This window comes from Paeniglutamicibacter psychrophenolicus, from assembly GCF_030812255.1.
In the GTDB taxonomy this organism is placed as follows: Bacteria; Actinomycetota; Actinomycetes; order Actinomycetales; family Micrococcaceae; genus Paeniglutamicibacter; species Paeniglutamicibacter psychrophenolicus_A.
The window spans coordinates 1-57550 of the sequence record NZ_JAUSSH010000008.1 but is presented as its reverse complement, the minus strand read 5'-3'; the positions used below and the strand labels follow the sequence as shown (position 1 = coordinate 57550).

Here is a 57550-nt window from a genome sequence, read left to right as displayed (position 1 = left end):
TCCGACGGCTACCAGCTGGTGCTCGCCGGGCTGTTCCGCTCCTTCGACGCGATCCCGCTGGGTGGCGGCATCGGGCTGCCGGGGCTCTCCGAATCCCTGGTCTCGGCGGTGGGCAGCATGTTCCTGGCCGCGGTGCAGATCGCCGGACCGCTGCTGGTGGTCCTGGTGCTCGCGGACATCGGCCTGGGCCTGCTCACCCGCGCCGCCCCGGCACTGAACGCCTTTGCGATGGGCTTCCCGCTGAAGATCATGCTGACCCTGATGCTGGTCGGGACCGTGTTCGTGGTGCTGCCGGCGCTGGTCTCCTCGCTGGTGCGCAGCGCCCTGTCACTGCTGGGGGCGGTGATGGGCCAATGAGCCAGGATTCGGGGGAACGCAGCGAAAAGGCCACCGCCCAGCGCATGAAGGAGAACCGCGAGAAGGGCAAGATGACCCGCTCGCAGGACCTGGCCGCCTGGCTGGGCATCGGTGCGGCGGCGTTGATGATCCCGGGACTGCTCGCACTGGCGGAGGCGGCAGGCCGCAGCCAGCTCCAGGCCGTGCGCCTGGTCATTGCCGATCCCGACCCGCAGGCCGCCGTCGGCGCCCTCGGGGCCGGACTGGGGTCGCTGCCGGGCACCATGCTTCCCCTGTTCGCCGTGGTGCTCGTGGTCGTGGTCGCCACCGCCGCGCTGCAGGGCGGGATCCGGTTCAAGAAGTTCAAGCTGGACCCGGCCAACCTGAACCTGCTCTCGGGCATGAAGCGGGTCTTCGGGTTCCAGGCGCTCTGGCAGGGGCTCAAGGCCCTACTGAAGGTCGCCGTCATCGCCCTGGTGCTCTGGTTCGTGGTCTCCTCGCTGATGCCGCTGCTGCTGCAATCGGGCTCCCTGCCGCTGGCCTCGCTGCTGGCCGCCGGGTCCGACGGGGCCGCCTCGCTGATCCGCGCCTCGGTGATCGCCGGGCTGGTGCTGGCCGCTGCCGACGTGCTGGTGGTCATGCGCCGGAACCGCAAGCACACCCGGATGACCCGCAAGGAAGTCACCGACGAGAACAAGCGCACCGACGGGGACCCGCTGGTCAAGTCCCAGCGCAGGTCCCGGCAGATGGCGATGAGCCGCAACCGCATGATCGCGGCGATCGCCGACGCCGACGTGGTCGTGGTGAACCCGACCCACGTGGCAGTGGCCCTGAAGTACGAGCCCGGGGTCTCCGCCCCGAAGCTGGTGGCCAAGGGCGCCGGGAACATCGCCACGCGCATCCGCGAGGAGGCCGTGGCAAAGCGGGTGCCCATGGTCCGCGACATCCCGCTGGCCAGAAACCTGCACGAGGCCTGCAACATCGGGGACGAGATCCCCGCCGGGACCTACAACGAGGTGGCCCGCGTGCTGGCCTTCGTGATGACGCTCAAGGCCCGCGGGCGGCCCGACGGCATCCACACGGTGCCCGGAGCACTGCCGGGGGCCGCGCCATGACCTCCCGGCCCCCGGGCCTGACGCGCCCCGCCACCCAACCAGCCGACCAACCCCAGGCACCCAGCCCCGCCCCAAGGAGCAAGTCCGCATGAAATTCGCCTCCCTCTCCAAGATCGCCGTGCCGCTGGGCGTGGTGGGCATCATCATGCTGCTGGTGGTCCCGGTCCCGGCCTCCCTGCTGGACGTGCTGATCGCCGTGTCCATCCTTTTGGCCCTGGTGATCCTGCTGACCACCATGTTCGTCAAGCGGCCGCTGGACTTCTCGGTCTTCCCCTCGCTGCTGCTGGTGGCCACGCTGCTGCGCCTGGGCCTGAACGTCGCCTCCACGCGCCTGGTGCTCGGGGACGCGTACGCCGGTGAGGTCATTGCCGCATTCGGGAACATCGCGGTGGGCGGCTCGTTGATCATCGGCTGCGTGATCTTCCTGATCCTGGTGGTCATCCAGTTCGTGGTGGTCACCAAGGGCGCCGAACGCGTCGCCGAGGTCGGTGCGCGCTTCACCCTCGATGCCATGCCGGGCAAGCAGATGGCCATCGACGCGGACCTGAACGCCGGGCTGATCACCGACAGTCAGGCGCGCGAGCGCCGCGCCGAGGTCGCCGCGGAGGCCGACTTCTACGGCGCCATGGACGGCGCCTCCAAGTTCGTCAAGGGCGACGCCATCGCCGGGCTGATCATCATCATCATCAACCTGGTCGGCGGCATCGCCATCGGCATGGTGCAGCGCGGCATGGGCATCGGCGAGGCACTGAACACCTATGCGCTGCTGACCATCGGCGACGGCCTGGCCACGCAGATCCCCGCGCTGCTGATGGCCGTGTCCACCGGCATGATCGTCACCCGTTCCAACGCCTCCTCCGACATGGGTTCCACCGCCTCGACCCAGCTGGCCCAGTCGCGCACCGCGCTGCTGATCTCAGGGTCCGCGGCCATCGGCCTGGCGCTGGTGCCCGGGATGCCGAAGCTGCCCTTCGTGCTCATCGGCACCCTGCTCATCTTCGCCGCCCAGCGCCTCAAGGCCAACGCGGCCAGGGAGGAAACCCGGGCGGCGGTGGCATTGCGGAACGAAGCCGCGGTGGTCCCGGCCGAAACCACCGAGGACCTGATCGAGAAGATGCGGGTGCATGCCCTGGAGATCCAGCTGGCCCCGGACCTGGTGGACGTGGTCAACGGGGGAGGGGACGACCTGCTGGCCCGCGTGCGGGCGCTGCGCCGCCGCGTGGCCATGGAGCTGGGCATCGTGCTGCCCCCGGTGCGCACCCGCGACTCGGTCGACCTGCCCCCGGCCACCTACGCGATCCGGATCGCCGGGGTGGAGGCAGGGCGCGGCACCGCGCCGCGCGGCAAGATCCTGGCCCTCGGGGACCACCTGGAATCCCTGCCCGGGGCCACGGTCGTGGAACCGGTCTTCGGGCTGGCGGGCAAGTGGGTCCCGGCCGAGCTGCGGCACAACGCCGAGATGGCCGGGGCCACCACGATCGACCGGGTCTCGGTGATCGTCACCCACCTGTCCTCGATCGTCAAGGACCAGGCCGCGAGGCTGCTGACCCGGGAGGACGTGCGGGTGCTCACCGACGCGGTGCGCGAGGCCAACCCCTCGGCCGTGGAGGAACTGGTGCCCTCGCTCATGAGCCTGGCCGAGGTCCAACGCGTGCTCCAGGGCCTGCTGGCCGAATCGGTGCCGATCAACGACCTCGCCCGCATCTACGAGGCGCTGGCCCTGCGGGCCAAGGCCGGCACCGACCCGGAGGGCCTCATCGAGGCCGCCCGCGCCGCCCTGGGCCCGGCCATCGCCGCCGGCTACCTGGAAGGCACCTTGCTGCGGGTCGTCATGGTCGACCCGGTCCTGGAACAGGGCATGCTCGAGGGGCTGCGCCCCTCCGAGGCCGGAAGCCAGATCATGCTCGATGCCCCGCGGCTGGAGGCGGTGCTCGCCTCGGTGAAGCAGATCGCCGCCGATTTGGAAACCCGGGGCCTGTCCGCGGTGCTGGTCTGCGCCCCGGCGCTGCGCCCGGCGGTGCGCCGGCTGCTGGGCACCGCGCCCGGATCCATCCCGGTGCTCTCCTACCAGGAGGCCACCGCCGGCGGGGCCGACATCGAGACCGTGGGGGTGGTGCGCGGTGCCGATGCGATTTCGGCTTGAGGGCCCCAGCCTCGAATCCATCCACGCCCAGGTGGTCGCCGAGTACGGGCACACCGCGCGCATCGTCTCGGCGGAGCGGGTCACCACCGGTGGCCTCGGCCGGTTCCTGGCCAGGGAACACTACGAGGCGATCATCGAGGTGCCCGACGGGGACGCCCCCGACGGGCGGGTCATCGGACCCGGGGACGAACCCCTCGACGTCCGGGACCTCGAGCTGGTTGCGGGTCGCGCCGCGGGGGGCCGCCCATCCATGGACCCGGATCCGGAGGCCGGCGACACCGATTATCAGGGCTCCGGCGGCGGGATCAACGGATTGCTGGAACGGGCCGATGCCGCCGAACTGCGCCTGGCACCGGCACCGCCACGGCAGACACGCCGCGGCGGGCGGCCAGCGGTTCCCGGCGCCCCGGATTTCGCCCGGCTGCTTGATGGGCAGGCCTTTGCCCTCGAACCGTCAACCGGTGCCCGGGCGGCGGCCCGCGGCCCGGAGGCAACCGAAACCACCGGTGCCCCGGGCACCGGTTTCCTCCCTGCGGGCCTGCTCCCGGCGGTAACCGGCACCGGATTGCATCCGGCGCGGGACCGCGACATCGTTCCCTCGCCGCTGGCCGGTCCCGGGGACCTGGTGGTCGTCATCGGACTGTGGGGGGATGCCGGGATGGCCGCGGAGGAACTCCACGACGGCACCGCCCTGCGGCGCAATGCCGGGGAGCTGGCGCAGAAGTTCGACGCGGACTCCCTGGCCCGCAGGCCCCTGGCCGACAGGCGCGGCATCCTGCGGGCGCGCGCCGCAGCGGTCGCCGAAGGCGTTCCATTGCTCGTGGCGGTGGCGATCAATCCGCAACTGGCGCTGCTGCCGCAATTGGAGCTGCTTCAGGTGCTGGAGGCCGACCAGCTGTGGGCCGCCGTGGATGCCGGGCGCAAGGCGGAGGACACCGCTGCCTGGATCAAGCACGTGGCCGCCGGACACCGGCTCTACGCGGTGGTGTCCCTGCATGCCGAGGAGACCCTCTCCCCGGAATCGGTGTGGGAGCTGGGCTTCCCCGTGCTTGAGGCCCGCGGCCCGGGCATCTAGCCCGCCAGCCATTGAAAAGCGTGGCGATTCCAGTACGCTCATGGTCAAGTCTGTTTGGAAGAGGGAAACAACATGAAGCCCATGTTCCTACTTGAAGTTGATACTGATGCTGACGCCGCGTATATCCGGCTTTCAAGTGCTCCGGTGTCAAAGACCGTCGAAGCGACCTCGGATGTTTTGATTGACTTGGACGAGTTCAACGTCGTTGTCGGCGTCGAAGTGCTTACCCTTTCCGCTGCCATCCCCTTTACGCAATTGCATGAAGATTTTCATGTTCGCCCTGAAGTTGTTGCCAACTTGCAGCGGATTCGACCCACGGTATCGTCATTCACGAGTCTGACCACGGGCGTTGATGGCGTCTCGATGCAGAATGCATCTTGTCATTTCAACGAAGGCTACGCCGGACTTTAAACGGATCCTTGCCCAAAAATAGCCCGGCCATTCCAAAGAGAATGACCGGGCTATTTCGTGCGTACTGAACTCGGCGTCTCCCTGCCTCAACGCCGGGGGCCAACCGGCGTTGCACTGTAGTGCCGCTCGGCGCGCCGTAGGACGCAACTGTAACTGGCGGGTCCGGAGGGAGCCGAGGGGCAGGGTGTTGGCCAGCTCCTCGAGCCTGGTAGCGGCCCTGCCTTGGGTATGGTCGAAGCAGCGGGCCCGAGACCGATGCGTGGTGTCGGAATGGTGCACCATTCTCCGCGTGGCTACACAGAAAATGCCGCGTTTCACCAGAAAGCGGGGAAGCTCCTGCTAGCCACCTGAGGATTCGTTCCCGTCGCCACTATTGGGTCCGGAACCCAGGTCCTCCCGCGTCGTGGCGTCCTGCACCTCCTGCGGATCGGTGTCGTCGGTGAAGGGTTCGGTCTGGCGGAATTCTTCGCGGTGGGCCGGCTTGATGCCCTTCACGCCGCCTCGGACTCGTGCTTCATCTGCTCATCGAGTTCCGTACCGTGCTTGTTGCTTCCTCGCTCAGCCATGGGGGTATTCCTCTTCGTCCTCGTCGTCATCATCGTTCGCTTTGCCCAACCCAAGCTCAACCCGCTCGGCTTCCTCCGGGACTCCCGCCGGGAGCGGGTCCGTGGCGTCGGGCACCTCGTCGGGATCGTAGTCCTCCAGTCCGGCAGCCACGCGCTCCTGGTACTCGGCAGCCGCGAAGTCCTCGTCGTCCAGGGTTTCGGGGACCTTGCCATGCCCGCGCCTGGAGGAATGCGGCAGTGCGGTGGTTTCCGGTTCGATCACGTCATCGAGCCCTGGCGTCAGATCCGTCGGGTTCTCGGAATTTTCGGGGTTCACGGTGCTCATGCTTACTCCTGCGGTTCGGGGCGCCGGGCGGCCGAAAGGGCGGGTCGGCCCATCGTCGTGATGCGGCCAGTCTAGGTCCGCCATCCGGGCCCTGCCTAGGGATTCGACACCCGTTGGCGACCGTGGGCCGGCAGCTCCGGCCGGCACGGGATCAAAGCTCCGCGCAGTCGCGGCAGATCGTGAGGCCGTCGACTTCCTCGGCGGCCTGGCTGCGGTGCCTGACGGTGAAGCGTTGGCCGCAGAAGAACTCGTCCTGCGCCTGCGGCACGACCTCTACGACCAGCTCGTCGAGCACGATCGCCCCGGGCAGCTCGGTGCCCTCGGAGATATCGGCCTCCTCGAGTTTGGCCTGGTCGCTTTTCGCGTCGGGCGCATCGATCTTGCGCACATCCTGAAGCGTGTTTTCCGCTGCCTCGGCCACCTCGGGGCGGGCATCGTCGTAATCCTGGGCCATGGTGGTTCCTCGCGAATCTATCTGGTGGATTGCCGAAATTCCTGCCGCGTCCGGGCAGCGCGACTAGTCGCTGGGTTGGCCCGGTTGCGCCTGGTCAAGGTCGTCCTGTGCCGCTTCCGGGTCGGGTGTTCGGGGAAAGTTCTCGGCCCGTTCCTTCGCGGCCGGTGTCGTCTCGCTCGGGCCTTCATCGGGTTCGGGTTCTCCATGCCGCCCGCGCCCCCGGGGTGCGGATCCGGCATCGCCATGCTCTTTCTCGCCCATGGTGTCCTTTCTCGTGCATCGCTGGCCTGGCTGCCGGAGCCGACTGCCGCGCACGGTCTTCGCGCCGACCGCGTTCGGGTGAAACGCCGTTGAAGTGGGCCGGCGGGAGTCCTTGCAGCCTGCCGTGCGGCAGCACTTTTGGGTTGAATCCACGTTGCTGCACGGACCGGCGATCTGTAAAGGGATTTGCACCCTGTTCGAGACCCTCATGTCCCATGGTTGGCGGCCCCTCGGTTGTCGCCTCCGGAATATCATTCGGGGAAAACGGGAATCGAAGGTGCGCCGGATAAGGGAATGCCCGAATAGGGTCCAGGCGCACCGGGGGTTCCACGGCACACCGGTTGCTGGCTCAACCCCATCCCGTGCATGCCCAATGAGCCCACCGGCAACGATGTCTTGTGCAGCATGCCGGAGTTCGGAAGTCCTCGAGGGGGAGCGGGTTATGATTGTGCGGTGCTGGTACTTACGCGGAAGGTCGGAGAACAGGTCCTGATTGGCGAGGACATCGTGGTGACGGTCCTCGATGTGAAGGGCGATTCGATCAAGATCGGCTTTGACGCGCCCCGGGGCATCAAGATCCAACGAGCCGAGATGGTCGCCGCCGTGACCGAGGCCAACCAGCAGGCCGCTGCCGCCGCCACCGGTGATGCCGAGGCCCGGCTGCGGGCCCTTTTCCCTGCGTCTGCCAAGCCCGCTGCGCCCAAGGCTCCCGGCGCCTGACTGTCGGAGCGGATCATGCTCCCCGGCAAGCGGTGCATGCTCCGCATTTTGGTTTCCGGGAGAACGCCATCCGTTGCTGGGGAACCTGGACTGCATCGTTAAAGAACAGGGCGCCGAAAGCGCGTTGGCGGTTTCCTTGCTGCGAATCCTTGGGCACATCCGCATGTCTCGGGTCTGGCGGGCCACCCCGACAAGACCGGGACTACAGCCCGAGCACCTGCCGGATCCCGCCGTCGACTTTCTGCATGAGATCGGCCGGTACGCTCCCGGCCCGGTCGAGGAGGTCGAAGCGGTTCAGCGTATACAGCTGGCTGGCATTGGCCACGGAGTCCTTGGGTAGCCCGGTGTCGACCGCGGGGAGAAAAGTGTTGCCGGGAACATTGGAAAGTTGGAGGTTCGAAGTCAGCACCATGACGACCACGGTGCCGATCCTGGACCGGTTGAACGACTCCGATTGAACGACAAGAACCGGCCGGTGTTTGGCCGGTGCACTTCCCCGCGGCTCACCCAAGTCGGCCCAGTGGATTCCTCCGCGCTGGATCACCAGCCATCGCCGTCCGACTTCAGGGCCCTGCGGCTGGCCTCCGTGACGAACTTCGTGTCGTGGTCCCCAATCCGGGCGAGAGCTGCGTCGATTCCGAAGGTCAACGATTCCTCATCTACGGCCCGGATATAGGATTTCGCGGCACGGGTGAAGAACTCGGAGCGCGAGATGCCAAGCCGACTGGCTGCCGATTCGGCCTCGCGGAAAATATTGTCAGGGATCGAGATTGCGGTCTTCATAGCTCCAGTATAACCGGGTTATACTAGTCCAGCCAGAGGGGTTTGGCGGGAGATCCACCTATGTCCTGCCCGCCTCCGCCGAGCCCCTCCGCGTCTGGCGTATGGACCTTTGTGCCTTGATCCCCGAGGGCGGGGACATCGACACCACAGCGCACAAGGGGCTTGCTGATTGCGGTGCACCGGAGTGAAGCGATGCCCGGACGCGGGGATGGTTTGTGGCAATCGAACACCCCGGCGGCCGAAGCAAGGCGCGTTGTCGATCCGGAACTGGTCGTCGTGTCGGTTGCGCCATGGACTGGTGGTTCGAGCGGAGCCAAAAGGCCACCTACCGATGTCGCGCGAGCCATTCGGTCTCGCGCGCCGCACCCGATCCGCCGAGCGCGTAAAACACGACGCAATTAGCACTCGCCTTGACCGAGTGCTAATGGTTGCCTAGAGTCATTCATGGTGCTTGTCGAACCCGGCAAGCACTGAAAGCCTGAGGTAATTCACCAGCTGGCACCGCGACGACGGTTGGTACCACCCGAACGGCCCGTAAACCATTGGTAACTCACGCAAAGGAGAGACGATGTCCGTCTCCATTAAGCCTCTCGAGGACCGCATTGTCGTCCAGCCGCTCGAAGCAGAAACCACCACTGCTTCCGGTCTGGTCATCCCTGATTCCGCCAAGGAAAAGCCGCAGGAAGGCAAGGTCGTAGCAGTTGGACCGGGCCGTGTCGATGACAACGGCAACCGCGTTCCGGTAGACGTAGCCGAAGGCGACGTCGTGATCTACTCCAAGTACGGCGGAACCGAAGTCAAGGTCGGCGGTGCAGAGTACCTGGTGCTCTCGGCACGCGACGTCCTGGCCATCGTCGTAAAGTAGTTTTCCTGATAAAGCCCCGGCCCCTGGCCGGGGCTTTATGCAGCTTATAAGGAGCAAGACATGGCAAAGCAGCTAGCTTTCAATGAAGAGGCGCGACGCGCCCTCGAAGCGGGCATCGACAAGCTCGCAAACACCGTCAAGGTGACCCTCGGCCCGCGCGGCCGCAACGTGGTGCTGGCAAAGGCCTGGGGCGCACCGACGATCACCAACGATGGCGTGACCATCGCCCGTGAGATCGAGCTGGAAGATGCCTACGAGAACCTTGGCGCGCAGCTGGCCAAGGAAGTAGCCACCAAGACCAACGACGTGGCAGGCGACGGCACCACCACCGCCACCGTGCTCGCCCAGGCATTCGTCAAGGAGGGCCTGCGCAACGTTGCCGCGGGTGCCGCCCCGGGCGAAATCAAGCGCGGCATCGAGGTAGCCGTCGAGGCTGTCGCCGCACGCCTGGCCGAGAACTCGGTTCCGGTCGAGGGCAAGCAGGTCGCCAACGTGGCCGCCATCTCCGCGCAGAGCGAGGAAATCGGCGAGCTGCTGGCCCAGGCCTTCGAAACCGTGGGCACCGACGGCGTCATCACCATCGAGGAATCCTCCACGACCGCCACCGAGCTGGTTGTCACCGAGGGCATGCAGTTCGACAAGGGCTACCTGTCCCCGCAGTTCGTCACCGACCCGGAGCGCCAGGAAGCAGTCCTCGAGGACGCGCTGATCCTGGTCAACTCGGGCAAGATCTCCACGGTTGCAGAGTTCCTGCCGCTGCTGGAAAAGGTGCTGGCAGCAGGCAAGCCGCTGTTCATCATCGCCGAGGACATCGAGGGCGAAGCCCTTTCCACCCTCGTGGTGAACAAGATCCGCGGCACGCTGAACGCCGTGGCCGTCAAGGCCCCGGGCTTCGGCGACCGCCGCAAGGCCATGCTGCAGGACATTGCGATCCTCACCGGCGCCCAGGTTGTCTCCCCGGACCTGGGGCTGCAGCTGGACCAGGTCGGGCTCGAGGTGCTGGGATCGGCTCGCCGCATCACCATCACCAAGGACTCGACCACCATCGTCGACGGTGCAGGCACCGCCGAGGACGTGGCTGACCGCGTTTCGCAGCTCAGGGCCGAACTGACCCGCACCGATTCCGAGTGGGACCGCGAGAAGCTCAACGAGCGCCTCGCCAAGCTCTCGGGCGGCATCGGCGTGATCAAGGTCGGCGCAGCCACCGAGGTCGAGCTGAAGGAACGCAAGGCACGCATCGAAGATGCAGTGTCCTCCACCCGCGCGGCCCTCGAAGAGGGAATCGTTGCAGGCGGCGGCACCGCATTGGTTGACGCACTGGCCGTGCTGGACACCGATCCGAACGTGCTCGCCCTGACCGGCGACGCCGTTGCGGGTGTCGGCATTGCCCGCCGCGCCCTGGTCCAGCCGCTGCGCTGGATCGCCCAGAACGCCGGCTTCGACGGCTACGTCGTCACCGCCAAGGTCTCCGAATCGCCGGCCAACGAGGGCTTCAACGCCCTGACCGGCGTGTACGAGAACCTGATCGACGCCGGTGTCATCGACCCGGTCAAGGTCACCCGCTCGGCGCTGCGCAACGCGGCATCGATTGCGGCACTGGTGCTCACCACCGAAACCCTGGTCGCCGAAAAGCCTGCCGGGGACGCGGACTCGCACGCAGGCCACAACCACTAACACCGCCCTCACGGCAGTGCGTCCACGCGCCGCCGGCATCCAGCACTGGCGCCCACACCGGGCGGCAGGGCCGGACGCCGGCGGCGTTTGGCGTTTGGCCGGGCAGGGCCGTGAACAAGCGGCGGCGCACACGCCAGGCGCGGTACTGGCGAAATGCACGCGGATGCGGTAAAAATCTTGTTACGGAATTTAGCGACGGCCACCGGTCAGCGGGGGCTGTCGTGCAACTGGAGGAAGCGGTACGACAAACAAATTCATGGAGGCGCTGAGAAAAATGGACGTTCTTGGGGAACTGTGTGATTTGGTGGCCGAAATGGAAGGACTGCACGGAGTGCTGGAGGGCCTGGCCGAGCTGTCGGCCGATCGGCTGGGACGAGCCGCCGGATCGGACATTGAGTGCCTGGTGATTCTGCACATGCGCAAGCTGCCGCCGGCGATGGCGGGAAGCGATGAACGGGTGATACGCCTGGAGGGCGTCGAGACGCTGCTGGATGATGGCCCCGGCCTGCACGCCGTGCGCAGCGGGCTGCCGGTCATCGTGAACGACGCCGTCGATGCGCGCTGGCCCGGGTACGGACTGAAGCTGGCGGAGCAGGGCTTTGCCGGATTGGTGGCGGTCCCGCTGGAACTTGGCGCCAGGGCCACGGCCGTCCTGGTGTTCTTCGCTGCCGACTCCTGGGCGCTCAGCGAGCCCATCGTGCTCGAAGCCATGGGGCTCGCCGACGAGGGACGCCGTGCCTTGTCCGCGGCCGTGCGGGTCGCGGAGGCCGAGCTGAAATCGGAGAACCTGGCCGCCGCCCTGGAGCACCGCACGGCGATCGACCTGGCGCGCGGAATCCTCATGGCCCAGGACGGTTGCTCCGCACAAGAGGCCTTCGACATGCTGTGCAAGGCGTCGAACAACAGGAACCAGAAGCTCCACGCCCTGGCGATGGAAATCATCTCCCGTTTTGCCCCGGCGCCCGGACCTGCACATTTTGACCCCTAGGCCGGCGCGAAGCAGCAGCGTCCTCCGGTGGGTGCCTGGGCGGGCCCGGAGGTCGTCGAGGTCCAGGCGGCGGTGGCAACGGCCAAGGTCATGTGTCCTGCAACGCCCGAGGAGGGGGCAGCGAACCGACGACACCGCGAACCGGCTGTAACGAATTGATAACGAGGTTTGGTAACGTTGGATGCCCATGCCCTACGTTCCGGGCCTGGACACACCGCAAGCTTTACAGGATGTACCGATGCCTATCCCCACACCTGCCCCGATAGTGGCAGGCCGGAGCAACGCACCGGTCACGACCCCCGCCGAACGCTTCAGGCCAGAACTCCAGGGCCTGCGCGCGTTGGCGGTGGTGCTCGTGATGGTCTACCACGTTTGGTTTGGGCGGGTTTCCGGCGGCGTTGATGTCTTTTTGCTGCTCTCCGCGTTCTTCCTCGCCGGCGCGTTCATCCGCAAGGTCGAGACCGGACGGCCCCTGGCGCTGATTTCCTACTGGCTGGGCGTCTTCCGCCGGCTGCTGCCCGCCGCGGTCCTGGTCCTGCTGTCCGTGATCGCCGCCAGCATCGTGCTGCTGCCCAAGGCACGCTGGAGCTCGATCATGGAGCAAACCGCAGCCAGCCTGTTCTACCGGCAGAACTGGCAGCTTGCGGCGGACTCGGTGGATTACTACGCCGCCGACCACGCCACGGCCAGCCCGCTGCAGCACTTCTGGTCGCTGTCCATCCAGGGCCAGGTCTTCATCCTGTGGCCGCTGCTGCTCGCCGCGGGCCTGGTCCTGTTCAAGGCCCTGTCCGGCAGGTTCCCGTCGCTGAGCTACCGGAACACCATAGGATTCCTCTTTGGCGCCGTGTTCACCGCCTCCCTGGCCTACTCGATCCACATCACCGCAACCGCCCAGGAATGGGCCTACTTCGACACCGGCGCCAGGCTCTGGGAGTTCGCGCTCGGATCGCTGCTGGCCGTGTTCCTGCCGCGGCTGCAAAAGCTGCCCCGGGCCCTGACCGTGCCGCTGGGCTGGGTCGGTCTGGCCGCGATCCTGGCCTGCGGCATGTTGCTGCAGGTGGAGCACGAGTTCCCCGGGTACCTGGCCCTGTGGCCGACCCTGGCCGCGGCCTTCATCGTCATGGCCCCGGACAACCGCTTCGGGGTGCAACGGGTGCTGGCCCTGGGCCCGCTGGTGAAGCTGGGGGACGTGTCCTATGCGCTGTACCTGTGGCACTGGCCGGTGATGATCTTCTTCCTCGTCGAAACGGGAAACGCGGAGATCTCCTTCGCCACGGGCCTGTGCCTGATGCTGGTTTCCCTGGTGCTGGCCTGGGCCACCACCCGCGTCGTCGAATCCCCGATGCGATCCTGGCACTGGCTCTCGGCCAAGCGCCGGCGCGCGGGCCTGGGCATCGCGGTGCTGCTGTCCCTGGTGCTGCTGCCGCTGTCCGGCTGGGAACACCGGGTCGCCGCCGAGGAACTGCGTGCGGCCTCCCAGGCGGAGATCGACAACCCCGGTGCGGCAATCCTGGACCCCGGGTTCGGGCACGAACCAAGCTCCGCGGCCCTCATGGTCCCGCTCACCAGCAAGCTTGACGGGGAATGGTCGAACTTCGGGGCCGACTGCACCGGGGCATGGGCACCCCAGGCACCCGAGGTCGAATACTGCCAGCAGGGCGGCAGCGAAAACGCGGAAAAGACCATCGTGGTGCTAGGGGACTCGCACGCCCAGCACTGGAGCGGCGCGGTGGACGCGATGGCGCAAAAGCACGGCTGGCGCTGGATCCTGCTGACCAAGCCGTCGTGCCGCTTCGGCGGCCCCTCCGACACCCGCGGCGGGGAATGCGGGGCGTTCAACGAGGCTGCAGGGAAATACGCGCTGGAACATGACCCCGATGCGGTGCTCACCCTGGGCACCTTCACCGCCCTGGGCGAAGACCCCGAAGGCCGCACCCCGGCGCAGCAGGAGCGGATCGTGCCCGGCTACGAGGCGGGAATCCGCCCGCTGCTCGATGCCGGCATCCCGGTGGTGGCGCTGCGCGACACCCCGCGCTTCACCACCCCGGCCCCCGAATGCGTGGACCGGTTCGGGGCGGAATCGGAGAAATGCAATGCCCCGGTGTCCGAGCTCATGGCCAAGGTCTCACCGCTGGACAAGCTGGCCGCCGACGGGACACTGGGGGAGAACTTCTCCACCATGGACATGACCGACCAGCTCTGCCCCGAGGGCATCTGCCGCCCGGTCATCGGCAACGTGCTGGTTTACATGGACCAGTCCCACCTGACCAGCACCTATGTCCGGACGACGGCTGTCCAATTCGAGCTGCGCTTCCTGGAAGCCCTCACCGGCCCGCGCTGATTCCCCGGGCCGGGCCAGCGCCGGGAAGCGCCGTTGGAACAGGCCGGGGCGTCGTGGAAAAAGTGCCGCGCAAACGTGATGCGTAGGGGTCTGTCGCCGCATCCCCGTGCGGCGTATTGTTGCCTCCAAGCGGCCGAACGATCCGGCCCGGCCGTGCCCGCTTGCGCACCATCGGAGTCAATGCCATGAAAACGGAAATGGCACCATTGTCCCTGGCCCTTGCCGGCCCCGTGAGCAGGAGGGCGGTGCTCTCGGCCGCCGTGGCGGTGTTGGGAGGAGCCGTGTTGGGCCCCGGACTGGTGGCGGCGCCCGCCGCGGCGGCGGTCATCCGGAACCACGTGTACACCATCTCCTCGCGCAACACCTTCACCTCCACCACCTACCCGCGCACCGAGTTCCGCGCCCTGTGGACCGCCAGCGTGCTGAACATCGACTGGCCCTCCAAGTCCGGGCTCTCGGTGGCCACCCAGCAGGCCGAGCTGCGCTCGATCCTGGACCTGGCGGTGTCCCGGAACCTCAACGCCGTGCTGCTGCAGGTCCGCCCCGCCGCAGACCGGATGTGGAAGGCCACCCTGGGCGAGCCGTGGTCCAAGTACCTCACCGGCACCCAGGGCAAGGACCCGGGCTACGACCCGCTGGCCTACGCCATCGCCGAGGCGCACAAGCGCGGGATCGCCCTGCACGCGTGGATCAACCCCTTCCGCGTCTCGATGGACACCTCGCTGACCTCGCTGGTTGCCAGCCACCCGGCGCGGCTGAACCCTTCCTGGTCTTTCGCCTACGGACCGCGGCGCTACTACAACCCCGGCATCCCCGCGGTGCGCACCTTCATCCGCAACGTGGTCGTGGACCTGGTCAAACGCTACGACGTGGACGGGGTGCACTTTGACGACTACTTCTATCCCTATCCGGTGGCCGGGGCCTCGATCCCGGACTCGTCGACCTACAACACCTACAAGGGGTCCTTCACCTCGATCTCTTCCTGGCGGCGCAACAACATCAACGTGTTCGTGCGCGACACCCACACCGCGATCCACGCCGCCAAGCCCCGGGTGGTGTTCGGCATCGGTCCCTTCGGCATCTGGGCCAACAGCTCCTCGAGCTCCCTGGGCTCTGCCACCAGCGGGCTGGAGAGCTTCTATGCCCTCTACGCGGACACCCGGCGCTGGGTCAAGGACGGCTGGGTCGACTACATCGCCCCGCAGCTGTACTGGTACCAGGGGTACTCCGTGGCCAACTACAACGTGCTGGTCGACTGGTGGGCCAAGCAGGTCGCCGGAACCAGCGTCAAGCTCTACACCGGGGAAGCCGCCTACAAGGTCGGGGACCCGGCCACCCCGGCCTGGCAGGACCCCAACGAGCTGCGCGACCACGTGGCCAAGTGCCGTGCGGTCCCGGCGGTGCGCGGCCAGGCCTACTACAACACCACCGCATTCCGGGCGAACAAGCTCAACGCCATCGGCATCCTCAAGGCCGCCAAGTACGCACGCCCCGGCCTTCCGGTCCCATACACGAACCTGCTGGCCACCCGGCCCTATACGCCCACGATCACCAAGGCCGTGCGCGAGGGCACCGGGGTGCGGCTGAGCTGGAGCTCGAGTTCCAACGGGGAGCCGATCAAGCTCATCGCCATCTGGCGCTGGGAGTCCACCGGATCGATCGTCCCGTACATCCAGTCCACCGGAACCTACCTGCGCACCGTGCGCCGGCGCACCGCCGCCGCCCAGTCGTGGCTGGATTCCGGGGTGGTGCTCGGGCACTACTACTGGTACATGATCCAGTCGGTCAGCCAGACCGGGGTGGACTCCTCAAGGGCCACCGCGATCTTCATCCGGGCGTGAGGCGCCGGAGCCTTGGGGCCGCATCGTGCCGCGCCGTTCCCGCGCTGAGGGTGGCCCCGGGACGGCCCCGGCGGTGCGGGCGGATGTCGAGGCGCGGGCAGTGGCGGGAGTTGCGTTCGCCACACCAACCATGCGGGAATGTCGCTTGGCGGTGAAGCGTTCTAGGATGTAATCAATCCCCGCACCGGCGTGAAAGGTCCCCCGTGACTGAGTTCAATCCATTTGCCTTTGAAGGCCTCACCTACGATGACGTCTTGCTGCTTCCCGGCCCGACGGATGTGATCCCCTCGGAGGCAGACACCACCACGCGCCTGACCAAGCGGATCTCCATCAACATCCCGCTGCTGTCCGCGGCCATGGACACCGTCACCGAGGCACCGATGGCCATCGCGCTGGCCCGCCAGGGCGGCATCGGCATCATCCACCGCAACCTGTCCATCGAGGACCAGGCCGACCAGGTGGACCAGGTCAAGCGCAGCGAATCGGGCATGATCACCAACCCGGTGACCGTGAACCCCGGGGCGACACTGGCCGAATGGGACGACCTGTGCGCGCACTACCGCGTCTCGGGCCTGCCGGTGGTCGATGAGAACCGCAAGCTGCTGGGCATCATCACCAACCGCGACACCCGCTTCGTGCCGCGCGAGACCTTCATGACCACCAAGGTCTACGAAGTCATGACGGCCATGCCGCTGATCACCGCCAAGGTCGGGGTGTCGCGCGACGAGGTCATCAACCTGCTGGGCAAGCACCGCATCGAGAAGCTGCCGCTGGTCGACGACGCCGGCGTGCTGCAGGGATTGATCACGGTCAAGGACTTCGACAAGGCCGAGCAGTACCCGCTGGCCACCAAGGACGACGAGGGCCGCCTGCGTGTCGGCGCTGCCGTCGGCTTCTTCGGCGAGGGCTACGACCGCGCCATGGCGCTGATCGACGCCGGCGTGGACGTGCTGGTGGTGGACACCGCCAACGGCCACAGCCAGGGCGTGCTGGACATGATCGCCCGCCTGAAGAAGGACCCGGCGGCCGCGCATGTGGACGTCATCGGCGGCCAGGCCGCGACCCGCGAGGGCGCCCAGGCACTGATCGACGCCGGCGCCGACGCCATCAAGGTCGGTGTGGGCCCGGGCTCCATCTGCACCACCCGCATCGTCGCCGGTGTTGGCGTCCCACAGGTCACCGCCATCTACGAGGCAGCCAAGGCCGCGATCCCGGCCGGCGTGCCGGTGATCGCCGACGGCGGCCTGCAGCACTCCGGCGACATCGGCAAGGCACTGGTTGCCGGCGCCGATTCGGTCATGCTCGGCTCCCTGCTGGCCGGCACCGCCGAGTCCCCGGGCGATTTGGTCTTCATGAACGGCAAGCAGTTCAAGGCCTACCGCGGCATGGGCTCGATCGGCGCCATGGAAACCCGCGGCAAGAACACCTCCTACTCCAAGGACCGCTACTTCCAGTCGGACGTGCCTTCCAACGAGAAGCTGATCCCCGAGGGCATCGAGGGCCAGGTCCCGTACCGCGGCCCGCTCTCGGCAGTGGCGCACCAGCTGGTCGGCGGCCTGCGCCAGACCATGTTCTACGTCGGCGGACGCACCATCCCCGAGCTGAAGAACCGCGGCAAGTTCGTGCGCATCACCGCGGCCGGGCTGAAGGAATCGCACCCGCACGACATCATGATGACCGTCGAGGCGCCGAACTACCGTTCGCGCTAAACACCCGTCACGGCAATGGCCCCGGACACCGGCTCCCGCAGGGGATCGGTGGCCGGGGCCTTTTGTAGTTATCTCGGCGGGGACCAACGGCTTCGTCCGGGGCCTGAAAGCAGGCGGACACCAACCATCGATTGATGATGCAGTCGCGTCGATTGGGCAAGTTGACGTTCGGTAGGTAGGCTAGGTTGGTTGGTCCTGCCACCCCCCTAAGTGCAGGGCCATTTCCGGAAAATCTGGCACCCCAAGTACCAGATTTTCCATGGGAGTTACGTCGCAGACCCCAAGCTGCGCGTTCCCAGGGCAGGGACCCGCTGACGTAGCGCGGGTTCCTGCCCCTTCCATTTCCCATCGATCCCATGGGCTGCGCCTGGTTCGTGAATGGGGTTGGCGTAAAAGTCGCTGGACCGGCAACGATGCGATCGCCGATGGCACCCTCGGCGATCGCACGAGATGCATTTCGCCGAGATATCGCTTCAACATCCCGTAACACTCAGCACCCGTCACGGCTAGGCTTCGAGCACCGGGTCCCGCAGGGGAACCGGTGGTCGAGGCCTTTGGCATGTGGCGTGCCGTGGCTGAACTGTCATCACGCGAGCGCTTGGCGGCGCATGCGCAACAGTTCCTCGAATGCGGCTGCGTCCAGCGGAACGGCATAGTGGAATCCCTGGACGGTGGTGAATCCCATGGCCTTGAGCTTCGCCGATTGCTCGGCAGTCTCCACTCCTTCGACGACGCACTCGAGGTCACAAGCCGCAATCAAGTCGGAGATGGCGCGAAGGAAGGATTCCTGCTTCGGGTTCACGGCAATGTCGTCAACGAGAGTCCTGTCGATCTTGGCTCCGGTCACGGGCAACTGGCGCAGATAGCTGATAGAGGAGTAGCCGGTGCCAAAGTCGTCAATAAAGACCTCAACCCCCATCTTTGCCAACGCCATCAAGGTATAGCGGTGCAGGTTGTCACCCGACATCAAGTTGTTCTCGGTGATTTCCAAGGCCAGCACGGTTGCCGGAAGTTCATGCTGGCGCAAGACCCTGCGCACCTCGTCGGCGAAGCCCAGGTCGTGCAGTCCACGCGAGGTCACGTTGAGGTGGACCTTGAAATCTTCGCCGACGAGCTTGGCCGCCCGCCACCTCTTGACGTCGCGCAGTACCCGATCCAGCAGGTATTCAGTCAGTTTGCCGACCATGCCCGCCTCCTCGGCAGCGGGGAGGAACTCGTCCGGACGCACGAGCCCGTGGCCCGCTCGATTCCACCTCACCAGGGCCTCTGCTCCGATGATTGCCTCATCCTTGAGGCGGACCACTGCTTGGTAGGCAGGGAAGAACTGCTCGCCGTCCAGTGAATGCCGGAGATCGGAGAGCATCTCGGCCTTTTCACGTCGTTCAAACAGCATGAAGGGCTCGAATTCCACGACCTTTTCGCTTACCGAGCGTTTGGCCACATACATGGCTGTGTCCGCCTCAAGCACGAGACTGTCCGGCGAATGCGACGGCGTTGTCCGGGCAATGCCAAGGCTGGCCCCGGGGCTCAGGTGGATGTTGTCGATCACCATGTCCTGGTTCATCGCCGCAACGATGCGTCGGCCCAGGGCGACGGCGTTGTGTTCCGGTGCATGCACCAAGATGGCGAATTCGTCGCCTCCGAGTCTCGCCACGATGTCCTCGGCGCGCACACAACCGCGAAGCCTCTCGGCGAGCTGGCACAGGACTTTGTCGCCCAGTGCATGTCCGTAGGTATCGTTGATGCTCTTGAAGGCATCCAGATCCAGGAGCATCAAGATCGGGGCCGAGGGACCAGTGCCGGGCTCGACAAGCGTCTTGTTGATTTCCTCCATCAAGGCGGAACGATTCGCGAGCTGGGTCAAGGGGTCAGTGTAGGCCAACAGCGCCATTTGGTCGCGGGCCGCCTCGAGCAACCGCGTACGTTCTGCCACCCGGCGATCAAGCGAGGAATACGTCGTTTCCAGGTCAGCGGCCATGGCATTGATCCCCATGATGATGGCGTCGATCTCATCGCGCCGGCTGCTGGGATGCAATAGGGTATCGAAATCCATGTCCGCGATCCTGAGGATGGCGTCGACAATGCGCGGAATACGGGGTTCGTCCATCTCGAGAGGGCCGGGGTCAGTCATCTTCGTGGAAGAACGCGAGTGCGTCCTGCCGGCTTTCGACATACATATACCGTCGCGCAGGATCGACCTTGCGCATGAAGAATCGTGCCAGCACGCGGTCTGCGGGTCCGGAGCCCAGCAGAGCCGTGCGCATGCCCTCGGTCATCGGATCAATCAGGGCCGTGACATTGGGTTTCACACTGTCAATGCCGCATACATCAACCAGCAGGTACTTGACCTTCCGTTCGAGGCGCGCGTCCGCAAGTCCCCAGAGCTCCCGGACCGTCTCGACTGACAACACCGTCCGGGGATGGAAATCGACCTCAAGCAATTCGTTGGCGAAGAAAGTGAGCCGGGCATGCTTGATGTTCTGGCTCCAAACCGGTTGCTCTGCTGTGCCTTCAGACGTCGCGTCCGCGATCGGAGGAAGTCCGTCAAGCGGCAAGCCAATCTCGAGAAGGGGAACCTGTCCCATGGTTACTTCACACCAATCCGTTTGCGGCGATCGTCGGTTCCGCGCAAATCACGATCCAATCGTCGGTCACCTTGATACAACAAGGTCGACCAGTCCGTGTTTTCCGGTGTGGCCACGGGATAGGAAACCGTGGCGTCCTTGGCCTTCTTCGGCGGGACAAAAAGCCAATTCACCAACCCCAAGGCCATGTCAACAATGGAATTCTTGAAGCCGATGTAGGCGCGGATGGCATAGAGGGCCAACACGGTGTTCAATGCGGCAAAGGCAACATTTCCCCAGTTGCGGTCCTGGAAATCCCGCCACAGGGTGAAGATCGAAAAGAAGACGATCAGGTATGGGATGGCCACGTAGAAGCCTGGCGATGCGGTGCGATTGCGGACCTTCGGTGTCCTGACGAACGGGATTTTCTCGCCGGTGAATGCCTGTTCCGTGGACTTGAGCACCCCTGCCATATTGACCGGCAGGAGGATCAGGTTGAACCCGTAGATCCTGAAGACGTCGCTGAACCGGTGCCCACAGTCCCGGAGATCGCTTCCCATGGCGATGAAGTACGGCAACGCCGCGACAAAGATCAGCGGGCTGAGCAAACGCCCGTCGTATGGATAAGCCAGAAGGAAGATTAGGCCAAGGCTGGCCCAGGCAATCGATGCCATGTAGTTGACCCGCAGCAGCACCTCGCGCAATCGGATGCGTTCGTTGCGTCGCTTGCGCTCACCGATCTGTCGGCCAAACTTGGGCAGGATCAAAAGACCGCCATTGGCCCAACGACGTCGTTGGACCACCAGCGAGCCGAAATCCGGGGGAGTCGCACTGTAACTGAGACGCTCCGGGTAGTTGGACAGGGTCCAGCCGTGGGTGCCGAGGTCGATGCTTGATTCGGTGTCCTCGATAACGGTTCGATCCTGGATGTAGGTGTGGATTTCATATCCGCCGACCGTTGTGGTCTGGCAGATATCCACAAGTGCCTGTTTGCGGATCACAGCGTTGGCGCCAACCCAGAAGGTGGCATCGTAAAGGGTCTTGCCCTGGTGCAAGATGTGCTGGATGTCGGTCGTGGCGCCAGCCAAGCGCTCGATGCGGGTGGGCGCACCTCGGAATGAAGAGTAGGGGGTTTGCGTCACCGCCACGCGCGAATTCTCCTCGGACTCCAGAAAGTAAACCAAGCGCAGGCAATAATCGCGCAGCAGCAGCGAGTCGGCGTCAAGCGTGAGCAGGTATTCGGAGTCCGGGATGTCCAGGACCTGGTCCATGTCCGTGGTTTCCTGTGTCGGTGACACCGCGCGAAGCACCTCCACATCTCCGCGGTTGTCCACCAGCCACTTTTGGCCCATGAGGGAGATATAGGCGTTCAGGTTCATTGCCTTGTTCACCGCTTGGGAAAGATTCGCGTACTTCTTGCGTTCGAAGGTGTGCATCCGGACGGAGAAAATACGTTCCAGTCGCAGATGGAATTCTTCCAACCTGTCGCTGTGAGGCGAATCGTTTTGTGCGGCAGCCGCGTTCAGGGCCAACAGTGTCAGGCGCAGCTCGCGTGCAAGTCCCATGATGACCGAATCAACGAAAAACTCGTCGACATGATCGTCGATCTTTTCCGCGGTGGCCATCTCTTCGAGCCAGACCGCGGCAGCTTCGTAGGCGGCAATGGTGGTGGCCAGGATTTGGGCAGGCGAGGCCCCTGCCTCTCGTTGGCGTTCAAAAAGGACGCGGGAGTCGTGGGCCATCCTCAATGGATGTTCCAGGGACTGCTGGATTTCCAGTGCCAAGCCACGGGTTTTCTCGAGCTTGGCCAGGACTTCCGGGTCTTCCGGGTAGGGATCGTCATCCACAAGAAGCACCACGTGCAGGTTCGTGAACTCCTGCAAGGCCACGGACCAGAGCGTTTTCCTGACCACGGCTGGCTCTTCGGCATAGCTGGGAACCAGCGTCGTGATCGACTTGTCATAGGAGCGGAAGTGCCGATCCAGTTCACCTCGGGGCACTCGCCGGTGTTGTGAGAAGCGCAGGAGGGCGCCTTGCCTGGCGACGAGGTACATCAACGCGGAGAAAGTCAGAAAGGTGACCACGGCGAGGTACATTGCCGCCTCGAAACGGAACCTGAAGCCCGCATCGGGGTTGTCGGCCAGTTGCCTCAGGATGGTGCTGATGACGTAGCCGATCCAGGCCAGAATGGTTGTGACGATTGCTATGCGCCCCCAAGCCAACTTGCCGCGCGAGGGGACGGGGTGAACAATCGACAGGGGCTCGGAACGCTTTTCCGCGCCCCACTGCCGCTTGCGTACGTCTGGTGAAGCCGTGCGTGCATTCGTGCTGATGTTGTTCAAACTGATTTGCCCCCAAGCAATCTCGTTTCAGCACTTGGGGATTCTGCGACCCGCAATGCATTTCAAAAACTGATCATAGCGTATGATTCAGCAGTGATCTGAATTACGCGTCTCGGGGAGACGTGGCGCCTTGGGGCAGGTGAGAGCACAATTTCCTTGCGATGAGATTCGCCTTATTCTGATGGATTACTCCTGGACGAAATGGGCCCCACCGTTTGCCGCGTTTTCAGTGAGCCGTCAATTGTTATGAATTGAGATTGTTGTGTCTAACTTGACCACGGGCAGACGCCTTTCATGGGTCCGGGTGGCGGCGCTTACCCTGGCGATAGCCGGGCTGGTGGCCGCTGGAACGTATTACTGGAACACATCCCGCGACTCGGCCAGAGCAGCTGATACGGGACGCTGGTTCGGGTCCTATGTCGATGCGACATCGACGCCGTTCTATCCGATTGCCCAAAACCTAGTACCTGGACAACGCGTGGTCCTTGGGTTCGCCGTGGCCGATCCCAATGACAGCTGTGCGAATTCGTGGGGCGGCTACTACAACATGGACAGCGCCAACGAGACGTTCGACCTGGACCGTAAGGTGGCCCGGGTGCATGAACAAGGCGGCGAAATTGTCATCTCCACCGGAGGGTTGAACAACGACGAACTGGCCACCGCCTGCACCGATGAGCAAAAGATCATTGACGGATACGAATCGTTCCTCCAGCGATACGGTTCCACCACCCTGGACCTTGACGTCGAGGGAAACGACCTCGAGGATGCCGCCGCTTCGTTGCGCCGTGCGTCAGCTGTGTCGGCACTTCAATCCCGTGCCATGGAGTCGGGAAAACCAGTGGAGGTCTGGGTGACGCTTCCTGTGGACACCCGGGGGCTGACGGAATCCGGACTGGGCGAGGTCAAGCGGCTCCTCGAAGGCGGCGTCGACCTCGCAGGCGTGAATCTCATGACCATGAACTTCGGCGATACCCGTTCAGCGGGCCAGAGCATGGCCTCGGCCTCGGAACAAGGGGCGCGCAGCGCCCACCAGCAGATCAAGGCGCTCTATTCCCAGCTCGGACAGGAAATAGGGGATCGCACCCTCTGGGCCAAGATCGGGCTCACCCCCATGATCGGTCAGAACGACTTGCTTGGAGAGATATTCACGCTGGACGACGCGAGGGTATTGAAGGAATTTTCCACGACCAACGGCATAGGACGGCTTTCGATGTGGTCGGCCAACAGAGATGCCGACTGCGGACCGAACTTCCCGGATCTGAAACGGGTATCGAATAACTGCAGCGGCGTCACCCAGGATGACGGTGCCTTTGCACGGACGCTTGCGGCCGACCTGGATTCCTCCGACCGCCCGGTGGCGACCAATGACGGTCCAGTTGAAGCCCCCATGGAGACTGCCATCGTCGATGACCCCGCGAAGAGCCCGTACCCGGTATGGAACACCGAATCCGCCTACCCCAAATCGGAACGCGTCGTCTGGCGCGGCAACGTCTACGAGGCAAAATGGTGGACCCAGGGGGAAATACCGGATCTTCCGGCCAGTGACGCGCGCGCGATCCCATGGAGCTTGATTGGACCTGTGCTTCCCGGAGACAAGCCGGAAGTCCCCATCGCGGTGCCCACAGGACTCTATCCGGCCTGGTCGTCCACCAAGGTGTATGACAAGGGTGACCGGATCTTGTTTGACGGCCGGATTTTCGAGGCCAAATGGTGGAACCAGGCCCAGAACCCCGAGGCCGCGGCGCAAGGCTCAGCGGCCTCGCCGTGGTCCCGTTTGGCAAACGGGCAAGTCAGCGAAATCCTCAAGGAATCGCAGAAGAAGCCCTAGCCGGGATTCGCCGCGTCAGGACGGGTCAGCTGCCCGTGTCCGCTTCAATCCGGGCAGCGCGCACGCTTTCCCGGTGCGCTTCCTCGAAGCGCCCCGTGGCGTGGAGGATTTCCGACCAGAGCAGATGCACCGAGGCGTCTTCCGGCGCCCCGGTGCCATAGGCGTCGGACAGTGCTCGATCCAGCAGCGAGGACGCTTTCTCCAGCTCTCCGTTGGCCACATACCACCGTGCCCGGGTTCCGGCCAGGCCCAGTAGCTCCACCGCACTTCCTCCGATGATGTCGTAGGCAAGCTGGGCACGGATAATGCAGTCATCGGTGCGCTCGTTGGCGACTCCCGCCTGCAGCTGCACATCGGCGCTCGCATTGTTGAACCGTGCCCACATGTGGATGTCATTGACCTGTTGGAGGTGGTCAGCAGCGCTCTCGTGGTAGGCGTTGCCCTCGGCCTCGTGGCCCTTGGCGAATGCGAGGTTTCCCAATGTCCAGAAGCCCTGGCCAGCCAACATAGTGTCTTCCACGTGTTCCAAGGCGGCAGACAACAGGTCGCGGACAGCCCAGGCCTCGTCGGCTCGGCCAGCCTCGACCAGGCAGGCAATGATTCCTTGGTACGCCTCGGCGCGTGCTTCGTGTCGATCTTTGACGTCGGACAAGACAGCCAGCGCCGTGCGCGCGGTGTCCACGGCCTCTTCGTGATGTGCTTGGTTGCGAAGAGCTGCTGCACGCAGGATCAATGCCTGGGCCTTGAACACCGGGTCGTTTTGTATCCGGGGAAAAGCGAGGATGGTTTCGGCGGTTTGGAAGGCAGCCGTATAGGCACCCGTTAACACCTGGCTTTTTCCCATGTCGTAGAGGAAAACGGATTCCTTGACCCGATCGCCCATCGACGCATAGATTCTGGCGCACTCCCGGGCGGCTTCGAGCACCTGCTGCTGGTCTCCCGAATTCCGAATCCTGCGGTGGTGCGCTTCCGCCTTGGCGGCGCGGGCTTCGGCGGAGGGGTGGGGCATGATCTCCATTATGCTGCATCCGGTGGCGGCCACCCTCATGGACTCCGGCCGCCGGGCTTCCGGCAAATCCTCGAAGGGCAGTGGTTCCATGAAATCCAATGACGAATTCAACTCCAAAACATCAGGTGAGCGTTAGGATATCCCGTGGGGCTGTCGGCCCGTTCCCGGGTGCGGCAAATATGGGCAATGCTCCGAACACTCGCCCGAATTCTGAATGAGATGGAGAATACGTGAAGAAGATCCTGGGTTCGGCCCTTGCCGCAATGCTTATTGCCGGGGCAGTTGTCGCCGGTGGTGCCGGTGACGTCGTGCGGTCAGATAGCGGGTCGGTGCAGAGCATCGGTATTACCAAGACGCTGGGCGGAAACAACAACTGGCCCTTGCATTACGAGACCCTGAACGGCGGCACTAGCACCACCGCCGGAAACAACAACTGGCCGCTGTAGGTTTTCCGCGCACGAGAGTGCCTCGCAGGCAAGGCTCCGGAACGCACGCAGCAAGCCCATGGTGTCGAAAATGGACTCCCGTGCATCAAGAATGACGCTGTCCGGTCGGGGTATCCCGGCCGGACACCTGCCTTTGTCGCCCCGCGGGCCGTGCCACATGCCAAGACTGGCCGGAAACATACCAAGACCGCATCCCGCGATTCGTGGGTCGGCCCCCAAGTCCATGCTGCGGCAGCCGTGGGTCGTTGACGATGCCTATCCAGGGGATGGACTCGAACCAACTTTGGTATTGGGCTTGTGAGTGGCCCGGCCGGCAGCAGTCGTCGGGACCACGCAATGGCGGCGGGGTCGTTGTTCGAACGAGCACGAAATGCGCCGAATTTCGGGCGGGCTCGGCTACCGAACCGGTTCAACCGATTCTTGCCGTCGAAGGTGCATGGCCTGCAGCAGGGCAAAGATCGCGAAACCCAGTCCCGCACCGATGGTGTTGGCCACGACATCGAGCAGCGACGAAAACCGCTGGGGCAAGAAGATCTCCTGCCCGAGCTCGATGATGAACGAAGCCGCGAAACCCGCCGCGAGAGGATGCCACCACGTCCGGCTCCAGATCCCCGCGATGTATCCAAACGGCATGAACAGCGCGATGTTCGCGGCAAACTCGATTTTGTTGTAGCCGATGAACAGCGGCAGCCCATGGGCATGCAGCCAGCCCAGGATGCTTGAAAGGTTTCCGCTCACCGGACGATCCACGGGAGTCGGCCAAAACGCAATCATCAACAGCGCCAACAAATAGGCAGCGGCGAGGACTGCGGCGAAACGGACATGCGGCTTGATCATGGAACCCAGTCAGGAGGGGGCGGGCAGTTCAGGACGGCCGGGAAGTACGCGGGCCGGCTCCGGTGCCAAGTTTACGCCACGGACTCCGCCGGACGCTTTCCGCCGGAACCCCGTGGACGCACGACAAATCGCGGGGCAAGAGCGGGCCGCGCGCTAGCATTGCCACCATGGAACCCGCCGCGACCCAGAATCCGAACCCGGAGAATGTCGGCCTCGTGCGCCGGGCGGTAGAGCAAGACGCCGCGGCCCTGGCCGAGGCACTGGTGCAGGCATGGCGGGCAGCCTATGCAGGCATCATCGACGCGGCGTTCCTGAAGTCCATGGACGTGCAGCAGATCGCCGGCCGCTGGGCGATCTCGCTTGGGCGGGACACCGGGGAGAAACCCCTGGTTGCGGTCCTGGACGGCGAGGTCGTGGGCTTTTGCCAGTTCGGCGTGCCGCGGGACGCATCCGCCCAGGGCACCGGGGAGCTGTACGCGCTGAACCTGCTCCCGGCCTGCTGGGGCCGCGGGCTGGGAACCTTGCTGCTGCTCGAGACCACGGCTGCGTTGCGCCGGCTGGGATACGCGACCGCCTACCTGTGGGTGGCCGAGGGGAACCGGCGGGCCATGGACCTGTACGGGCGCCACGGCTGGCACGACACCGGAACCACGAAGGAAGATGCACGCTTCACTCCGGCCTTGCTCGAGCGCCGTTACGCCATCGAGCTGGCCTAGCCTGGGCGATTGGCCGTGGCCCTCCAGTGCCCGTCATCGGTGCATCCGGGAACGCGGCGCAGGAGAACCACGCGCCCGGCACGGATGCCAGCGGTCGGGCCTCGCTAGCTGAACGGGGTCGTCGGACGCCCCAGGCGCTTGCCGTCGAGGATGAAATCGGTCCGCTCGCTGTAGAAGCACACTAGTCCGGCGATCGCGGCGGCTTCGGGAAACGGGTTGGCGTAGCTCCACGCCACGTTCCGGCCGCCGCTTGCCGGGGCCCAGTAGTGGGCCGTGCCCTTGTAGGGGCACTTGCTGGAACTGTCCGTGGCCACCAGCGCATCCCACTGGACCTCGCCGGGCCGCAGATAGTAGCGGGTGGGCACGTGCGTCTCGAAGAGCAGCCTGGGGTGCCGGGTCTCGGCCAGCAGCATGCCCTCGAGCTCGACGCGCAGGTGCCTGCTCGAGGCCAGGACGTCGACCCGCTTGAAGGGGTCGCGCGGGTGCGCATCGATGGGCTCGTCCTCCTCGAGCCAATCGAACGCCCGGAAGTCGAAGGCGACGAAACCCTGCAGCACGGGGTCCGACAGCCGGAAGGCCGCGCCCGGCAGCGTGCGCCCGCCGACCTTGACATCCAGCGCAGCCCCTTCGGCGGTGTGCAGCGCGAAGGCGTCGTCCGGGGTCAGGATCCCGGCCTTGTCCGGGACCTCGGGGCCGGTGCCGGCCGTCGGCGCCAGGTGGGCCTGCACACTGGATTCGGGGACCGCGTAGATCGGCACCACGCGCCGCGGTTCCCACACCAGCACGGCGGAGGACGTGTCGAGGACCGGGGCCCCCTCGAAGCCGGCCCGCACTCGTTTCTGTGTCGGTTCGTACCGGAGCACGGACAGGGACTGGTTGATCAGGTCTGAGATTCGGGTGGCCACGACGCCAGTATGCGCGTCCGGAACCCGGTGGTCAATGCAGCGGCGAGACTCATGAAAAGTGCTCGCGAAATGGGGCGGAGGTGCATTTCCGATGGTGGTCCACGGCTTGCCCATGTGGTCCAAGGATGCGCTCAGCTCAGGCGGCAGGCACTCCGAAGCGGTTCGGGAAGTGCAGGTTCGCTTGCCCAGGTAACAGTTGGCAGAACCATCGACATGGCACGAAGGCGGCTCTAGGATCGGATGACGGCGGGCGCTGGGGCTCTTTCCGAAAAACGAAAATCAACTCCATTTCACCGCACCCAGGAGCCGCCCCGTGCATGTCATCAACTTCCAGGCACCGGTCCCCGCGCAGGCACCCACCACTTCCATCGTGTACGCGATCTTGGAAAAGGCCGTCCGTTCACGGGACACTGCACGATTCGAAGGATCGTTGAGTCCGGCCGGTCGCCGCCACCGTGCGCGTGCCGAAGCGTACCTGGACGCAGCCACCATGGCTGCGGGGAAGCCGCATGCCGTGTCCGAACTTTGCCGCATGCTGTTCTTCGGTTGTTCGGGTGCCGGAGCAATGGCCTGCGCCTTGGACGAGTTCAACCGCTTCACCAACTAGCCTCAAGGCCATGAAGTTGAACCTGCACCGCTGAAGTCAAGCCCTTGTTTGCGTGCGGCAATCGGTGGCTTGCAGCGGGTTGGGCAGCGGCAAGACATTCGCCGTGGTGCCAGAAACCTTGGGCGGAAATGCCGGCGACAGGGTGGCCCGGTGCACTGTTTGCGGTGGGCTTCTATGCTCCCGCCCTGCTGATGGCGAAGGCTGTAAGGAATCCCAGGGCGGCGATAAGCCCCGTGAGGACATGGTGTTCCTCGAAGGCCTCGGGAATCATGGTGTCGGCGATCATGGCCAGGATGGCTCCGGCGGCGATCGCGGTGATGAAGGCCACCAGTTCGGCCGGGGCGTTCTGCATGCTGAGATAGCCGATGAGGGAAGCGATCCCGGAGACCAGGGCAATGCCTCCCCAGACGCCGAAGACGTAGCCGGCGCCGCGACCGGACTTCTTCATCCCCGCCGTGCTGGACAGGCCTTCCGGGACGTTGGAAATGAACACCGCCGCGAGCACCGCAGTGCTCACCGTTCCTCCCGAGACCAGCCCGAGTCCCAGAACCACGGATTCCGGGATGCCATCAAGCAGGGCCCCGATGGCGATGGCGGTCCCGCTGCCGGGTTGCCCGTTTTCGGAGGGTTGCTTTTCGCCGGAGCGTTTTCGGTGCTTGGCGCCGCGACGGGCGAGCAGGGCGTTGGCGCCGACATAGGCCAATGCACCGGCCAAGAACCCCGCCATCGTCGGCCACAGGCCGCCGCCCTGCTCCGCCTCGTCCACCAGGTCAAAGGCCAGGGCGGAGATCAACACGCCGGCCCCGAAGGACATGATGGAGGAGACGACCTTGGGAGACATCGTCCACTTCCACGACACGGCCGCGCCCAGGACAAGGGCAGCACCCGCCACTGTTCCCCAGAACAGGGCCTGCACCCAAACCGGCATTGTGGTTCTCCTTTTGCTTGGTGCCGTGAAACTCTTCGGTCCCCGAACAGCCGTGGGCCGGCAAGACCGGCCTGCATCCAGCGCTCGTCCGCCGCGGGAAGGTGCGCCGCGAATGCTGCCGGCCACCGGCGAGGTGGTTTCAGGGCCCCGGCCACTGGCAGGCCGGCGACAGACCCGCACGGCCGGGCCCCTGGGCTAGGTCACCGCAGTGCGCGTTGCCGGTGCAGCAGCGTGCCGTTGGGCCAGCACGTACTCCTTCACGGCCTGGGCGGGGATCCGGAAGGAGCGACCGAAAGTCACGGCCGCGAGTTTCTGCGCGTGCACCAGACGGTACACGGTTATCTTCGACACGCGCATCGCCAGGGCCACCTCGTCCACGGTCAAGTAGTGGGCGTCCTCGAAACTTGCCAGGTCAACCATTGCATTCCCCAATCACTGTGTCTGCCGTCCCTCAAGGACAGTTGATGCCGAGTGCACCTTCAGCCACCGAGGCAAGGGTGATTCCCATCGTAGACACCATGTTCCCGAGTCGCCAGAGGGCATTTGGCGAGTATCTCGACATGGGCCACTCCGCTGCCGCGGGCGCCGGAAGCATGCCGGCGCCCAACCCTAAACAAACGGGCCACTTGTTGGTAGGTTCGGAAAGGACATCACGGTTGCAGTGCGCTGGTCTTGGGGACCACGAACGGGGGATGGGGGCGTCGTGTTTGGTGTGCGATTCTTCGGCCGCGGCGGCGCATCGGCATGAGCGCAGCCAACCACTACGACGTGCTGCGCGTGAGCAGCACGGCACCGGTGTCGGTGATCAGGGCGGCCCACCGGGCCTTGATGCGTGAACACCACCTTGATGCCGGAGGTGCCACCGACGCGATGGCCAAGTCGTTGAACGAGGCTGTGCGGGTGTTGGCCGACGACAGGTTGCGGGCCGCCTACGACGCCGCGCTCGCCGGGCAGCAGCGGCGCACCGCCGAGGCCCGGGGCGGGAATGAGGCGGAAGCGCGGGATCGGGACGAGGCGGCACGAGCCACAAGCGACCGTGAACGCGAGCGTGAACGGGACCGCGTGCGCGCCGAGGCCAGGGCCCGCACCGCGGCAGCGGCCCGGGCCGGGTCCCGGGACCCGGGAGGCCATGCCGGCTTCAACGTCTTCGAACGCAACCGGATCGACCCCTCCGCGATGGACTGGTACACCCGCTCCTACCCGTCGCTGGAGATCCGCGACGATTCCGCCCGGCGGGCAGGGCCTATCCGTTTCCTCGCCTGGTTCCTGCTGGAGCTCAACATCATTCTCGCCGGACTCTTCGTTGCGGGCATGGTGCGCGGCAGCGACTCGCCGGGGTGGTGGAGGGTCGCGCTGCTGGTGCTCCTGGTGCCGGTGGCGGCGCTGGCCGGCGGCTGGGCCAGGGCCCGCGCCCGGGGACGCGGATTGGTGCGCTATCTGGTGTTCCTCGGCTTCGCCGGAGGGATCCTGGTCCCCGCGCTCGCCGGCGGCCGCGCGGGCATGCTTGCGGCCATTGGCTGGCTGGGCCTGTATCTGTTCACCGTCGAGATCCTGCGCGCCAGCGCCACCCGGGTCCGGCGCCCGGACCCGAAGGCGTTGCTGGGACTGGAGGAAATCACCGGCCACAACCACTGGGACCTGGGCGCCTCCGGCGGCGGCGATGGCGCCCGCAACGGCGGCAGCCACCCGGGCAGGACCGCCGAATCGCTCACCGGCCAGCTGCTGGACACACTGCATGTCCTTCCCGGGGCCAGGACGCTGGCCGGCCTGTCCGTCCCCGGGAACCCGCAGCTGCACATCGGCCACGGCGTGCTGTGCGGGGACCGGCTGGCCCTGGTCGAATCGCGCCTCTGTCCCGGGGGACAGTACTACTGGTGGGAAGACCGGCTGGTGTGCAAGCTGCCCGGCGACGCCCCGGCCTTCCTGTCCCTCCCTTCCCGGGCGCCGTTCAGGCCTACCGCGCCCGGTTCCCCGGGCTGCAGGTGCGGGGCTGGTCGGTGTTCCACCCGGTGGACGGCACGGCGGTGCTGGTCAACAACCGGGCCACCGGCGCAAATCCGCGGCTGGCGACGGCGGCCGCATTCCTGCAGGAGGCCGGCGACTGGCTGTGCGAGGGACAGGCGCACATCGTGGACCGGGTGGCGCTCTCGCGCCTGGTCAAGGACTTCGGTGCCCCGTGATGCCCCCCCTCCCGGCCCCGGTGCGAATCGGGTGGGGACCACCGGTGACGGCCGCTTTGTCCCGGGTTTATCATGGGGGCAGGCGTTGGGCACAGCATGCCGCGAGAGGCGGGATGGGGCCCCGGACGGCCCCAAGGAGCCCACGATGAGCGACACCGACCAATCCATCAGGCGCTACACCACCGGGAACCTGCGCGAGCGGCTCTACGCGGCGCTTCGCAGGGCCGGGAAGGAACCGGAGGTCCTGCTCCCGGGCGACCTGGGCGACGCCGACCACTTCCACTCCGGCGGCGCCAACGCCACGGCGGAGGTTGCCCGCGAGGCCGGCATCGGGCTCGGGACCCGGGTGCTGGACGTGGGCGCCGGCATCGGCGGACCGGCACGCCACTTCGCGCAGCTCGGCGCGGTGGTCACCGGCGTGGATGTCACCGAGGAGTTCGTGCTGCTGGCCCGGGAGCTGAACGCCGCCTGCTCCATGGCCGGGTCCATCACGATGCTGCTGGCCCCGGCGCAGGCCACCAACCTGCCGGCGGGTTCCTTCGACGCGGCGACCATGCTGCACGTTGGCATGAACCTGGAGAACAAGCCCGCGGTGTTCGCCGAGGTGCACCGGCTGCTGCGCCCCGGGGGAATCTTCGCCATCTACGACCTGATGGGCACCAACGCACTGGACTACCCGATGCCGTGGGCCGATGCGGCCGCTTCGTCCTACGTGGAACCCGCCGAGGCGTACCACCGCCACCTGCGTGTGGCCGGATTCACGCCCGGGACCGACGAGGACCGCACCGCGGCGGTGCTGGCGTCGATGCCGGGGCCCGGCAAGGGACCGGCGACGGAACTGGCCGCCCCGATCCTGCTGGGCAGCGACCCGGCCGACCGGCTGGGCAACGTGGCCGCGGCCATCAAATCCGGTGCCGTGTCCCCGCGCCTGCTGGTCTCGGTGCGCGCGGCCGGGTGAATGGCCGGTTGCGCGGCCGGGTGAGCGCGGCCCGGGCATGGTGTGCCCCCACGTAGAATGTTTCACTGGCGCTGCCCCCCCTGGCGTGCGGGAGAGACCCGCGCCGATGCGCGCACGCAACACCTAAGGAGCACACCGTGGCCCAGCCGAAGAACCTGAAGAAACTCACCCGCGCCCGCATGGACCGCACCGGGGAGAGCTACACCACCGCCCGCAAGGCGATCCTGTCCGCGAAGCCCCACCGCCCGGCCAGCGCCCAGGACGCCGCCGACGCCGCCGCCGCGGCCCAGGAGGCCGAGCTGCCCGAATACCCGGCGCCCGCCAACGTCCTGCAATACGACGCCGGGCTGTGGCACCGCGTGCTCACCCAGGCCGGGGTCAAGCACCCGCTGACCGGCGAGCCGATGAGCGAGGCGCTGCTGGCGGGGCTGGCCGGCGGCATCGGCTTCATGGTCTTCACCTTCGTCTACGAGGAGACGACCACGGCAACCATCGTCACCCGGGCACACCCCGAGCCCTACACCGCAAACCTCCTGGCCCGCTCCGGGGCCAAGGTCATGGAACGCACCACCGGCAGCGCCCGGCTGGCCGCCGACTACCTCGACGCCGGGCTGGATGCCGGTCGCGCGGTGGTCGTGCGCGCCTCCGTTGCGGCGCTGCCGTGGATCGACGCCGATGCCGTGGAGGAATCGGACTCCATCGACTTGGTTGTCGTGGGAGAGCACGGGGAGGACCTGCTCGTCGACGACGGCTCCGGCTCGCTGACCCCGATTTCCCCCGAGGACCTGGCCGCCGCCCGTTCCCGGCGCAAGAAGGACAAGCACTGGCAGGCCTGGATCCCGGAGCGCACCGGGCCCGACGCCGCGGCCCTGGCCGCCTCCGTGCGCGAGGCGATTGCGCAGACCACCGGGCGCCTGCTGGGCACCAGCGAGCTGGAGGGCATCCCGGCGCACTTCGCCAAGAACTTCGGCGTCGCGGGCATGAACAACTGGGCCGAGCGCCTGCGCGACGCCACCACCAAGAAGGGCTGGACGCGGATCTTCGAGGACCCCGCACGCCTGGAATCGGGCCTGAACCAGATCCTGGGCTTCCTCACCGACACCCGCTTCGGCGGCGTGGGCGCCCTGCGCGGCCAGTACGCCGACTTCCTCGCCGAGGCCTCCGGGCTGCCGGGCCTCGCGGCCCTGGGCGCGCACGCGGCCGACTACGCGCACCTGGCCCAGGACTGGATCGTGTTCACCGACCTGGTGGACCCGCAGATCGAGGTGCAGGACCGCACCGGGCACTTCGCGGTGCTCGCCGACCAGCTGGAGGTCATCGCCGCCGGCGAGGAACGCGCCGCGCGGGCGCTGGCCGACACCCTGGGCACCCTGGCCGACTGAAACACGCCGGTGGCCCGCGGCAGGGACCGCGGGCCCGGCGCGCACCGGGGGGGCGGCCCGGCCCGCCGGCGTGCTGATAGGGTGGTGCGGTGACTTACGAGATTGAAATCGGCCGTTCCAAACGCGCAGCCCAGGCGTACTCCCTTGACGATGTGGCGATTGTTCCCAACCGCCGCACCCGCGACCCGCACGACGTGTCGGTGGCCTGGCAGATCGACGCCTACAAATTCGAGACCCCGATCCTGGGTGCCCCCATGGACTCGGTCATGTCCCCGGCCACCGCCATCGCGCTGGGCAAGCTCGGCGGCCTGGGCGTGCTGAACCTCGAGGGCCTCTGGACCCGCTACGAGGACCCGGCCAAGGTCCTCGAGGAAATCGCCGCACTGAAGTCCGCCAACGGCGGCCACTTCGACCCGGCCATCACCGCGCGCCTGCAGGAACTGTACGCAGCCCCGATCCAACCGGAGCTGATCACCGCCCGCCTGGCCGAAATCCGCGAATCCGGCGTGACCGTTGCCGGCTCGCTGACCCCGCAGCGCACCCAGGAACACTACAAGACCGTCCTGGCCGCAGGGGTCGATGTCTTCGTCATCCGCGGCACCACGGTCTCGGCCGAACACGTCTCCAAGACCCACGAGCCGCTGAACCTCAAGCAGTTCATCTACGAACTCGACGTCCCGGTCATCGTGGGCGGCGCGGCCGGGTACACCCCGGCCCTGCACCTGATGCGCACCGGCGCCGCCGGCGTGCTGGTCGGCTTTGGGGGAGGGGCCTCGGGCACCACCCGCCGCGCGCTGGGCATCCACGCGCCGATGGCCACCGCCATCTCCAACGTCGCCGCGGCCCGCCGCGACTACCTGGACGAGTCCGGCGGACGCTACGTGCACGTGATCGCCGACGGCGGCCTGGGCACCAGCGGCGACATCGTCAAGGCCATCGCCATGGGCGCCGACGCCGTGATGCTGGGCACCGCTCTGGCCCGCGCGCAGGAGGCACCGGGCGCCGGCTGGCACTGGGGCATGGAGGCCGCCCATGAGAACAACCCGCGCGGGGACCGGGTCAAGGTCGGCACCGTGGCGCCGCTGCAGGAACTGCTCTTCGGCCCCTCGCACCACACCAACGGAACCTCCAACCTCGTCGGCGCGCTGCGCCGCTCGATGGCCACCACCGGCTACTCGGACCTGAAGGAATTCCAGCGCGTCGACGTCGTGGTTTCCCCCTACGAGGCCGACTAGCACCAAGGGATCCACTCCGGGGCGACCGGGTCCGCTGCCTTCCCCCGCCATGGTGGCGATGGTGCGGACCCGGTCGTTTTGCGTCCCGGCACCCCCGGTGCCGCGGCGGAGGATCCGTCCCGGCAGGCCGCGGGACCCGGGGCAACCCCCCCGCTGCGCGCCGGGCCCGGGCCCGTGTACTGTACAAACCAGGCGCACGCCATGCGCACCGCACCCCCCGAACACCGAACGCCGCCTCCCCGAAACGATGCCATGACCTTCTCCCAGACGACGCCCGCCGGCGACGACGCCCCAGAGCTCACCACGCCGGAACTGGTGGTCCTTGAACTGGCGACACCCACCCGGGAAGAAACCGTCGCCCTGCTGGCCGGCAGGCTGCTGGCCGCCGAACGGATCGGGGACCTGCCCGGCTTCCTGGCCGATGTCCACCGCCACGAACACCAGCTGGCCACCGGCCTGCCCGGCGGCATCGGGCTGGCCCACGCGCGCAGCGATTTTGTTGCGGCACCCAGCATCGCGGTCGGCGTGATGGCCTATGGGCACGGGCTGGACTTCGGGGCCAAGGACGGCCCGGCGCACGTGGTGCTGCTGCTGGCCACCCCGGCCTCGAGCTACTCCGGGCACCTGATGATGCTCGCCGCGCTGGCCCGCTCGCTGGCCAAGGACTCGTTCCGCGAGTCCCTGCGCCGCGCCCACGACACCGGGGTCATCGCCGAACTGGTCAACTCCACCGTCGACTTCTCCACCGTCTAGGACCCGGGGGGATCCCGTGCCGCGCCGGCCGGGTCCGGCCCGGATGCGCGACGCGGCGGATGTAATCCCGGCCACGTCGCCGCCCCCGTCGCCGGGACCGGGCAGCGCGGCCACACGCCCGCCCGCGACCCCGGTGCCTGCGGGAACCCGCGCCCCGTCACGCCCCGCGGCGCCCCAAGGCAGCCCCGGGCCGCCCGCCGGGTGGTCCCGGGGCCCGCGCGAACGCCCGGGAGCCGCCCGTGGTTCCATTGGCTCTTCGATGCCCAACCGACGTACGGTTGGAGTGTGCTGAAAACTGCCCTTAAACCCCGTTGGATCCTGGCCTTGGTTGGCGCCCTCGTTGTTGCCACCGGCTTCGTCCTGCTGAGCCAGTGGCAGTTCAACCGCTCGCATACCGAAGCCCCGCCCCCGGTGACCACCACCGAGAAGGTCGTTCCGCTGACCAGCCACATCAAGCCGGTCAGCGAATTGATGGCCCGCGAGGCCGACCAGATGGTCTCCGCGACCGGCAGCTTCCTGCCCGGAAAGCAGGTCCTGGTGAAGAACCGCATCGAGGACGGGCGCACCGGCTACTGGGTCGTCGCCGCCTTCAAGGTCGCCGACGCGCCCGGTTCCAACACCATCCCGGTGGTGCGCGGCTGGCAGCCCGACGACGCGGCCCCCGCACCGGCCCCGGCCGGCACCCTGGAGATCACCGGGCGCCTGCTGCCCACCGAGGCCCCGATCTCCCAAGACGCCGGCCAGCACGCCTACGCCTCGCTGTCGGTGGCCGAGCTGATCAACGTGTGGGACGTGCCCTCCTACAGCGGATTCGTTGTCGCCGCCACGGTGGCCGGGGCGGACGGCGCGGACCTCTCCGCCGCCGCCACCGGGCTCGTCCCGGTGCACGTGGGCCCGCAGCCCCAGGAACGCCAGGTCAACTGGCTGAACATCTTCTACGGCATCGAGTGGGTCGTGTTCGCCGGCTTCGCGGTCTTCCTCTGGTACCGCCTGGTGGCCGACGACTTCCGCCGGCAGCAGGAAGACATCGCCGACGCTGCTGCACTTGCCGCGGGCCTGGACCCGGCCACCGTATACCAACGCCAGATCCACCACGAGAACCACCTGCTCGATTCCCAACCCAAGGACCAGTTGTGACCGAAGAAAACTCCGCCCCGAAGGTGCGCCGCTTTGCCGGCACCCCCGCCCAGATCCGTTCCGCCGCCACCTTCTACAAGGTCCTGGCCTACGCCACCGGCGTGATGCTGCTGCTGCTCTGCGCCGAAATGATCATCAAGTACTTCGCCGGCCTGGAGCTGTTCATCGGCGGCACCCTGCTCGACGGCAGCTCCAACTCCGTCTCGCTGGTCAACCGCGCGGACATCACCGAAGGCGTCAACGTCTCGCTGGCCATCCTGATCATCCACGGCTGGATGTACGTGGTGTACCTGCTGGCCGACTTCCGCCTGTGGTCGCTGATGCGCTGGCCCTTCAGCCGCTTCATCACCATCGCCCTGGGCGGCGTCGTGCCGCTGCTGTCCTTCTTCATGGAGAAGAAGGTCCACGGCGAGGTGGACCGCGAGCTGGCCTCGCACCCGCAAGCCGCCAAGCGGTACTGATTCCGCCGAACTGCCCGGCCGAACAAACCGGTTGAACTGCCTGGCCAAACTGCCGCGGGGCGGCCAACGCATGCGCACCGACGCATCCGTTGGCCGCCCCTTCGTGCTTCGCGCCTTCCCCTGCCGGCCTTCGGGCCCACTTCCCCCCACAATCGGCTTCCCCCCGCCGCGCGCCGGGCCGCGGAGGGGCAGACTGGGGTTCATGACCACCACCGCGCCCACCGCCACCCCGAGGGGGCAGGCAGACACCGACACCGCGATCCGGCAGCTTGCCGCCGCGGTGCTGGCGGTGCGTGCCGCGCAGCAGCGGCTGGGGTCCGCGGACCTGGATGCCGCCTCCGCCGCCCTGGTGCTGGGGCTCTACGAGCAGGGCAACCGATCGATCGCCTACGGGCAGATGCACGCGGTGTTCACCGCCGACGCTCTCCAGGTCCACCGGCTGGACCCGGGCACCGCGGCGCAGGTCGACGCGCTGGCCGCCGACCCGTGTTCCCTGTCCGACGGGACGGCGAACGTGCCGGTGGAGCGGATGTGCCAGGGGATGGCCGCGCACCGAAACACCAACGAGTGGATGCAGGCGCACCTGCACATCACCGAAGCGGAATCCAAGCGACGGCTCGGCGGTTCCCGGCTGCTCATCGCCCCGGCCCAGGCGGGCTCCGCCGCCGATGACGGCGGCCGCCGGGCACCGGTGTTCCCGATCCTGGCGCAGGCGGCGGAAGCCGGACAATCCGATGTGGGAACGCTGGCACAGCTGGCCAAGAAGCTGTCCTCGCTGCAGCCGCGCCTCGCACTGCACCCGGAGGCCCCGCGGTTGGCCGCCGACATCGAGGCCTCGGTCGCCGAAGCCGTCACCGCCGCGGAACCCAGGCACGGGTACAAGGCGCTGGCCGACTGGGACGCCTTCCTCACCCGGAACGGGGCGCCGATCACCGACGCCCAGATCCGGGCCAAGCGCGGATTCTTCTACAAGTACCACCGCGACGGCTGCGACATATACCAGCTGTCCTGCGACCCCGTGGACTCCGAGGCCATCAGGGCGTTCGGCGAGGCCTGGACCAACCCTCGTTCGAGCAAGCTGCCTCCGTCCTCGGTCTCGACCCGCGGTCCGGTCACCCGCACCGACACCCGCCCCGACGCAAACACCCCGAGCGCCACGACACACGACACGGCGGGCACAGCCGCCGCGGACCCAGCCACCGCGGACCCTGCCGCTGAGGACCCTGCCGCTGCGGACCCTGCCGCCGGCGCCCCCGGGACCGCGGGGGTCGAGCCACCGCAGGACACCGGAGCCCCCGGCGCCCCAGAGGGCTTCGGCGATCCGGCTCCCGGCGACAGCACCACCAAGGACGCCACCCCAGATGGTTGGGCACCCGCCGGAGCACCCGCCCCGGAGTGGGCACTGGCACCGGGCGCCGACCCGGAGCTGGCGCCGCGCTCGGAGTGGTCCTGCGGCCCACCTGCGCCCGGCACCGGAGACAACGCACCCGGCTCCGCCGAAGAACTGCAGGGGTGGGAAGACCGGGATTCGCGCACCGCCCCGCAATTGCTGCTCGACGGGCTCATCGCCGCGATCACCGGTGCCCTGAACGGCACCGGGGTCCCGGACTCCGGAGGCCTGCCGGTGAAGATCGGGGTGCTGATCGGCTACCGCAGCCTGCTGGGCCAATGTGAAGACGCCGGGATCACCGCCCACGGCACGCCCATCTCGGCGGCGAACATCCGCCGCCTGGCCTGCGACGCCGACCTGCTGCCGGCACTGCTCGGATCCGCCGGGGAAATACTGGACCTGGGCCGGACCGTGCGCGGATTCACCCCGGCGCAGCGCCGGGCCATCGCCATCCGCGACCGCGGCTGCGTGGTCCCGGGCTGCCACCGCCCCGCCTCCACCAATGAGTACCACCACGTCAAGCCCTGGCAGGAGGGCGGGGAGACCAGCGTCGACAATGGCGCAAATACCTGCCAGCACCACCACCTGATGATCCATGCCGGGCTGATCACGCTGAAAATGATCAACGGCATTCCCTACGTCGTCGGCCGCGCGGGCCAGCCCCGCGGTGACCCGGAACGCAACCTCTACTGGCACCCCGAGCTGCGCACCGCCGGCTACACCCCGCCAATGTTCACCGACTAACCATCCCGCAGCGTTCCCACTTAGGGTCGATGTCGTGGATATCGAATTGAGCAGGTTTCGGGTGCTGCCCGGCAAGATGGACGTTGTCGAGGTGTGGCTGGCGTTCCTGAACGAGAACATGGACGCCGTCCTGCAGACCCTTGAAGGGGAGCGGATGCTGGTGGAGACGATCTTCCACGAGCACCTCGCCGGAGCCGACTACCTGTACTGGTTCAGCATCCAGGTCCCCGGCGGGATCGACGTGCGGGACTCGGGCCACTGGATCGATGCCAAGCACCTGGAATACTGGCACGAGTGCATCGACCCGTCATACTCGCACGTGGACCTTGCCCCGAAAGTGGCGATGCTCCCGGCACGCGTGCGCACCGGCTTGGAATCCGCTGCAGGTGAAGCGGGAGAATGACGCCAGGGCGTCGCGCGGGCAGCACTGTGACGGGGCCCCGCGTAGCGTGCGTCACTCCCGGCCGGTTGAAGATGCAAGCGGGCTGCCCGGGCGGCTAAGCTTAGGCGCGTGACCAACACTCCCAGCACCCCAGAGCAACAGCCGGTTCTGGTCGTCGATTACGGGGCCCAGTACGCACAGCTGATTGCTCGGCGTGTACGCGAAGCCAACGTGTATTCGGAGATCGTCCCGCATACCTTCACCACCGAACAGATTCTCGCCAAGAACCCGGCGGCAATCATCCTCTCCGGAGGTCCCTCGAGCGTTTACGCCGACGGTGCCCCGAGTGTCGGTGCCGACCTGTTTGAGGCAGGTGTCCCGGTACTGGGCATCTGCTACGGCTTCCAGGCCATGGCCAACGCCCTGGGCGGCGTCGTGGCCGAAACCGGATTGCGCGAATACGGCGCCACCGACGCCACCGCGTCCGGCGCGGCCCGCTCCATCCTGGCCGGCATGCCGGAAAGCCAGAACGTCTGGATGAGCCACGGCGACTCCGTCTCGAAGGCCCCCGAGGGCTTCGAGGTGCTGGCCACCACCGCCGGCGCACCGGTTGCGGCCTTCGCCAACGAGGCCAAGCGCCTCTACGGCGTGCAGTGGCACCCGGAGGTCAAGCACTCGGACCACGGCCAGCAGGTCCTGGAGAACTTCCTGTACCACGGCGCGGGCCTGGCCCCGTCCTGGACCGCAGCGAACATCCTGGACGAGCAGGTAGACAAGATCCGCGAGCAGGTCGGAGACGGCCGTGCCATCTGCGGGCTGTCCGGCGGCGTCGACTCCGCGGTGGCCGCCGCCTTGGTGCAGCGCGCCATCGGCGACCAGCTCACCTGCGTATTCGTGAACCACGGGCTGCTGCGCGAGGGCGAAGCCGAACAGGTCGAAACCGACTTCGTCGCCGCCACCGGCGCCAAGCTCTACATCGCCGACGAGCGCGAGCGCTTCCTCACCGCGTTGGACGGGGTCACCGATCCGGAGACCAAGCGCAAGATCATCGGCCGCGAGTTCATCCGCGCCTTCGAGGCCGCGGAAACCGCGATCCTCGCCGAGGCGGCCGACTCCGGCCAGCCGGTGAAGTTCCTGGTCCAGGGCACCCTGTACCCGGACGTCGTCGAATCCGGCGGCGGCGAGGGCGCCAGCAACATCAAGAGCCACCACAACGTCGGCGGGCTGCCCGAGGACCTGGACTTCGAGCTGGTAGAGCCGCTGCGCGCGCTCTTCAAGGACGAGGTCCGCGCCGTGGGCAAGCAGCTTGGCCTCCCGGCCGAGATCGTCATGCGCCAGCCGTTCCCGGGCCCGGGCCTGGGCATCCGCATCATCGGTGCGGTCAACGAGGAACGCCTGGAACTGCTGCGCAAGGCCGACGCCATTGCGCGCGCCGAGCTGACCGCCGCCGGCCTGGACGAGGACGTCTGGCAGATGCCGGTCGTCCTGCTGGCCGACGTGCGCTCCGTGGGCGTGCAGGGCGACCACCGCACCTACGGCCACCCGATCGTGCTGCGCCCGGTGTCTTCCGAGGATGCGATGACCGCCGACTGGTCGCGCCTGCCCTACGACCTGCTGGCAAGGATCTCCAACCGGATCACCAACGAGGTCGACGGGGTCAACCGCGTGGTGCTGGACGTGACGTCCAAGCCGCCGGGCACCATCGAATGGGAGTAGGCCCGGCGGCGTAGGCGCCGACGGGAAAGTTCAGGGGGAGGCCCACGCCAGGGGCTCCCCCTGAACTGTATGCGCAGGGAGCCCCGGCTCCCCGCGCGGCAACGGGGCCGGTGCGAACGTGTTTCGGTTCGGCACCGGGGCCCCGTTTTGCACTAGGTTGGTAAGGGCTGACTGTATCCGTGCGGCAATGCGCCACACGGCTGCGGTCGCATTCGCGGCAGAGGTGAAGGGACGGTATGGTGACAGAGCACCAGCAACACACAGATGAATTGGTCTCCACGTGGGTTGACTCCCTGGGCCCCGGGGTGGGGACCGACACGCTGCTGCGTTTCGCGCCCTCGGTGTCCAACAGCATCGACATCACCCATGCGCATCCCTCGGGGCTGGCCCAGTTCCTGGCCGGACGACGCACCCGGCTCTCCACGCTGCTGCGCGACTCCGACCAATACGACTCGGCCCGGCGCACCGCCGACGCCCTGCGCTCCAAGATCCGCGAGCTCTGGGACGAGCGCGGCATCGACGTCGGCTACCTCTCCGCCGGCCAGGCCAACTGGCGCGCCGTGCACGAGGGCCGCAGCGAGCAATTCAACGCCCCGATCATGCTCGGGCGCATCGTGCTCTCGGTGCGCGAGGACCAGGACGACTTCGAGATCCAGCTGATGGGCCGGGCCGAGTTCTCGCCCGCCCTGCTGCGCTACTTCAAGCGCCAGCACCAGCTGGACATCGACGTCGAGGGAATCAACGCCGCCGCCTACTCGATCGCCCGCTTCGACCCGACCCGCGCCATGGACGCGCTGCGCACCCAGGTTGCCGACGTCTCCGGCATGGTCATCGCCCACCGCCTGCTGATCTCCACCTTCGCCGACCTGGCCGATCCGGCCGACCCCGGCACCATCGATGTGCAGCACCCGGTGCTGGCCAGGCTCTTCGACGCGGAAATCAACCGCACCCGGGATTCGGCCCACGGCCCCGGCGAGGCGAACGCCGGCGCCACTGCCGGCCGGCCACCGGCCACCGGCCCCCGCCGCACCAGCGACCAGCGCGACCCGGCCGACGAGCTGCTGCTGCTGGATGCCGACGAATCCCAGCAGGCGGCCCTGGACCTCATCGAGGCCGGCGAATCGGTGGCCATCAGCGCCCCGGCCGGCAGCGGACAGACCCAGACGGCGCTCAACGCCGCCGGCGTGCTCGCCGCCGCGGGCAAGCGCGTGCTGGTGGTGGCCGAGCGCCGCTCCAGCGCCGAGGAATTCGTGGCCCGCTTCGCCGAGCTGGATTTGGCCGGCACCGCGCTGCTGCTGAGCCCGGAGGACGACCCCGATCAGCTGCGCAACCTGCTGACCCGGGCGATCCTGCGCAACGAGCGCGCCACCGAACCGTCGCTGGGCAAGCTGCACGCCGCGCTGCGCGACCACCGCCACGCCCTGCTCGAGCACGTGCACTCGCTGCACTCGACCCGCGCCCGCTGGGGCTGCTCCCCGTACCGGGCCATGCAGGAACTGGCCCGGCTCACCTCGCTGTCCCCGGCCCCGGCCACCACGGTGCGCCTGAAGCGCTCGGTGCTCGACTCGATCACCGACCGCACCTCCACCGCCGCCAAGCTCACGCGTGCCTCCGAGCTCGGCGCGTTCGTGCGCGCCTCGGCCTCCAGCCCCTGGTACGGGGCGCGGCTGCGCAACAAGCGCGACACCGACACCGCCCTGGACCTGGTCACCGGCCTGCAGCGGGACCTGCCGATCCTGCGCGACCACATGCTCAAGGTCGCCGCGCACTCCGAGATCCGCCTGGCCGACTCCTACAACAAGTGGGGCGAGCAGCTGGATTTGCTGGTCGCGGTGCGCGGCTCGCTGGACAAGTTCGAGTCCGACATCTTCGACAAGTCCGTTGAGGACCTGATCTCCGCCACCGCCTCCTCGTCCTGGCGCCGGGAACGCGGCATCGAGATGAGCTCGATGACCCGCTCGCGGCTGCGCAAGGTCGCCAAGGACTACGTCCGGCCCGGCGTGCACGTCTCGGACCTGCAGTCCGCGCTCGAGGCCGTGCAGGAACAGCACCTGGCCTGGCACCACCACGCCACCTCCCAGCGCCACCCGATGGTGCCGGCCGGGCTGCTGGATGTCAACGCCGGCTACCAGGACGCCGGTGCGCGCCTGGACAAGCTGGCCACGCTGCTGCCCGCCGCATCCGGCGCCCACCTGCGCGACGAATCCATCGCCACGCTGCTCGAGCGCATGGACAAGCTGCTGGAGCACCAGGGCGAGCTGGCCCAGCTGCCCGAACGCACGTTGATCACCGAGCAGCTGGCCGAACACGGCCTGGGCGAGCTGATGGACGACTTCCGGGCACGCAACGTCGCCGCCGGTGCCGTGCCCGCGGAACTGGACCTGGCCTGGTGGCAGTCGGCCCTGGAAGCCATGATCTCCGGCGACGACTTCCTGGCGATGAACGACGGGGAGAAGCTGCGCCGGCTCGAGGCCGAGTACCGGCTGGCCGACTCCGCGCACGTGGCCTCCGGCGCCGCGCGCCTGCGCTGGGCCCTGGCCAAGAACTGGAAGGCGGCGCTGGCCGACCACCGCGCGGCCTCGCGCGAGCTGCGCGCCATGCTCAAGGACGGGGAACCGGCGGTCGCGGACCTCGAGGCCCTGGGCGACGCGCTGCTGAACTCGCTGTGCCCCGTGTGGGTCGGCTCCCCGCTGCTGATCCCCGCCACGGTCCCGGCGCGGATGGAATTCGACGCGGTGATCCTGCTCGATGCCGACTCGCTGTCGCTGCGTTCGGTGCTCGGCTCGATCTCCCGCTCGAAGCAGGTCATCGCGTTCGGCGACACCATGATGGGCGCCCCGAACCCGTTCGAGGTCTCGGTGGACCCCACCGCGCACGCGCGCGTCGAACCCGCCCCGATCTCCGCGATGGAATCCCTGCAGGCGGTGTTGCCGCTGTGCCGGCTGGCCACCGCCTACCGGGGCATCGACGAGGGGCTGACCGAGTCGCTCTCGCACGACTTCTACGCCGGCTCGCTCTCCCGGCTGCCCGCCGCCCGCTCGCTGGGTGCCGGCACCCCGGCGCTGAAGGCCGAGTACGTGATGGACGGCACCGGGTCCCTGGGGGCCGACGGCGAATCGGTTCAAACCACCGTCGCGGAGGTCCAGCGCGTCGTGGACCTGGTCTTCACCCACCTGGCCAGGCGCGGCGAGCAGACCCTGGCCGTCATCGCCGGGAACCGCCGGCACGCCGCCGCGATCGCCGAGGGCATTCGCGTGCAGCTGCCCAACCACCCATGGGCGACGAAGCACTTCCGCGCCGCCAAGGAGCGCTTCCTGGTCACCAGCGTCGACAAGCTGTCCGGGCTGCAGCGCGACTCGATCATCCTGTCGCTGGGCTACGGACGGACCACCCACGGCAAGGCCGTGCATGACTTCGGCGCGCTCTCGGTGGCCGGCGGCGACGAGCTGTTCGTCAACGCCGTGACCCGGGCGCGGGAGTCGATGGTGCTGGTCTCGGCGCTGCGCCCGCAGGACATGGACCTGTCGCGGATGCGCTTCGGCGCCTGCCGCTTCCTGGAGCTCTTCGGCCGGGTGCTCGGCGGGGACTCGGGCATGTCCGCCACCGCCACCCCGCTGCAGGATCCGCTGGTCACCGACCTGATGTCGCGGCTGGCCGAACGCGGGGCCATCGTCACCCAGCACTACCGCGGCGTGCTGGACATCGCCGCGCACGCGCTGGATGTCACCGGCAACGGCACCGCGGCGCCGCTGGCCGTGGTGTACGACGGCACCCAGGGCTACCGGGAACTGTCGGTGCGCGAGCGCAGCCGCCTGCGCCCGCAGCTCTTCGAGGCCCTGGGCTGGCGCTATGTGCCGCTGTGGACCATCGACGTGTTCTCCGACCCCGACCGGGTCGCCAACATGCTGGCCGGCTTCCTGGGCCTCGAGGGCACCGGCGACGGCACCGGCGAGGGCACCGGCGACGCCAAGGCCGCGCCCGCGGCTGCCTCCGGGCAGGGATCCCCGGCCCCGGCCTCCGGGACCCCCGGCACCGCAACCCCGAATGCCGCGGGCCACGGACCCCGCGCCTCGGACCTGGCCGATGCCTAGCCATGCCCGCCGATAACGACGCGCCGCGGCGGATAAAGCCGCGGCGCTTCACCGCCCCGCCCCAACAGGTCAGCGATTCGACGCTGGTCGGGGTCTTCCGGCTGCCCCACGCTGCCGGCCGCCCCGAAGCGGCACCCGGCACCCGTCCGGCCACGCCGGCGAAGCAGCCGGAGGCCCCGGCGACCGGCCCGGTCCTGGAGCAGCGCGCCGCGGACGACGACCCGCGGCGCTGGGGAGACGCGGACGAGGACCTCGGCGACTGGATGAAGTCCCAGCGCCCCCCGCACTGGGACTGACCCGCCCGCCTACGGGTTGACCAGGACCACCGAGACCTTGCCGCGCTGCGCCGCGGTGGAAAGCTGCTCGGCACTGCCCGGACCGGCACCCACCACGATCAGCCCGCCCTGGCCCGATCCCGCGGCCACCGACCACGGCGCCTGCCCGTCCGGCTGCGCCTGGGCCCCGGTCCACAGGATCGGCACGGCCCGCGCGAGCACCCGGGAGACCAGCTTGGTCTCGAACCCGTTGCCCTCGGTGAGCACCACATCGACCAGCTGGCCCGCCCGCACCAGGGACGCGGTCTGCTCGTCGTCCAGCCGCAGCGGCACGGCCACCGAGCCCGGGGCCAGCCCGGCCAGCAGCCCGGGCCCGATCACCATGCCGGGCAGCACCGGGGTGCCGGCCGGCACGGGTATCGCCAGACGCGACCCGGCCGCCGGGGGCTCGCTGTCGGAGGTGCCCGCGGGCACCAGTGAGCGGGCCACCGGCTGGCTGCGCAGGTCGCCTTCGCGCAGCACGGTGCCAACCGGCAGGTCGTGCGCGGCGACCAGCACCTCGACGCGTTCCTCGGTGTCGGGGGCCAGCACCGCCAGGGACACGGCCAGCGAGAGCATCAGCAGCGCCGCGGCAAGGTGCCTGCGGTACTTGGCGAACAGCTCCGGGCCGGTGCGGCGGGGCACCCGGGTGGCAGCGGACGGGCGGGCCATGGCGGAGCGGCGAAAAAGGGACATGCCTTAAGCAACTCATGGGCCCCACCCAAACGGATGGAGCCCATGGCGAAGCGGTGATACGAGCGGCCGGGGAGAGGTCCCTGTGCGAGGAAGTGCGTCGCGTCCCGCCGGGGAAGCGGCCTAGGCTGAAGCCGACGCGGAAGCCGACGCGGAAACCGGTGCCGCGGCAGGAGCCGGCGCGGATGCCTTGGTGTCGGCGGCGGCCGGGGTGCTGGAGCTGGTGGTCGAACGCGAATCGTTGCGGTAGAAGCCCGAGCCCTTGAAGACCACCCCGACGCTGTTGAACTTCTTGCGCAGGGCGCCCTGGCATTCGGGGCAAACGGTCAGTGCCTCGTCGGTGAACGACTGGACGACCTCCAGGCCGTGGCCACAGTCCTTGCAGGCGTAAACATAGGTAGGCATATCGATCCTTTCGCACGGGCATTGCGTGCATGGCGCGGGGCCGCCGGGGCAGCAAAGCGGCACGGCACGGCACCCGGGCAAGCGACTGTTGATGGGGGAGTGCGGGCGCCCGAGGGCGTCCACCTGCACCAATTCTAACGCACCGGCCCGCGGCTACCGGGTGAGGTTACGCACCCCGGAGGGCAGCACGACCGCCTCGACCCGCTGGTCGAAGGGCTCGACGGGGATCTGCCCGGCCGCAACGAACTCGTGCTCGAACAGGATGCTCACCAGCTTCGGGCGCTTGCCGGGCCCGGGAAGCGCGGAGATGAAGCGGTCGTAGTAGCCGCCGCCCTGCCCCAGCCGCTCCCCGTTGGTGTCAACCGCCTGCGCGGGCACCAGGATCACATCGACCTGCTCCATCAGCCCGGGGCCGAAGCGCTCACCGACGGGCTCGTCGATGGGTCCGACCGCGCTGCGGGCCATCTCGATGCCGGGGTGCCAGCGCGTCCAGGACAGCTGCCGTTCCGGTTCGCAGATCGGCACGTGGATCGTGTAGCCGGCCGCATGGAGCCGGGCCAGCAGGTTCGCGGTGGGCGGCTCGGCGCCGTAGGACAGGAAGCAGGTCACGGTCCGGCGCGGTGCGTTGGCCTCAAGCCACGGCAGCAGGTGCTCGGCGAGCAACGCCATTTCGGCGGCGCGCGCCGCCGCTCCCATGTCCCGGCGTCGGGCACGAAACCGGTTCCTCACTTCGTCCTTGGAGTTCATCTGTGTCACGATCCACAGTCTAGCCCCGCCGGCACGGACCGCCGTGGACATCCACTCCGGATCCTCTCCTGCCCCTTTCCGGCAGCGGCCCGCCCCCGGGGCCGAAGGACGCGCCGCCGCGGCCCCCGGGCGGTGCATGCGCAGGACCCGCGCATCGCTAGGATTGTTGACATGTCCGAATTTGATCGCCACTGGCCCGTTACGGTGCAGGGCCCGCGCGTGGTGTTGCGCCCGATGCGCCGCCGCGACAAGGCCGAATGGATGCATTTGCGCCGCACCAACGAGCAGTGGCTGACCCCCTGGGACGCGACCCTGCCCGAGGGCGCCGGCCACCCGGCGGACTTCGGGGCGATGGTCTCCACGCAGAACCGTTCCGCGCGCCTGGGCCAGTGCCTGCCCTGGGCCATCACCCTTCCCTCGCTGCACTCCAGGCACGCCCCGATCGTCGGCCAGCTGACCGTCTCCTCGATCATGTGGGGTGCGGCGCGCAGCGGATCCATCGGCTACTGGGTCGATGTAGGCCACGCCGGGGAGGGCATCGCGCCGGAGGCCGTGGCGATGGCGGTGGACCACTGCTTCAGGGCGATGGGCCTGCACCGGATCGAAATCAACATCCGCCCCGAGAACGGCCCGAGCCTGCGCGTGGTGGAGAAACTTGGCTTCCGCGACGAGGGGCTGCGCAAGGACTTCCTGCACATCAACGGAAACTGGGCCGACCACCGCAGTTTCGCGCTGACCGGGCCCGAGGTCCCGGGTGGGATGCTCAATCGGTGGCTGGGCATGACGCAATAGCGACACAAGCACCCCAAACACCCCGAAATCCCGATTTTGTCCAGAGTATTGCCAGACACACCGGGTCGAATGCGGCATCGCACGCGCTTGCATGCTTAATGTGGTTGACGTGGACGTTTCACATTGGGAGCCAAACCCCGCGGCAACCTGTGCGAGCGGGGCCCAGGCACCCCCCCCGTGAACCGCCACGACGGGGTGGACCGGCCACCAGGACACTGGGCCGGGCGGATCCGCCACAAGAAGTCAGTCGCCAGCCGACGAAGGAGCAACATGGCACCGGTAGCATCCAACGCTTCAGCCGCGTCACGTCCGGCTGCGCAGGCGCCCTTGCGGATTTTCTACGACCGCTTGGCTGTTGCACTGCTCGGATGCCTCGCCGTCCCCACCCTGCTCATCGGCGGGGTGCTCGCCCTGGTTTCGGTGGTCTCCGGATGGGTGCCGCTGATCGCCCTGCTCGTGGGCCTGGCCAGCTTCTCCACGCTGCGCGGCCTGGCCGTGCGCGACCGGCGCAGGAAGCTCTTGGCCCGCCTGGATGCCACGCGCACCCGTGCCATGGAAACCGGCCGCACCCCGGTGAGCGAACCGGTGAAGAAGACCGCAGTGGTCTTCGACGCCCAGCCGAACTCCAACAAGCGCGCCCCGCGGCTGACCGTCCAGGAATTGCGCGCCGAGGCGCTGCGCATCGCCCACAAGGGGGCAGCGGTCCAGCGACCCGAGGGCTGGGAGCCCACCGAGGTCCCGCTGCCGCAGTACGTCGTGGCCAACACCGCCAAGCGCCAGGCCCCGGCCCCGCTTCAAGCCGCCGAGGCGCCCCAGGCATCGTCCAGCGCGACGCTGCGCTCCCGGGAGGCCGCCGCGCGCCTGGCCGAGGCCACCGGCGCCGCCAACGCGTCCGCGTCCGCGGATTCCCCGATTGCCACCCTTCCCGTTCTCCCTGCAACCCCCGTGGTTCCGGCGGCCGAAGCGGCCCCCGCAGCACCGGCCCCGTCGGCCGGATCCGCGCCCTCGACCGCGCCGAAGACCGCTGCCGAACCATCGGCGGCCAACGGCCCCCGCACCCCGCGCACCGAGAAGGCCGCAGACCGCATCAACCTTGACGACGTCATGCAGCGTCGCCGCGCCTGACCTGATCCACTCCGGTGACCCGATGACCGCCGGCGAACCCGGCCCCGCGCATGCCGGGACCGACGCGGCTCGGATCATCGATGCCGACGCCCGGGAACTTGCCGCCCTGCCCGCCGCCATCCCCGAGCTGGTGCGCCGGCTGGGCGGGCGCGTGCACACCGGAAACTGGGACTACGAGGCCAACCGGCTGCGCATCCAGCACCGTCCCGGGGCCGGGATCAGCGCGATGTACCGCATGCCCGCGGGCACCGGGTTCACCGAACTGGGCGTGAGCACCGAGGCGATCACCGTCCCGGGAGTCGCCGCCACCCGCGTCTTTGCCACCCGCCGCGCCCCCGGGGTCGTCGTCAGCGGCTGGATCCACCCCCGCGACCCCGGGCTCCCGGCCCTGGCCCGGGCCGCGGAGAAGGCCTTCGTGCAGGAAACCTGGGGCGAGGGGGAACTGCTCACCAGGCTCAAGACCGTCGCGTACCGGCCGCTGCGCCGCGCGGTGCTGCGGGCGACCTTCACCACGCGCGGCCCGCTGCGCATCGCGCGGACGGTCTACCTGAAGGTGGGCCGGCCCCCGGCGATCGAGGCCCTAAATCTCCGCCACCGGATGCTGGCCGGAACCCCGGTGCCGGTGCCCCCGGTCCTTGGGCCGGCTATCGCCGGCATCCTCGCCCTGGAGGCCGGGCGCGGGGAGTCGCTGTCCGCGGCCATCCGGCCCCATTCCGGAGCGGATCTGGACCCCCGGGACTTCATTTCCCTGCTCGAGGCCCTGCCCGGGTCGGCCATGGAGCTGAAGCCCAGGGCGGCCTGGAGCGATTCGACCAGGCGCTACCAGCAGGCAGCGACCCTCGCCCTGCCGCATCGCGCCGGGGAGATCGAGGGGCTCACCGGGCGGATCGAGGCGCATCTTGCCGCCTCCGACCGCGGGGAGCAGGTGCCGGCCCACGGGGACTTCTACGACGCGAACATCCTGTTGGACGGCGGGAAGATCACCGCGCTGCTGGACCTGGACTCGCTGGGGCCCGGATACCGGGTCGATGACCTCGCCTGCCTGCTCGGACACCTGGCGATCCTGCCCACGCTGGGGGAGAAGAACGACGGCGCCGGGGCCGCCCTGGAGCGTTTTGCCGCGGTCTTCGAACGCTGCGTGGACCCGCGCGCGCTGTGGGCCCGCTCCGCCGCGGTCGCGCTGACGTTGATCGCCGGGTCCCGCGGCCTGGGCGCAGAACGCTGGCTGCAGGTGGCCGAGGCCCGGCTGCGGGTCGTCGAGGCACTGGTGCGCCGCGCCGACTCCTTCGCCTAGCCGGCGCGGACCGGTGCATGCCGGCCTCGTGGATCCCTGCGTGGGGCCTCCGTGCCTAGTGGGTGCCGGCCTGGTGCGCGGCCGGAACCTGGCCGGGTTCCTCCGGGATCGGTCCGCCGGCGCCCTTGTGGTGCCCGAAGACCAACGTGGTTTCGGTGTGCCCCACGGACTCGTCGGTGGCCAGGTTGTCCAGCACCCAGTCGCGCAGGGCGTCGGTGGAGCTCACCGCAATGTGCAACAGGTAGTCGGTGACCCCGGAGGTGTGGAACATCGAGAGCACCTCCGGCAGCTGCGGCATCTTCTGCGTGAACTTGTCGATCAGCACGCGGTCGTGCACGCGCAAACGCACCGAGATCAGCGCCTGCACGCTGCGCCCGACCGCCGGCAGGCTGACCTCCGCGTGGTACCCGGTGAGCACCCCGCGTTCGACCAGTGCACGGGTGCGCAGCAGCGCCGTCGAGGGTGCGATCCCGGTCCGCTGCGCCAACAGCGCATTGCTTATGCGCGCATCATTGACCAATTCCTGAATAATCCGACGGTCAACGGCGTCAAGATCAACGGGTTGTTGCGGAAAAGTTGAAGGTGCCATGCTGATATTCCATCACAGTTGGTCCTGCTTCGGGAGATTTGGACCCCGTGAAAGCTCCGGCGACACCCTAAAATGGAACAATGACTACTCCCGAGCCCCCGGTCCACCGCGGCTTCGACACCCGGCTGGCCGCCTACGCCGTGGTGGTCCGCGATGGTTCCATCCTGCTGGCGCTGTGGGACATGCGCGGCCGCGACCCGCAATTCGTGCCGCGCTGGACGCTGCCCGGCGGGGGAGTGGAGCTCGGCGAGGCGATCGCCGCTGGCGCGGTCCGCGAGGTCGAGGAGGAAACCGGGTACCGGGTGCGCATCGACGAGCTGCTCTCGGTGGACTCCGGGGTGATCCCCGCGCACAAGCGCTACAGCGGCACCGAACACCCCATGCAAACCGTCGCGGTGCTCTACTCCGCCTCCGTCACCTCGGGGGAACTGCGCCACGAAGCCGATGGCACCACCAGCCAGGCCGCCTGGTTCCCGCTGGAAGAGGTTGCCTCGCTGAACCGCGTCGAGCGCGTGGACGCCGCCATCGCGCTCTACCGGGAAAACCTGCACAAGGAAAGCACCAGATGACTCGCACCACCGGCCCCTTGGGCCTGCTGGGCCTCGGCGCCCTGCTGCTCTCCCTTGCCGCCTGCACCTCGGGCGCCGAGGTCACCACCTCGCAGGCCGCCACGACGCGCGAGCTGGTGCTGGTCCAGGGCCCCGACGCCACCTCCCAGGCACTGGGCCACGCCTACCGGGACATGCTGGCCGACGCCGGGATCAAGGCGCGGATGGCCGACCCGGCCACCGATCCGGTCGGCGAGGTCCTGGCCGGACGGGCCGACTTCACCGCCGCGGGATCCAGCCGGTTGCTCACCGCCCTGGGCAAGCTGCCCGGCGCGCACGGCGCGGATGCCCCGGCCTCGGGGACCTCCGCCGACGCGTCCACGGACGCCACCGCCGGCCCCGCGGGAAACGCCTCCGGTGCCCCCGGGGATCTGGACGCCGCGCAAACCAAGCGGGAGCTGCACGCCCTGGCGCCGAAGGGCTTCGCCGTGCTGGAATCGGCCGACGCCGAACGCACCGGCACCCTGGTGCTCACCGCCGCCACCAGCGCGGGGGACCAGCTGGTGAACACCTCCGAGCTCGCCCCGCTGTGCCCGCAGCTGGAGTTCGGCATCGCCGGCGGCATCAAGGCGGAACTCACCTCCCGACTCGCGGCCAAGCTCGCCTGCCACCCCAAGGCCGTCATCGAGCTGAGCGACGCGCAGGGCCGCGGCGTGCTGCCGGTGATCAGCGACGAGGTCCAGATCCAGGCCACCACCCTGGAGAACGCCGGGATCCCGGACAACGCGCTGGTGGTGCTCCAGGGCGCCGAGAAGCTTTTCGCCCCCGAATCCATCACGCCGCTGATCACCACCGACGGGGTGGGGCAGGACGCGGTCAAGGCCATCAACAAGCTCAGCTCCGCGCTGAAGCAGGAGGACCTGCTGAACCTCAACCGCATGGTCACCGGCCGCGACGCGCTGGAACCGCCCAAGGCCGCCGACGACTGGCTCACCGACAAGGCCCTGGTCACCAACCCCAAATGACGCCGCGGCTTCACATTTGCCGCAGGCCGCGAGTTGGCTTGCTCACAGTGCAGGCGCGCCCCCGGCCCCCAATGAGAAAGTAGAACATGCCAGAATTCAAGCAGTCCACGAAACTCCACAATGTGCTCTACGACATTCGCGGGCCGCTGCTGGAACACGCCCAGCGCATGGAGGCCGAGGGCCAGCGCATCCTCAAGCTGAACATCGGCAACCCCGCGCCCTTCGGCTTCGAGGCCCCGGACGCGATCCTGGTGGACATGATGCGCAACCTGCCCAACGCGCAGGGCTACTCGGACTCCCGCGGCATCTTCTCCGCGCGCACCGCGGTCTCGCAGTACTACCAGACCCGCGGCATCCAGACCATCGGCGTCGACGACGTCTACCTGGGCAACGGCGTGTCCGAGCTGATCACCCTGTCGCTGAATGCGCTGCTGAACAACGGCGACGAGGTGCTGATTCCGGCCCCGGACTACCCGCTGTGGACCGCCTCGGTCTCGCTGGCCGGCGGCACCCCGGTGCACTACCTCAACACCGAGGAGGAAGGCTGGCTGCCGGACCTTCAAGACATGGAAGCGAAGATCACCCCGCGCACCAAGGGCATCGTGGTGATCAACCCGAACAACCCCACCGGCGCGGTCTACCCGAAGTCGACGCTCGAGGGCATCCTCGAGCTGGCCCGCAGGCACAAGCTGATCGTATTCTCCGACGAGATCTACGAGAAGATCCTCTACGACGACGCGGTGCACATCAACACCGCGGCATTGGCCGACGACGTGCTGGTGCTGACCTTCTCCGGGCTCTCCAAGGCCTACCGGGTCTGCGGCTTCCGCTCCGGCTGGATGGCCATCTCCGGGCCCAGGCACCTGGCCCGGGACTACATCGAGGGCATCAACCTGCTGACCAACATGCGCCTGTGCGCCAACGTGCCGGGCCAGCACGCGATCCAGACCGCGCTGGGCGGCTACCAGTCGATCAACGACCTGATCCTGCCCGGCGGGCGGCTGAAGGAACAGCGCGACACCGCCTACAAGCTGCTCAACGAGATCCCGGGCGTCTCGGTGCAGCAGGCGAAGGGCGCGATGTACCTGTTCCCGAAGCTGGACCGGGAGATCTACCCGATCCACGACGACGAGCACTTCGCCCTGGAACTGCTCAAGCGGCAGAAGATGCTCATCACCCAGGGCACCGCTTTCAACTGGGTGGCCCCGGACCACTTCCGGCTGGTCACCCTGCCGGCGGTGCGCGACCTGCAGGACGCGATCGGGCGCATCGCCGAGTTCCTGGCGGAGCTGCGCGAGGGCAAGCTCAGCGTCTAGGCCCGCAGCACGGCCGTCCCGGGGGGGGGGGGGGGGCCCCCCCCCCCCCCGGGGGGGGCCCCCCCCCCCCCCCCCCCGGCGTTCCCGGCGTTCCCGCCGGTTCCGGGCGGCCCGCGCCGACGCCACCGATTGCCGCAGTCCGCCTGCGCGGGTTGTTCATGCCCATGCCGTACGCTGATCTCCACAAGCCCCGAGGATGAAGGTTGCAGCCATGAGCAAGAAGCAGAAGTCCAAGTCGCGCCCCGTTCCCTTCGCCGATGCCGTGGGCCCCGCGCTTGCGGCCTCCGCGGACTTCGAGCTGGCCGGCGTCGACCCGTCCTCGACCCCGGGCTACACCGGGGACAAGGCCAGCGGCGCCCGCGACCTGGAACTGGTGGGCCGCGAGCTCGGCGAGCTGCAGGAACGCTTCTATGCCGCCTCGCGCGCCGGCGCCCCGGCCAAGGTCCTGTTGGTCCTCCAGGCGATGGACACCGCGGGCAAGGGCGGCATCGTGCGCCACGTCATCGGCGCCGTCGACCCGCAGGGCGTGCAGCTGAGCGCTTTCAAGGCGCCCACGGCCGCGGAGGCCAAGCGCGACTTCCTCTGGCGCATCAACAGGGCGCTGCCCCAGGCCGGCTTCATCGGCGTGTTCGACCGCTCGCACTACGAGGACGTGCTGATCCACAAGGTCAGGGGCCTGTCGCCGGCCGGGGAGATCGAGCGCCGCTACGGCGCCATCAGGGACTTCGAGGCCGCGCTGGCGGACAAGCACACCACCGTCGTCAAGGTCATGCTGCACATCTCCAAGGACGAGCAGCGTGCGCGCCTGGCCGAGCGGCTGGAGCGGGCGGACAAGCACTGGAAGTTCAACCCCGCCGACATCGACGAGCGCGAGGTGTGGGACGAGTACATGGACGCCTACCAGACCGCGATCCGGCGCACCCACACGCAGGACGCACCCTGGTTCGTGGTGCCGGCGGACCGCAAGTGGTACGCCAGGCTGGCGGTGGCGACCCTGCTCGCCCAGGCGCTGAAGGGCATCGACCCGCAGTGGCCGCCGGCCGACTTCGACGTGGAAGAGCAGCAGCGCCGCCTGGCCGCTTCCTAGCGGCAGTTTCCGAAAGGCGACCTGACTGGGACTCATTTGTCCTAGTCAGGTGTTCTTTTGGGGTGTATTACCCAGAGGGTTCCTTTCGGCGGGTGGCTAGCGGGTCGGCGCGTAGGTTTTCAGGTTGAAGAGCTCGCCAAGTTTCGCGGCCCTCTTCGAGTGCTCGGTCAGCATCCGCTGGGCGCGCGGGCGGCCCTTGGCGCCGTCGTGGTGCAGCAGCACGGTTTCCTCGATGGTGCCCAGTTCGTCGAGCAGTGCGCGGGTGGAGAGCTTGTATCCGGCGTTGGCCGCGGTGCGGGTCATCGGGTGCGCGATCTGCAGGGCCAGGACGCAGGTGAAGGCGTGCACGCGGATGTGGTCGTCGGTCCAGTGGTGCATGGGCGAGAAGGAGACCACGTGGCGGTCCTTGAGCTGCCGGAAGGAGTCCTCGACGTGGGACTGGGAGCGGTACGCACCCACGATCTCGGCCGGAGACCAATCCGGTTGGTTGGTGATCAGGATCCTCTTGCCGAACACCCGGTTCTCCAGCTTCCTGCGGGCCGCGGCATCCACCGCGAACGTGAGCCGGAACGTGGCGGGGGTGTCCCCGGCGAGGCTTGTGGTCAGGACCTCGGCGACCCAGCTGTTGTGGGTGATCTTCTGGAGGTGGTCTTCCAGTCCCTGGCGGGTGCGGCGGGACTTGCCGCGGACCAGGGTGTCGGCCAGTTCCTCGAGCCAGGCGGTCACCTTGCCCAGGGTCTGGTCGAAGCCGCGGGCTTGGGCCTGGTGCAGGGTTTCGGAGTGGGTCAGCAGGATGCGCTGGGGATGCCCGTGGACGGTCTTGGCGCCTGGTGGGCCTGGATTCCCGGGTAGCCGGGAACCGCGGTGAAGCGCGCCCTGGGGCCTTGAGCAGGGCAGAAGCCAGCCACCGTGCCCGCCAGCTTGTCACCGACCTGTTCCAGCCCCCCCGGCAGGCCACCCCATAAGCACCGCCGTTCACATCACCGGCGGCGGCCCGGGCCACGACTTCACCGAGGAAACCGGCTCCGATGTGCGCAGCATCACCTGCGAAATCCAAGGCCCGCTCAAGGGCAGGTGGTGCGCGACGGCGTAGAGTGCCACGGCACCAAAAGCGCCCAAGAACGTAGCCTCGACGGAGGGGCACCACGACAAGCGCGCGGCCCCGTGGCAGTGCCGTGGCGCCGGATATCGTCCCTTCGGTTCGGTCGGAGAGTGGACGGCAAAATCCCTACTTCTAGCCGTTGGACAAAAGTCATAGACATGCCCACATCGTGGTGTTAGGTTTGGACTCGTCATCGTGTATCGGGGGGGGGGGGGGGTTGGGCCAAATTGGGAGTAGGGTTGGTGGTGAAATTTTTAACCAAACAAATTACCCCAAACAAGAAAACAAAACAAAA

At 67.8% G+C, this 57550-nt stretch carries 52 protein-coding genes (1 of these 52 cut by a window edge); 34 read left to right on the top strand and 18 right to left on the bottom strand.

Annotated elements, in window-relative coordinates; all coding sequences use genetic code 11:
* The 5 genes from J2T21_RS12360 to J2T21_RS12340 form a co-directional block, all read left to right on the top strand.
* Positions 1–357 carry the final stretch of a flagellar biosynthetic protein FliR gene (locus tag J2T21_RS12360; RefSeq protein ID WP_307581737.1) on the top strand. Its footprint begins 372 nt before the window's first position, so the window shows 357 of its 729 coding nt (coding positions 373–729); its start codon lies off the left edge, out of view; it ends in the stop codon at positions 355–357.
* Positions 354–1451: an EscU/YscU/HrcU family type III secretion system export apparatus switch protein gene (locus tag J2T21_RS12355; protein ID WP_307581660.1), complete on the top strand. Its 1098-nt coding sequence runs from the start codon at positions 354–356 to the stop codon at positions 1449–1451. Before J2T21_RS12360 ends, J2T21_RS12355 begins: the two co-directional genes overlap by 4 nt.
* Positions 1452–1539: 88 nt before the next feature.
* Positions 1540–3594: a flagellar biosynthesis protein FlhA gene (locus tag J2T21_RS12350; protein WP_307581659.1), complete on the top strand. Its 2055-nt coding sequence runs from the start codon at positions 1540–1542 to the stop codon at positions 3592–3594.
* Positions 3578–4669, top strand: coding sequence for a hypothetical protein (locus tag J2T21_RS12345; RefSeq protein ID WP_307581658.1), 1092 nt, complete (start codon positions 3578–3580; stop codon positions 4667–4669). The genes J2T21_RS12350 and J2T21_RS12345 overlap by 17 nt, the downstream gene beginning before the upstream one ends.
* Positions 4670–4741: 72 nt before the next feature.
* Positions 4742–5080 carry a DUF2283 domain-containing protein gene (locus J2T21_RS12340; RefSeq protein WP_307581657.1) on the top strand — a complete coding sequence of 113 codons (339 nt, stop codon included), beginning with the start codon at positions 4742–4744 and terminating at the stop codon, positions 5078–5080.
* A 339-nt stretch (positions 5081–5419) separates the two neighbouring features.
* On the opposite strand, the gene J2T21_RS12335 is transcribed toward J2T21_RS12340, so the two are convergent.
* The 3 genes from J2T21_RS12335 to J2T21_RS12325 form a co-directional block, all read right to left on the bottom strand.
* Entirely contained in the window at positions 5420–5575 is a 156-nt protein-coding gene (locus tag J2T21_RS12335; RefSeq protein ID WP_307581656.1) for a hypothetical protein, read from the bottom strand.
* A gap of 63 nt (positions 5576–5638) precedes the next feature.
* Positions 5639–5971 carry a hypothetical protein gene (locus tag J2T21_RS12330; protein WP_307581655.1) on the bottom strand — a complete coding sequence of 111 codons (333 nt, stop codon included), beginning with the start codon at positions 5969–5971 and terminating at the stop codon, positions 5639–5641.
* A 151-nt stretch (positions 5972–6122) separates the two neighbouring features.
* Positions 6123–6425 (bottom strand): DUF4193 family protein, encoded by a 303-nt coding sequence (locus tag J2T21_RS12325; RefSeq protein ID WP_307581654.1) that lies wholly within the window; start codon positions 6423–6425, stop codon positions 6123–6125.
* Positions 6426–7139: 714 nt separating this feature from the next.
* Between J2T21_RS12325 and csrA the strand changes: the two genes are divergently transcribed.
* Positions 7140–7406 carry a carbon storage regulator CsrA gene (gene csrA, locus J2T21_RS12320; RefSeq protein ID WP_307581653.1) on the top strand — a complete coding sequence of 89 codons (267 nt, stop codon included), beginning with the start codon at positions 7140–7142 and terminating at the stop codon, positions 7404–7406.
* Between the two features lie 202 nt (positions 7407–7608).
* Here the strand turns inward: csrA and J2T21_RS12315 are convergent, their stop codons facing one another.
* Positions 7609–7950, bottom strand: coding sequence for a type II toxin-antitoxin system PemK/MazF family toxin (locus J2T21_RS12315; RefSeq protein WP_307581652.1), 342 nt, complete (start codon positions 7948–7950; stop codon positions 7609–7611).
* The gene (locus J2T21_RS12310) at positions 7947–8189 is read right to left on the bottom strand and encodes a CopG family transcriptional regulator (RefSeq protein WP_307581651.1); all 243 of its coding nucleotides are present in this window, start codon (positions 8187–8189) and stop codon (positions 7947–7949) included. The genes J2T21_RS12315 and J2T21_RS12310 overlap by 4 nt, the downstream gene beginning before the upstream one ends.
* A gap of 568 nt (positions 8190–8757) precedes the next feature.
* Here J2T21_RS12310 and groES point away from each other — a divergent pair.
* From groES to guaB, 6 genes are all read left to right on the top strand, one after another.
* Positions 8758–9054, top strand: a complete 297-nt coding sequence (gene groES / locus J2T21_RS12305) for a co-chaperone GroES (protein WP_071213005.1) — start codon at positions 8758–8760, stop codon at positions 9052–9054.
* A 60-nt stretch (positions 9055–9114) separates the two neighbouring features.
* Positions 9115–10728, top strand: coding sequence for a chaperonin GroEL (gene groL / locus J2T21_RS12300; protein ID WP_307581650.1), 1614 nt, complete (start codon positions 9115–9117; stop codon positions 10726–10728).
* A 313-nt stretch (positions 10729–11041) separates the two neighbouring features.
* Positions 11042–11716 (top strand): GAF and ANTAR domain-containing protein, encoded by a 675-nt coding sequence (locus J2T21_RS12295; RefSeq protein ID WP_307581649.1) that lies wholly within the window; start codon positions 11042–11044, stop codon positions 11714–11716.
* 238 nt (positions 11717–11954) lie between these two features.
* A complete protein-coding gene (locus J2T21_RS12290; RefSeq protein WP_307581648.1) occupies positions 11955–14057 on the top strand; it encodes an acyltransferase family protein in 2103 nt (700 codons plus the stop codon).
* A gap of 185 nt (positions 14058–14242) precedes the next feature.
* Positions 14243–15898 (top strand): glycoside hydrolase family 10 protein, encoded by a 1656-nt coding sequence (locus tag J2T21_RS12285; RefSeq protein ID WP_307581647.1) that lies wholly within the window; start codon positions 14243–14245, stop codon positions 15896–15898.
* 203 nt (positions 15899–16101) lie between these two features.
* On the top strand, positions 16102–17607 hold the full coding sequence (gene guaB, locus J2T21_RS12280) for an IMP dehydrogenase (protein WP_307581646.1): 1506 nt from the start codon (positions 16102–16104) through the stop codon (positions 17605–17607).
* A 586-nt stretch (positions 17608–18193) separates the two neighbouring features.
* On the opposite strand, the gene J2T21_RS12275 is transcribed toward guaB, so the two are convergent.
* Genes J2T21_RS12275 through J2T21_RS12265 form a run of 3 tightly spaced genes read right to left on the bottom strand, consistent with a single transcriptional unit; the run spans position 18194 to position 22225 of the window.
* Complete coding sequence (locus J2T21_RS12275; protein ID WP_307581645.1) at positions 18194–19780, bottom strand: putative bifunctional diguanylate cyclase/phosphodiesterase; 1587 nt, start codon at positions 19778–19780, stop codon at positions 18194–18196.
* Complete coding sequence (locus tag J2T21_RS12270; protein ID WP_307581644.1) at positions 19731–20192, bottom strand: hypothetical protein; 462 nt, start codon at positions 20190–20192, stop codon at positions 19731–19733. The genes J2T21_RS12275 and J2T21_RS12270 overlap by 50 nt, the downstream gene beginning before the upstream one ends.
* A 2-nt stretch (positions 20193–20194) precedes the next feature.
* Positions 20195–22225: a glycosyltransferase family 2 protein gene (locus tag J2T21_RS12265; RefSeq protein WP_307581736.1), complete on the bottom strand. Its 2031-nt coding sequence runs from the start codon at positions 22223–22225 to the stop codon at positions 20195–20197.
* Positions 22226–22775: 550 nt separating this feature from the next.
* Between J2T21_RS12265 and J2T21_RS12260 the strand changes: the two genes are divergently transcribed.
* Positions 22776–24341, top strand: coding sequence for a chitinase (locus tag J2T21_RS12260; protein WP_307581643.1), 1566 nt, complete (start codon positions 22776–22778; stop codon positions 24339–24341).
* 25 nt (positions 24342–24366) lie between these two features.
* Here the strand turns inward: J2T21_RS12260 and J2T21_RS12255 are convergent, their stop codons facing one another.
* Positions 24367–25449: a hypothetical protein gene (locus tag J2T21_RS12255; RefSeq protein WP_307581642.1), complete on the bottom strand. Its 1083-nt coding sequence runs from the start codon at positions 25447–25449 to the stop codon at positions 24367–24369.
* Positions 25450–25580: 131 nt separating this feature from the next.
* On the opposite strand from J2T21_RS12255, the gene J2T21_RS12250 reads away from it, so the two are divergent.
* The gene (locus J2T21_RS12250; RefSeq protein ID WP_307581641.1) at positions 25581–25796 is read left to right on the top strand and encodes a hypothetical protein; all 216 of its coding nucleotides are present in this window, start codon (positions 25581–25583) and stop codon (positions 25794–25796) included.
* A gap of 396 nt (positions 25797–26192) precedes the next feature.
* On the opposite strand, the gene J2T21_RS12245 is transcribed toward J2T21_RS12250, so the two are convergent.
* Positions 26193–26633 carry a VanZ family protein gene (locus J2T21_RS12245; protein WP_307581640.1) on the bottom strand — a complete coding sequence of 147 codons (441 nt, stop codon included), beginning with the start codon at positions 26631–26633 and terminating at the stop codon, positions 26193–26195.
* Between the two features lie 167 nt (positions 26634–26800).
* On the opposite strand from J2T21_RS12245, the gene J2T21_RS12240 reads away from it, so the two are divergent.
* The gene (locus J2T21_RS12240; RefSeq protein ID WP_307581639.1) at positions 26801–27349 is read left to right on the top strand and encodes a GNAT family N-acetyltransferase; all 549 of its coding nucleotides are present in this window, start codon (positions 26801–26803) and stop codon (positions 27347–27349) included.
* A gap of 104 nt (positions 27350–27453) precedes the next feature.
* On the opposite strand, the gene J2T21_RS12235 is transcribed toward J2T21_RS12240, so the two are convergent.
* Positions 27454–28254, bottom strand: coding sequence for a DUF427 domain-containing protein (locus tag J2T21_RS12235; RefSeq protein WP_307581638.1), 801 nt, complete (start codon positions 28252–28254; stop codon positions 27454–27456).
* 313 nt (positions 28255–28567) lie between these two features.
* Here J2T21_RS12235 and J2T21_RS12230 point away from each other — a divergent pair, with 313 nt between their 5' ends.
* Complete coding sequence (locus J2T21_RS12230; protein WP_307581637.1) at positions 28568–28861, top strand: hypothetical protein; 294 nt, start codon at positions 28568–28570, stop codon at positions 28859–28861.
* A gap of 172 nt (positions 28862–29033) precedes the next feature.
* Here J2T21_RS12230 and J2T21_RS12225 read toward each other — a convergent pair whose 3' ends face one another.
* Positions 29034–29789 carry a ZIP family metal transporter gene (locus J2T21_RS12225; protein ID WP_307581636.1) on the bottom strand — a complete coding sequence of 252 codons (756 nt, stop codon included), beginning with the start codon at positions 29787–29789 and terminating at the stop codon, positions 29034–29036.
* A gap of 195 nt (positions 29790–29984) precedes the next feature.
* A complete protein-coding gene (locus tag J2T21_RS12220; RefSeq protein ID WP_307581635.1) occupies positions 29985–30209 on the bottom strand; it encodes a helix-turn-helix domain-containing protein in 225 nt (74 codons plus the stop codon).
* Between the two features lie 324 nt (positions 30210–30533).
* Between J2T21_RS12220 and J2T21_RS12215 the strand changes: the two genes are divergently transcribed.
* From J2T21_RS12215 to J2T21_RS12165, 11 genes are all read left to right on the top strand, one after another.
* Entirely contained in the window at positions 30534–32927 is a 2394-nt protein-coding gene (locus J2T21_RS12215) for a methyltransferase domain-containing protein (RefSeq protein ID WP_307581634.1), read from the top strand.
* 137 nt (positions 32928–33064) lie between these two features.
* Entirely contained in the window at positions 33065–34309 is a 1245-nt protein-coding gene (locus J2T21_RS12210) for a DUF4872 domain-containing protein (protein WP_307581633.1), read from the top strand.
* Between the two features lie 89 nt (positions 34310–34398).
* Positions 34399–35544: a GuaB3 family IMP dehydrogenase-related protein gene (locus J2T21_RS12205; protein WP_307581632.1), complete on the top strand. Its 1146-nt coding sequence runs from the start codon at positions 34399–34401 to the stop codon at positions 35542–35544.
* Between the two features lie 252 nt (positions 35545–35796).
* The gene (locus J2T21_RS12200) at positions 35797–36297 is read left to right on the top strand and encodes a PTS sugar transporter subunit IIA (protein WP_307581631.1); all 501 of its coding nucleotides are present in this window, start codon (positions 35797–35799) and stop codon (positions 36295–36297) included.
* A gap of 285 nt (positions 36298–36582) precedes the next feature.
* Positions 36583–37434, top strand: coding sequence for an SURF1 family protein (locus J2T21_RS12195; protein WP_307581630.1), 852 nt, complete (start codon positions 36583–36585; stop codon positions 37432–37434).
* Positions 37431–37895, top strand: a complete 465-nt coding sequence (locus J2T21_RS12190; protein ID WP_307581629.1) for a DUF3817 domain-containing protein — start codon at positions 37431–37433, stop codon at positions 37893–37895. Before J2T21_RS12195 ends, J2T21_RS12190 begins: the two co-directional genes overlap by 4 nt.
* Before the next feature lie 202 nt (positions 37896–38097).
* Positions 38098–40029: an HNH endonuclease signature motif containing protein gene (locus J2T21_RS12185; protein ID WP_307581628.1), complete on the top strand. Its 1932-nt coding sequence runs from the start codon at positions 38098–38100 to the stop codon at positions 40027–40029.
* A gap of 34 nt (positions 40030–40063) precedes the next feature.
* Positions 40064–40432 (top strand): DUF6176 family protein, encoded by a 369-nt coding sequence (locus J2T21_RS12180; protein ID WP_307581627.1) that lies wholly within the window; start codon positions 40064–40066, stop codon positions 40430–40432.
* Positions 40433–40540: 108 nt separating this feature from the next.
* Positions 40541–42127, top strand: coding sequence for a glutamine-hydrolyzing GMP synthase (guaA, locus tag J2T21_RS12175; RefSeq protein ID WP_307581626.1), 1587 nt, complete (start codon positions 40541–40543; stop codon positions 42125–42127).
* A gap of 236 nt (positions 42128–42363) precedes the next feature.
* Complete coding sequence (locus J2T21_RS12170) at positions 42364–46218, top strand: DNA helicase (RefSeq protein WP_307581625.1); 3855 nt, start codon at positions 42364–42366, stop codon at positions 46216–46218.
* Positions 46219–46220: 2 nt separating this feature from the next.
* Positions 46221–46514 (top strand): hypothetical protein, encoded by a 294-nt coding sequence (locus tag J2T21_RS12165; protein WP_307581624.1) that lies wholly within the window; start codon positions 46221–46223, stop codon positions 46512–46514.
* 9 nt (positions 46515–46523) lie between these two features.
* On the opposite strand, the gene cpaB is transcribed toward J2T21_RS12165, so the two are convergent.
* From cpaB to J2T21_RS12150, 3 genes are all read right to left on the bottom strand, one after another.
* Positions 46524–47228 carry a Flp pilus assembly protein CpaB gene (cpaB, locus tag J2T21_RS12160; protein ID WP_307581623.1) on the bottom strand — a complete coding sequence of 235 codons (705 nt, stop codon included), beginning with the start codon at positions 47226–47228 and terminating at the stop codon, positions 46524–46526.
* Positions 47229–47348: 120 nt separating this feature from the next.
* On the bottom strand, positions 47349–47630 hold the full coding sequence (locus J2T21_RS12155) for an FmdB family zinc ribbon protein (RefSeq protein WP_071213028.1): 282 nt from the start codon (positions 47628–47630) through the stop codon (positions 47349–47351).
* 153 nt (positions 47631–47783) lie between these two features.
* On the bottom strand, positions 47784–48377 hold the full coding sequence (locus J2T21_RS12150) for a 5-formyltetrahydrofolate cyclo-ligase (RefSeq protein ID WP_307581735.1): 594 nt from the start codon (positions 48375–48377) through the stop codon (positions 47784–47786).
* 171 nt (positions 48378–48548) lie between these two features.
* Here J2T21_RS12150 and J2T21_RS12145 point away from each other — a divergent pair, with 171 nt between their 5' ends.
* From J2T21_RS12145 to J2T21_RS12135, 3 genes are all read left to right on the top strand, one after another.
* Positions 48549–49169: a GNAT family N-acetyltransferase gene (locus J2T21_RS12145; protein WP_307581622.1), complete on the top strand. Its 621-nt coding sequence runs from the start codon at positions 48549–48551 to the stop codon at positions 49167–49169.
* Between the two features lie 270 nt (positions 49170–49439).
* Positions 49440–50294 (top strand): hypothetical protein, encoded by an 855-nt coding sequence (locus tag J2T21_RS12140; protein WP_307581621.1) that lies wholly within the window; start codon positions 49440–49442, stop codon positions 50292–50294.
* A 22-nt stretch (positions 50295–50316) separates the two neighbouring features.
* The gene (locus J2T21_RS12135) at positions 50317–51588 is read left to right on the top strand and encodes a phosphotransferase (RefSeq protein ID WP_307581620.1); all 1272 of its coding nucleotides are present in this window, start codon (positions 50317–50319) and stop codon (positions 51586–51588) included.
* 55 nt (positions 51589–51643) lie between these two features.
* On the opposite strand, the gene J2T21_RS12130 is transcribed toward J2T21_RS12135, so the two are convergent.
* Positions 51644–52177, bottom strand: a complete 534-nt coding sequence (locus tag J2T21_RS12130; protein ID WP_307581619.1) for an Lrp/AsnC family transcriptional regulator — start codon at positions 52175–52177, stop codon at positions 51644–51646.
* 80 nt (positions 52178–52257) lie between these two features.
* Here J2T21_RS12130 and J2T21_RS12125 point away from each other — a divergent pair, with 80 nt between their 5' ends.
* From J2T21_RS12125 to J2T21_RS12110, 4 genes are all read left to right on the top strand, one after another.
* Entirely contained in the window at positions 52258–52746 is a 489-nt protein-coding gene (locus J2T21_RS12125; protein WP_307581618.1) for an NUDIX hydrolase, read from the top strand.
* A complete protein-coding gene (locus tag J2T21_RS12120) occupies positions 52743–53750 on the top strand; it encodes a hypothetical protein (protein ID WP_307581617.1) in 1008 nt (335 codons plus the stop codon). The genes J2T21_RS12125 and J2T21_RS12120 overlap by 4 nt, the downstream gene beginning before the upstream one ends.
* A gap of 86 nt (positions 53751–53836) precedes the next feature.
* The gene (locus J2T21_RS12115; RefSeq protein WP_307581616.1) at positions 53837–55066 is read left to right on the top strand and encodes a pyridoxal phosphate-dependent aminotransferase; all 1230 of its coding nucleotides are present in this window, start codon (positions 53837–53839) and stop codon (positions 55064–55066) included.
* A 211-nt stretch (positions 55067–55277) separates the two neighbouring features.
* Positions 55278–56153, top strand: a complete 876-nt coding sequence (locus J2T21_RS12110) for a PPK2 family polyphosphate kinase (protein ID WP_307581615.1) — start codon at positions 55278–55280, stop codon at positions 56151–56153.
* 96 nt (positions 56154–56249) lie between these two features.
* Here J2T21_RS12110 and J2T21_RS12105 read toward each other — a convergent pair whose 3' ends face one another.
* Positions 56250–57050: an IS1634 family transposase gene (locus tag J2T21_RS12105; protein ID WP_444939670.1), complete on the bottom strand. Its 801-nt coding sequence runs from the start codon at positions 57048–57050 to the stop codon at positions 56250–56252.
* Positions 57051–57550: the final 500 nt, after the last annotated feature.

Excerpts from the sequence above, each read along its gene's own strand:
- J2T21_RS12355 (WP_307581660.1), top strand. The coding sequence starts at position 354 with ATGAGCCAGGATTCGGGGGAACGCAGCGAAAAGGCCACCGCCCAGCGC.
- J2T21_RS12350 (WP_307581659.1), top strand. The coding sequence starts at position 1,540 with ATGAAATTCGCCTCCCTCTCCAAGATCGCCGTGCCGCTGGGCGTGGTG.
- J2T21_RS12345 (WP_307581658.1), top strand. The coding sequence starts at position 3,578 with ATGCGATTTCGGCTTGAGGGCCCCAGCCTCGAATCCATCCACGCCCAG.
- J2T21_RS12340 (WP_307581657.1), top strand. The coding sequence starts at position 4,742 with ATGAAGCCCATGTTCCTACTTGAAGTTGATACTGATGCTGACGCCGCG.
- J2T21_RS12330 (WP_307581655.1), bottom strand. The coding sequence starts at position 5,971 with ATGAGCACCGTGAACCCCGAAAATTCCGAGAACCCGACGGATCTGACG.
- J2T21_RS12325 (WP_307581654.1), bottom strand. The coding sequence starts at position 6,425 with ATGGCCCAGGATTACGACGATGCCCGCCCCGAGGTGGCCGAGGCAGCG.
- J2T21_RS12310 (WP_307581651.1), bottom strand. The coding sequence starts at position 8,189 with ATGAAGACCGCAATCTCGATCCCTGACAATATTTTCCGCGAGGCCGAA.
- groES (WP_071213005.1), top strand. The coding sequence starts at position 8,758 with ATGTCCGTCTCCATTAAGCCTCTCGAGGACCGCATTGTCGTCCAGCCG.
- groL (WP_307581650.1), top strand. The coding sequence starts at position 9,115 with ATGGCAAAGCAGCTAGCTTTCAATGAAGAGGCGCGACGCGCCCTCGAA.
- J2T21_RS12295 (WP_307581649.1), top strand. The coding sequence starts at position 11,042 with ATGGAAGGACTGCACGGAGTGCTGGAGGGCCTGGCCGAGCTGTCGGCC.
- J2T21_RS12290 (WP_307581648.1), top strand. The coding sequence starts at position 11,955 with ATGCCTATCCCCACACCTGCCCCGATAGTGGCAGGCCGGAGCAACGCA.
- J2T21_RS12285 (WP_307581647.1), top strand. The coding sequence starts at position 14,243 with ATGAAAACGGAAATGGCACCATTGTCCCTGGCCCTTGCCGGCCCCGTG.
- J2T21_RS12275 (WP_307581645.1), bottom strand. The coding sequence starts at position 19,780 with ATGTCGAAAGCCGGCAGGACGCACTCGCGTTCTTCCACGAAGATGACT.
- J2T21_RS12270 (WP_307581644.1), bottom strand. The coding sequence starts at position 20,192 with ATGGGACAGGTTCCCCTTCTCGAGATTGGCTTGCCGCTTGACGGACTT.
- J2T21_RS12265 (WP_307581736.1), bottom strand. The coding sequence starts at position 22,225 with ATGTACCTCGTCGCCAGGCAAGGCGCCCTCCTGCGCTTCTCACAACAC.
- J2T21_RS12245 (WP_307581640.1), bottom strand. The coding sequence starts at position 26,633 with ATGATCAAGCCGCATGTCCGTTTCGCCGCAGTCCTCGCCGCTGCCTAT.
- J2T21_RS12240 (WP_307581639.1), top strand. The coding sequence starts at position 26,801 with ATGGAACCCGCCGCGACCCAGAATCCGAACCCGGAGAATGTCGGCCTC.
- J2T21_RS12225 (WP_307581636.1), bottom strand. The coding sequence starts at position 29,789 with ATGCCGGTTTGGGTGCAGGCCCTGTTCTGGGGAACAGTGGCGGGTGCT.
- J2T21_RS12220 (WP_307581635.1), bottom strand. The coding sequence starts at position 30,209 with ATGGTTGACCTGGCAAGTTTCGAGGACGCCCACTACTTGACCGTGGAC.
- J2T21_RS12215 (WP_307581634.1), top strand. The coding sequence starts at position 30,534 with ATGAGCGCAGCCAACCACTACGACGTGCTGCGCGTGAGCAGCACGGCA.
- J2T21_RS12200 (WP_307581631.1), top strand. The coding sequence starts at position 35,797 with ATGACCTTCTCCCAGACGACGCCCGCCGGCGACGACGCCCCAGAGCTC.
- J2T21_RS12185 (WP_307581628.1), top strand. The coding sequence starts at position 38,098 with ATGACCACCACCGCGCCCACCGCCACCCCGAGGGGGCAGGCAGACACC.
- J2T21_RS12170 (WP_307581625.1), top strand. The coding sequence starts at position 42,364 with ATGGTGACAGAGCACCAGCAACACACAGATGAATTGGTCTCCACGTGG.
- J2T21_RS12165 (WP_307581624.1), top strand. The coding sequence starts at position 46,221 with ATGCCCGCCGATAACGACGCGCCGCGGCGGATAAAGCCGCGGCGCTTC.
- cpaB (WP_307581623.1), bottom strand. The coding sequence starts at position 47,228 with ATGTCCCTTTTTCGCCGCTCCGCCATGGCCCGCCCGTCCGCTGCCACC.
- J2T21_RS12155 (WP_071213028.1), bottom strand. The coding sequence starts at position 47,630 with ATGCCTACCTATGTTTACGCCTGCAAGGACTGTGGCCACGGCCTGGAG.
- J2T21_RS12150 (WP_307581735.1), bottom strand. The coding sequence starts at position 48,377 with ATGAACTCCAAGGACGAAGTGAGGAACCGGTTTCGTGCCCGACGCCGG.
- J2T21_RS12145 (WP_307581622.1), top strand. The coding sequence starts at position 48,549 with ATGTCCGAATTTGATCGCCACTGGCCCGTTACGGTGCAGGGCCCGCGC.
- J2T21_RS12140 (WP_307581621.1), top strand. The coding sequence starts at position 49,440 with ATGGCACCGGTAGCATCCAACGCTTCAGCCGCGTCACGTCCGGCTGCG.
- J2T21_RS12135 (WP_307581620.1), top strand. The coding sequence starts at position 50,317 with ATGACCGCCGGCGAACCCGGCCCCGCGCATGCCGGGACCGACGCGGCT.
- J2T21_RS12130 (WP_307581619.1), bottom strand. The coding sequence starts at position 52,177 with ATGGCACCTTCAACTTTTCCGCAACAACCCGTTGATCTTGACGCCGTT.
- J2T21_RS12125 (WP_307581618.1), top strand. The coding sequence starts at position 52,258 with ATGACTACTCCCGAGCCCCCGGTCCACCGCGGCTTCGACACCCGGCTG.
- J2T21_RS12120 (WP_307581617.1), top strand. The coding sequence starts at position 52,743 with ATGACTCGCACCACCGGCCCCTTGGGCCTGCTGGGCCTCGGCGCCCTG.
- J2T21_RS12115 (WP_307581616.1), top strand. The coding sequence starts at position 53,837 with ATGCCAGAATTCAAGCAGTCCACGAAACTCCACAATGTGCTCTACGAC.
- J2T21_RS12110 (WP_307581615.1), top strand. The coding sequence starts at position 55,278 with ATGAGCAAGAAGCAGAAGTCCAAGTCGCGCCCCGTTCCCTTCGCCGAT.